This window comes from Sulfuricurvum sp., assembly GCF_049277495.1.
Taxonomy (GTDB): Bacteria; Campylobacterota; Campylobacteria; order Campylobacterales; family Sulfurimonadaceae; genus Sulfuricurvum.
In genome coordinates this window covers 56429-114099 of sequence record NZ_JBASYM010000008.1, presented here as the reverse complement: position 1 = coordinate 114099, position 57671 = coordinate 56429, and the positions used below count along the sequence as shown (strand labels likewise).

Sequence of the window (57671 nt, the reverse complement as noted above, 5' to 3'; positions counted from 1 at the left end):
CGAGCGGAAAAACCGAAACCAAGCCGCCAACGAGGTCAAAAAAATACTCAATGAATACGAAGCGGAAACGGTCGTGGTCGGCATCCCGATGGGGAGTACGACCGAAGATGAGATGCGCCGCAGAGTGGCGCATTTTATGAATCTCGTCGAATTTTCAGGAGAGATTGCTTACCAGGACGAATCCCACAGCTCACAAGAAGCCGAGGCGCTGATGAAAGGGGAGATCCGCTACAAACGTGACGGCCGGATTGACTCCCTCTCGGCGAAGATTATTTTAGAACGGTATCTCCAAACACACTAATTAGCTTATTTATTTCAGAAAGAAAATTTCATGTTTGAACAAACTTTTAAAAATATAGACGATATTCTCCACAAAGACGCCGGATGTGGAAGCGAACTCGATTACGTCGAGCAGACCTCATGGGTGTTGTTTCTCAAATACCTCGATGATTTAGAAAGAGAAAAAGCGACCTCTGCCGAACTGACACTTAAAAGCTATACCCCCATTATCTCGCCCGAGTACCAATGGAACACATGGGCTGCGCCCAAAGGGGCGGACGGAAAACTCGATCACCATGCCGCATTAACGGGAGATGATCTCAAAGAGTTCGTCGATCACAAACTCTTCCCCTATCTCAAAAAGTTCAAAGCCGATGCCGAGAGTGCCGATACCATCGAGTACAAGATCGGTGAGATATTCCATGAACTCAAAAACCGCGTACAAAGCGGCTACAACCTCCGTGAAGTGATTAACCGCATCGATGAGCTGCGGTTCCGCACCCATGCCGAAAAACACGAAATGAGCCACCTTTATGAGGACAAGATCAAAAACATGGGGAATGCCGGACGCAACGGCGGCGAATACTACACCCCCCGCCCCCTCATCAAAACCATCGTCCGCGTCGTCGCCCCCGAAATCGGGCAAAAAATCTACGACGGTGCCGTAGGGAGTGCGGGATTCTTGGTCGAAGCGTTCGAGTATCTCAAACACAGTAAAAAACTCACCACGAGCGATACGCTCACCCTCCAAAAAACGACCTTTTACGGCAAAGAGAAAAAATCCCTCGCCTACATCATCGGGACGATGAACATGATCCTCCACGGCATCGAAGCTCCGAACATCGTCCACGCCAACACGCTGGCGATCAACCTCGACGATATCCAAGAGAAAGACCGCTACGACGTCGTACTCGCCAACCCACCGTTTGGAGGAAAAGAGCGTGCCGAAGTACAGCAAAATTTCCCGATCAAGACGGGGGAGACGGCATCACTGTTTTTACAGCATTTCATCAAGATTCTAAAAGCGGGGGGCAAAGCGGGAGTTGTCATCAAAAACACCTTTTTGAGCAACACTGACAACGCCTCGATCGCCCTGCGTAAAAAACTCCTCGAAGAGTGCAACCTCCACACCGTCCTCGATTTGCCCGGCGGGACGTTTACGGGGGCGGGGGTTAAAACCGTCGTTTTGTTTTTCGAGAAGGGGGCACCGACCCGTAAAGTGTGGTTTTATCAGCTGAACTTGGATCGTAATCTGGGGAAAACGAACGCTCTCAATGAGAAAGATTTGGCGGAGTTTGTGGAGCTTCAAAAGAGCTTCGGTGACTCCGAGAACTCGTGGAGTGTTGATGTCCGCGATATAGACCAAAGTACGTTTGATCTCAGTGCCAAAAATCCGAATAAAAAAGTCGAAGCGGCGTTGCGAAAACCGCAAGAGATACTGGATGAGATGAAAGCACTGGATGAGGAGAGTGCGGAGATTTTGGGCAGGGTTTTGGAACTGTTATGAAAATAAAGCCGTTAAAAGATTTATGCCATAATTATAAAGCAGACATTGTTGATGGACCATTTGGCTCCAATATGAAGAGGTCTGATTATAGTGAAGATGGAATACCGGTTTTAAAAATTCAGAATATAAAGCCTTTCAAAATTGAAATAAAAAAAATGGATTTTGTTACAGAGTCCAAATATGCTGAACTAAAAAGACATTCTTATAAAAAAGGCGATATTGTAATGACAAAGCTTGGTGACCCATTAGGTGCATCAGCTATTGTTGAAGATATTGATGACGGTTTGATTGTTGCTGATTTAGTTCGAATTAGAGCTGAAAAAATCGATACAAAATATCTTTGCTATCATTTAAATTCTCCTATTACAAATGATTTTATTAATACACAACAAAAAGGGGCAACTCGTCCAAGGGTTCAAATTTCTGTTGTGAGAGATTTACCGATTTATGCTCCCCCACTCCCCGAACAACAACGAATTGTCGCCATTTTAGACGAAGCCTTTACCGCGATAGAGGGGGCAAAAGCCAATGCGATACAGAATCTCAAAAATGCAAAAGAGCTTTTCGACTCTTATTTGCAAAGTGTGTTTGAAAATAAAGTACATGGTTCTTTATTTGAAACACTGGATAGTCTTTGTGAGTTAATAGTTGATTGTGAGCACAAAACTGCACCTACTCAAGATACTGGCTATCCCTCGATTCGAACTCCAAACATTGGTAAAGGGGTTTTGATTTTAGACAATGTTAACAGAGTGTCTGAAGAAACATATAATGAATGGACAAGACGAGCAATACCGCAAGCAGATGATTTGATTTTAGCTAGGGAAGCTCCAGCCGGAAATATAGCTGTAATTCCAGAAAATATTAAAGTCTGTTTAGGTCAAAGAACCGTACTGATTAGACCTAAAAAGTCTAAATTAGTATCTAAATTCTTAGCGTATTTAATTCTTTCGAAGGATGTGCAGGAACAATTATTGTCACATTCAACAGGGGCAACAGTTGAACATATCAACATGAAAGACATTAGAGCTTTTAAAATATATAATCTTTCACCATTACCTGAACAAAAAACTATCGTCCAAAAACTCGATCTCCTCTCCGCGCAAACCAAACGCCTCGAAGCGATTTATCAGCAGAAAATAGATAACTTAGAGGAATTGAAAAAAAGCATCTTGCAAAAAGCGTTTAACGGGGAGCTGTGATGAACGAAGACGAAACGAGAGCCGAACTCATCGATCCCCAACTCCTCGCCTCGGGGTGGGGGGTCGTCGAAGGTTCACGTGTTTTTAGAAATCATCCGATTACCGCCGGTAAAATTCAAACGGGGGGTACTCGTAGCAAACTGCTCCGCGCCGATTATGTCCTCTCGTACAAGGGGATCAAACTCGCCGTTATCGAAGCCAAGCGAAGCGGACTTAGTGTAGGCGAGGGGGTAGCGCAAGCCAAGCAGTACGCCGACAAACTCAAACTCGACACCACCTATGCTACCAACGGCAAAGAGATTTACAGCATCTGTATGAAGAGCGGTGCGGAAGGGTTGGTTGAGCGTTATCCGACCCCTGAGGAACTGTGGAACAAAACGTTTGCCGAGCAAAACGAGTGGCGGGAGAAGTTCAGTGCCGTACCGTTTGAGAATGTCGGAGGGACGAAAGGGGCACGCTACTATCAGGAGATCGCCGTCAATAAAACCCTCGAAGCCATCGCCAACAATGCGCCGCGTATCTTGCTCACCCTCGCGACGGGGACGGGGAAAACCTTTATCGCGTTTCAAATCGCGTGGAAACTCTTTCAAACCCGTTGGAACCTCCGCCGCGACGGTAGCCGACGACCGCGCATACTGTTTTTAGCCGACCGCAATATCTTGGCGGATCAGGCGTTCAATGCCTTTTCGGCATTTCCCGACGATGCCCTCGTACGGATCAAACCGGATGAAATACGCCGCAATGGTCGCGCACCGACCAACGGCAGTATCTTTTTTACGATTTTTCAGACCTTTATGAGCGGCACCGACGCCGAGGGGCATCCTGCACCTTATTTCGGGGAGTATCCGAAAGACTATTTCGACTTTATCATTATCGATGAGTGTCATCGCGGCGGTGCGAACGACGAGGGGAACTGGAGAGGGATTTTGGAGTATTTTTCCCCTGCGGTACAGCTCGGACTCACTGCCACCCCAAAACGCAAAGACAACGTCGATACGTATGAGTATTTCGGCAAACCCGTCTACATCTATTCGCTCAAAGAGGGGATCAACGACGGTTTCCTCACCCCGTTCAAAGTCAAACGGATCAAAACGACCCTCGATGATTACATCTACACGAGCGACGATACGATTATCGAAGGGGAGATCGAAGAGGGAAAACTCTATACTGAACCCGATTTTAACAAGATTATCGAGATAACCGCTCGGGAAGCCAAGCGAATTAAGATATACATGGACGAAGCGAACCAAAACGAAAAGGCAATCATCTTTTGCGCCACCCAAGACCATGCGGCGGCGGTTCGCGATCTGGTCAATCAGATGAAAAAGAGCAAAGAACCGAACTACTGCGTCCGTGTCACCGCCAATGACGGAGTCATCGGCGAGCAGTTTTTGCGGGAGTTTCAAGACAACGAAAAGATGATCCCTACCATTTTGACCACGTCGCAAAAACTCTCTACAGGGGTCGATGCACGGAACATCCGTAATATCGTGCTGATGCGTCCCGTCAATTCGATGATCGAGTTCAAACAGATCGTGGGACGGGGTACCCGGCTGTTCGAGGGGAAAGAGTTTTTTACCATCTACGATTTCGTCGATGCCTACCACCATTTCGCCGATCCCGAATGGGACGGAGAGCCGTTGGAACCGGAACCTCCGGCAGAGCCAAAATCGCCGAAAGAGCTGACCGAACCTGATGGGAACGAAGGTGGCAGTGAAGGGAAAGAGGGCGAACCGGGAGAGAGACGCACAAAAATCAAAGTCAAACTGCGCGACGGCAAAGAGCGGGAGATTCAGCACATGATGTCCACCTCTTTTTGGAGTGCGGACGGCAAGCCGATTTCGTCAGAAGAATTTTTAGAAAACCTTTTCGGCGCTCTCCCTGAGTTTTTTACAACCGAAGAGGAGCTGCGAACCTTGTGGAGCAATCCTTTGACACGGAGAATCCTGCTCGAAAAACTCGATGCGGCAGGTTTCGGACGCGAAGAACTGGGAACGCTTCAAAAGCTTATCGATGCGGAGAAAAGCGATCTGTTCGATGTGTTGGAATATGTGTTTAACAGCGATACCGTTCCGATGTCACGCGAAGCACGTGTCGCCGCCGCCCAAGCGACTATTTTTGCACTCCTAAGCGACAAACAAAAAGAGTTTATTGAATTCGTCCTCAGCAAATACATCGAGACGGGTGTGGACGAACTCGATCAGGAGAAACTGCCGATTCTCCTTACGAACAAATATCAGTCTCTGCAAGATGCGCAGGAGATGTTAGGTGAAGTCTCTACGATTAGTTCACTGTTTATCGATTTTCAAAAATACCTTTATCAAGAGCGGGTAGCGTAACAAGGCCCACTAGCTTATTCTTTCGGTTTTTCTGCGTAAAAGGGAGAGTAAAATAATAATGAAAAGGGAGAAAATCCCGGGCATTCTGCGCGGCATGGATCGTTTTCAAGAAAATCGACATTAAACAGCCGATCATTATCCCGGTAGTAGATGAGAGGATTAACCACTTGGAAACACTAAAAAATATAACCGTTTGTTCAGTAATATGTTTTTCACAAATATGACTTTAAGAGGAAAGAGATACCTGAGTATCCCAGGATAGTAAATACCCTATGCTCTTTACTCTGTGTCGGACGGTTATCGTGCTTTAAAAAATTCTGCCGCTTCTTCTTCATCTTTCGTGAGGGTTGCAAAATCCTCATCATTGGCAAGCTTTTCTTTGACCGCTTCGGCACAATACTCAAATGCGAGCTGTTGAGCCTGCTGCAAGTCGGTGACAAATCCCAAGCCGCTGAATTGATACGGCTCTTCTTGTTCGATACAGAGTAAAACCCCGTCGCATTGTGCTTCGAATTGATCGACAATGTCGCGATAACCGATGTTGAACTCGGTAGCATGCCACCCGATCGCTTCGAGGTTCTTATCCGCAAACTCAGCGATGCCGTCTCCGGACGTGTCATCATAGAGCGCGCGTTTGTGGTTGTAGCCGATGATGTTTTGCCAAGCACCGGAAGCTTTGATCAAGATTCGGTCCTCATCTTCGACGATGCGGTAGCTATCGCCCAACATAGTACCAAGAGGGCGTGCAAGATTCGTGGAGAGCGGCGAAGAAGGTGTAATCGTTCCTTCATAAATACTGATCAGTTCAGGAGGGAACGGTTCAAAAACGATGGTTCCGTCATAAGCAATCGCAAACTGTTTGGCAGAGTTGACTGCGCGTAAAAAATCAGATTTCGCAACGACGATAATCTCTTTAAAGAGGTTGAATTTTTTCATTATATGCTCCGATTTTTTTGGTGAATTGTAGCACGCTATCGTTCGTGAACCCTTATAGCTGAATTTACACCGACGATATAAGTGTCCGCTAATTTTTCTTTATGCAAAAATGGGGTATAATCCGCGAAATTTTAAGCATTTCGAACGCTTACTCTAAGGATACCTTCATGGCATTGAACGTCTACTACGATAAAGATTGTAATACAGCACTCATCAAAAGCAAAATTGTTGCGATGATCGGTTTTGGATCACAAGGTCACGCACACGCGGAAAACCTTCGTGACAGCGGCGTTGAAGTAGTTGTTGGACTACGTAAAGAAGGAAGCTCATGGGCAAAAGCGGAAGCTAAAGGGTTCAAAGTTATGACCGTTGCAGAAGCATCAGCATATGCAGACGTTGTTATGATCCTTCTTCCGGATGAAAACCAAGCAGAAATCTACGCTAACGAGATCGCTCCTAACCTTAAATCAGGTGCGACAATCGCATTCGGTCACGGTTTCAGCATCCACTACGGACGCATTAAGCCGGCAGCGGACATCAACGTAACAATGATCGCTCCAAAAGCACCGGGTCACACTGTACGTTCTGAGTTCGTTCGCGGCGGCGGGATTCCTGACCTTATCGCGGTAGGACAAAACCCGAGCGGTACAACGAAAGAATTGGCATTGTCATACGCTTCGGCTATCGGCGGCGGACGTACGGCGATCATCGAAACAACGTTCAAAGACGAAACTGAAACAGACCTTTTCGGAGAACAAGCGGTTCTTTGCGGCGGTGCAGTATCATTGGTTCAAGCAGGATTCGAAACATTGACAGAAGCGGGATACGCTCCTGAACTAGCATATTTTGAGTGTCTTCACGAATTGAAATTGATCGTTGATTTGATGTTCGAGGGCGGAATCGCGGATATGCGTTATTCAATCTCTAACACAGCGGAATACGGTGACTATGTTTCCGGTAAACGTGTTATCAATGCAGAATCAAAAGCAGCGATGAAAGAGATCCTTAAAGAGATTCAAGACGGACGTTTTGCAAAAGACTTTATCCTTGAAGGTCAAGCGGGCTACCCACGTATGAATGCTGAGCGTACCAACGCAAAAGCATCATTGATCGAGCAAACCGGTGTAAAATTACGCGCTATGATGCCATGGATTTCAAAAAACAAAATCGTTAACCAAAGCACAAACTAATTTCCCCTTCTTTCAGAGCTTTTCGCTCTGAAAACTTCTTTGAGAGAGGTTCCTTTTTTATATGCATAAACGGCCTCGACCTCACAAAATTTCCTTTTTACAATACTTAGGCGCGGGACTAGCTGCTCTAATCCTCCTGATTGCTGCAATATTTATCGGTTACTTTATCGGATTTAATCAGGCGGAAGAAGATCTTGCCGCAGAGCGTAATCAAACACAGCAGCTGGTAGAACAGATCAAACAGATTGCCGCTATCGATGAGAGCTATGTCAGTGCGGCAAAACCGAAGATATCCCGGCAGGAAATGGAAATCCGTCGTTTGAAAAAAGAGCTTCAGGCACTTTTGGAACAAGAACGTTTGCGCGAACCGGTAAAGCCTCAGCATGAATATGCCCCCAAAGACAAAGAAGCGGTCCCGCCTCCGGCAGCTACGCGTCCTGTTCGGCCTGCAGGTGCACCGGCGAAGTTAGTCATCATCATCGATGACGTGTCGTACCCCAGAGATGTCAAAGCGATCCAATCTACCGGATTGCCGCTCGTGATGTCTTTTTTACCTCCGAGTTCCCGACATCCCGATTCGGCTAAACTGGCTCAGGAACAGAATCGGTATATGATCCATTTGCCTCTCGAAGCGATGGACTATGATGCGGAGGAACCTTTAACTCTTCGCATCGGGGATTCGGAAGAGACAATTGCAAAGCGGATAGATACCCTGAAAAAACTTTTCCCCAAGGCGCGTTATGTGAATAACCATACCGGCTCAAAATTTACGGCAGACGAACCGGAAATGGAGAAGTTGATCCGCGTCTTGGAAAAAGGGGGAATCCAGTTTGTCGACAGCCGCACCACGGCGCAAACAAAAGTCCCTGAATCTTCACGTCTGCTCGGAATACGGTATATCGGAAGAGATGTCTTTTTGGACCACCAAGACGGTGTCGAAAACGTCAAAAAACAGATTAGAGAAGCGGTTGAGAAAGCTAAACGACACGGAACGGCGGTAGCAATCGGGCATCCCCGTCCCGACACGATTCAGGCACTTATCGAGTCGAAATCCCTTTTGAATGAAGTCGACTTGGTCGGTATTGAACAAATCTGACAATCTGACATAATTTTTAGGATAGTGCCGATTCTTCGGTATCGTTGTTTATTCTTTACTGAAAAGAGTTTGCATGGCCGATGAGATTCCTTTTCCGATAGCCGAACTTTCGTCAATGAGACACTATCCCGACAAACTGACCTATTGCGGGAATCTAGAACTTCTCCGGCGGCCGAAAATCTCTATTGTCGGCACTCGCAGACCGAACCCTTATACCCGTGCGATTACCTTCGAACTCTCAAAAAAACTTGCATTATCCGGAATGATCATTGTCAGCGGCGCTGCGGCCGGAGTGGATCGAATCGCGCATGAGGGTGCAGGGGCGGAGAATACGATAGCGGTATTGCCCTGCGGCATTGATGTGCGCTATCCGGCCGGCAATTGCGAACTCATCGAAGCCATTGAACAGCGTGGATTGACACTGAGCCCGTTTGAACCGGGATTTGCGGCGAGGGAATGGAGTTTTGTCGTCCGAAACGAGATCGTCGTAGCCCTAGGGGAGTTTCTTATCGTCACGGAAGCCGATATCGGAAGCGGCAGTATGCGCAGTGTAGAGTATGCACAGCAGATGGGAAAACAGATATACGTTCTTCCTCATCGTCTCCGAGAGAGTGCAGCGACCCGCTTACTCCTCTCGGAGGGCAAAGCAATCGCTATTGATGATATCGACAGCTTCGTCGCACACGTAAGCCAAAAAGGGCGTCATAAGGCCGAGGATACTCCGTTCCTGGCATTTTGTCGCAATCATCCGACGTATGATGAAGTCGTCGTTAAATTTCCGGGAGAAATTTTTGAAGCGGAGTTGTCAGGTTTGATTGAGGTGCGAAACGGAAGAGTATATGTCGGATGATAATTCTGCCTCGCAGAGGCAAGCTTCAGTGCCATAGCGGCTAGCGAAGGCAAAGGGATGAATTCCTTTGCCGTTCAAATAGGTATAACTTAATGCCCTGATACGACTTCGTAACCGTAGTGTTTGACGAGATAATTGATGATAACTTGCTGATCTTCTTTTGGGATCGGCGCTTTGAATTCATTGACCATTTTGGCAACGGTACCGCTCCAATAAGGGCGGCTTTTTTTCCCTTGGTTGAGGACATATCCGAAGGAGTGGCAGATAAGGCAGTATTGCTGCGCTACTTCATCATGGTCTCCGGCTTCGATCGGATAGTCCACATACGGCATTTCAATCGGTTTGGCAACTTGCGCGAACAAAGCGGAGGAGCTTAAGAGTAAACTTGCGAATAATAATTTCATTTTCATAATCTTTGCCCCTTACACTATTTTTACAGTAACGCTGTCAACAGCATTGTATTGGTATCCGCCTGCATTCCAGCCGATTTCATTAACTTGCGGCTGAATACTTCCGACACGATTGATGGCACGTACCATAATCGTATACTCACCTTTGGCCTTCGGTTCCCATTGGTAAACCCATTGGCGGTAAGCGTACTTGCCGTAATCTTTTTGCAGTGCGGTGGCACTCCAGCTTTTTCCGCCGTCGATGGAGATCATAACTTCTTTGATCCCTTTACCCTGATCAAAAGCCATACCGGTTACTTTGACACGGGAGCCTTTTTTGATGACTGTCCCGGGGGTTGGATACCCAATAACGGATTTGACTTTCATTTGGGCGATCGGTTTGCGTTTGTACTCAAAGTCGCTTCCGGAAATGACACATTCGCAGTCGTTATCGGGAACGGTGTAGGCAACGTCCATGAAAAAAGTTTTGCGGTATTCATCCATCACGGTGATTTCAGAGAGCATCTTGACCCAGCTGTCTGAGAAGTGTCCCGGAATCACAAGGCGCAGAGGAAACCCGTTAAGGTACGGAAGGTCTTCGCCGTTCATCTCGTAAGCAACAATCAGCTCTCCGCTGAGGGCTTCATCGATTTCCATTTCACGGAAAAAGCGGGGAGTCTCATCAACGGCAGGTTTTTCGAGACCGTTGACACCCACAAATTTAGCGGAGCCTTTGACCCCGGCCATATTGAGGATGTCTTTCATACGGGCCCCTTTCCACACCGCACAACCCATAGCACCGTGCCCCCATTGGACACCGTGGGTCGCCTGACCGCTGGCCGCGTAGTATTTTCGGCTGTTTCCGCCGCACTGAAGAACGGAGGTGATTTCAACCGGTTCAAATTTGCTTTTCAAATCATCGACACTCAGGGAAAGAGGTGTCTCCACTGAGCCTTGGACCTGAAGACGAAATTCATTTAGGTCAATATACGTCGGAATATCCGGCATGTGCCAGCGGACAAAAAACTGGTCGTTCGGTGTAATGACTTGGGTGAAAATATCACGCGGGGATTCCAGCAACGGAGGGCGGTCAGAGATGACTTTAAGAGGCTTTTTCTCCGGGAATGCAATCACAGGAGGGACAAATTCCTTGGTATCAGTGATGATTTTTTTCGTACGCTCCGTTCCCATAAGAGTAGAAGCACCGAGGATAAGTCCGGCACCTAAAAAATTTCTGCGGTTTAGTGGTTCCATAATAATGCCTTGGAAAGGAATATCACTATTTTATCATAATTGAGAGTAATTTAGAGTATAAGCATCGCATCACCGTACGAAAAAAAACGGTATTTTTGATCAATCGCTTCTTGATAAATCCGATGCGTCTCTTCCAGCCCGACGAAAGAGGCCACGAGCATGAGCAAAGTCGACTGGGGGAGATGAAAATTGGTAAGGAGATGGTTAATCCGTTTGGGAGGATTGTTCGGGTGTAAGAAGAGATTCGCCTCACCGCGTACATCATGGCTTCTGACATGATATTCCACTGTCCGGGTAGAAGTTGTTCCGATGGAGAGCAACGGGAGCTCGCTTCGGATCAGTTCAAGCGCCGCGCTGCTGACATCAAAATATTCCGAGTGCATCGGATGATCGGTAATGATCTCTGCTTCTACAGGCTTAAAAGTCCCCGAACCGACATGGAGGGTGACAAAGGCGTGCGGATGTTTGGAACAAATGGCGTCGAACAGTTCATCGGTAAAATGAAGCGAAGCGGTAGGAGCGGCGACAGCTCCCTCATGGGCGGCAAAAACACTCTGGTATTCCCGCTCGTCTTCGGAATTGTCTTCGCGTCCCAAATAAGGGGGAAGCGGGATATGCCCAACATGTTCGAGGATGGGCAAAAGCTCTTCAAAGCGGATCAGGGTACCGCGGAGGTAAAAATTGACATCACGGGAACCGTCTTCATGCAGGGCAACAACACGGGCGCTGAGATCGCCGTCGAAGTGGAGCAGGGTTCCTTCTTTGACGCGCCCTTTGATATAAACCGTGATCAAGTAGGCGTCACGCGGACGGTTGATGAGCAGCTCAACCGCACCGCCGCTCTCTTTTTTACCATACAGCCGGGCTTTGATCACTTTGGTATCGTTAAAAATAATGGCACATTTTTCGGGTAAGAAAGATTCCAGCGCATCAAAGCGTGCATGGGTGATGGTTTTATCATGGCGATTGTAGACCAAAAGGCGCGCATGGTCTCTGGGATAGACGGGATGGGTGGCTATAAGCTCATCCGGGAGCTCATAGTGGTAACTGGACGTCAGTAGAGGATCGGTTTTAGTCAATCGTTTCTTCTTCATCTTCAGCGATATAGGGCTCCTCTTTCGGAGCAGGATTGACGGCGCGTACAATCAGGATGGAAATGGCGTACAAAAGGGTGAGGGGAATGGCCATCAAAATCTGGGTAAGGACATCCGGCGGTGTAAGGATCGCTGAAATGATCATAATGAGGACAATAGCGTATCGGAAGAATCCGATCATCATTTTGTCATCAATCAATCCCAAAAGGGCAAGGAAATAGCAAACGATCGGGAGCTCAAACGCTAATCCGAAACCAAACATGATTTTGGCAAAAAAATCGACGTAATCTTCAATATTGATCATCGGGACAAACTCAAATGCCCCGAATGCGATCAAAAAGCTAAATCCGAAGGGGGTAACGACGTAGTAGGCGAAAAGGGCTCCGATAACAAACATCGTGGTGCCACCCACAATAAAGGGGATAAACATCTTTTTTTCATTTTCATACAAACCCGGAGCGATAAAGAGCCAAATTTGAGCCAATATAATCGGCAAGGCACCCAATAGTCCTGCAAAAAAAGCAACTTTCATCGCTACGAAAAAAGTCCCGCCCACTTGCGTAGTCGTTACCATCCCGTGTGCGGCATTCGGAGAAATTTTGGCTACTTCGGCAAGTGCATTGTTCAGCGGCTCAGTCATCCATGTCATAATCGGTTCGTGGAAATTAAAGGCCACAAAAAACATGATGATGACGGCTGCGACGCTGATACCGAGCCGCTTTCGCAGTTCAACTAGATGGGGACGTAAATCATCAAACATTAGACATTCTCTTCATTAGGTTTAGGTTCTTTTGGCTTAGGGGTGAAAGTAATCACTTCGGGCTCTTTCGGAGCAGAGGGGGCGGAAGCGGGAATATCAAGATTAATATCATTTTTAATCGAGTTGAGTTCGGTACCGATTTCGGTGACATTGGTCATCCGTTCGAGTTCTGCACTGGCATCGGTCAGCTCTTTTTTATAATTCAGGGCCTCTTGCTTCATCTCGGAGAAGTTCATCTCCTCTTCGAGGGTTGCGCGAGCTGAATTGACGGTACCTTTAACGCTGCGGAAAAATTTAGCAATATCAACCATCGTACTCGGGAGTTTATCCGGTCCCAAAAATAAAATAGCGATGATGACAATGATAAATATTTCCCCTAAACCCATTCCAAACATTGTGTTAATCCAAAAATAAATTTTTTACTGAGGAGAGATTCTATCCAAAGAAAGTTTAAAACCCTTCTACTCTGAGCGCAATTTCGTCCGCTAAAAGAAAATCGGTATTAAAGTAGCGCCCGTTATGAAACGTAAGGATCCCCTCTTTGCAGAGTAAATCGGCATTCTTTTTTTGTTTCTCTTTTAAAATGCTTCCCTCTACACCGACGCAGCTGCGAAAGCCCAGAAAGAGTTTTTCGCTTAAGAGCTCATCGGGTTCGATTGTTTCGGTAGTCACGTCGCAAGGATTTTCAATGTAGTGTTCGACACTCGTACTGGGGTAGTAGCGTTGCATGTCTAAAAATCCGACAGCACCGGAACCTAGTCCGATATAGGGTTTGTGCTCCCAATAGCCGATGTTATGGCGTGAACGGTATTTTCCGAAATTGGAGATTTCATACTGCTCAAACCCGTTGCTCGAAATCTCTCGAAAGATCCATCGTGTGAGCTCCAGCTCCTCCTCGGCAATTTCAGGGGTCTTTTCAAAAAGCGTTTTCTCTTCGATGGTGAGGGCGTAGAGACTGATATGATCGATGGGCAGGAGGAGCGCTTGCTGTATGTCCGCTTTCAAGAGGGCTTTTGTATCACCTCGGACGCCATAAATCAAGTCAATACTGAGATGTTTGTATCCGATAGCCGCCGCGGTGCGGATAGCTTCAAGGGCATGCTGCGTGTGATGGGCGCGACCGAGTATTTTTAATTTTTCGTTATTAAAGCTTTGTACTCCGAAGCTGAGGCGATTGACTCCGAGCTCATGCATCCCCTCCAGCCATGAACGGGTAGCACTGTTGGGGTTGGCTTCGGAGGTGATCTCAGCATCTTTGGCTAAATAAGGGTCGATCATCTCAAAAATAGGGCGATACAGAGAAGGCTCCACCGTTGAAGGGGTACCTCCTCCGATAAATACGGTTTCGATAAGGTTGGTGGGTCCGGCATTGAAACGGAGAAGCTCCGTTTTGAGCTGAATGATAAGGGCATTCATATACGCTTCGCGCAGGGAAAATTTATCAACATAAGAATTAAACGCACAGTAAGAGCATTTGCTATCGCAAAAAGGGATGTGAATGTATAAAAGCATGTGCCATTATAGCATTGAGGGTACATGATTTTAGTAAACAGCTTTTGGAGATACATAATCACGAGAATGACGGTAGGTATGAAAGTTCCGTTAATATTTAACGCCTGACCCGCATTGTTAATATTTAACACCTGCCCCTAAAAATATAGATGATTATAGTATTTTTAATGGCGAATAGTTTACAATACACCTCCAAAATAGACTAAAAGATGGTGAATGACCGAAAAAAAGTTCTACCGACCGAATGTGGCGGCGATTATTGTCTCAAATGAGTATCCTGAGAGAAAAAATGTTTTTATCGCCGAACGCAGTGATTTGGAAGGGGTATGGCAATTTCCTCAAGGGGGAATTGATGAGGGTGAATCGGCGGAAGAGGCTCTTTTCCGTGAACTGGGTGAAGAGATCGGTACGAAAAAAGTAGAGATTATTGCCGAGTACCCGGACTGGATCGCGTATGATTTTCCTTCTCATATCGCTGCCAAAATGGCTCCGTTTGCAGGACAAAAGCAGCGTTATTATCTCGTTCGCTTAAAAAAAGGGGCCAAGATCGATTTGGATACGAAGCACCCTGAATTTAAAGCATACCGATTTGTTCCTATTGATGAATTGCTGAGTCATGTCGCCCATTTCAAAAAACCGGTCTATGAACGTGTCATTTCCCATTTTAGAACCAAGGGGTATCTGTAATGCTAATTGTTCAAAAATTTGGCGGAACCAGTGTCGGCGATTTGGAACGGATCCAAAACGTCGCCAACCGTGTTTCGCAAACACTTAAAGAGGGACATCAGGTTGTGGTCGTCGTTTCCGCTATGAGCGGTGAAACCAACAAACTGATCGCCTATGCTGAGCATTATACCTCTTCTCCTGCACGGAGTGAGGTCGATATGCTTCTGAGCTCAGGGGAACGGGTTACCGCGGCATTGCTCTCGATTGCCCTTAATGCGATGGGACATAATGCAACATCGATGAGTGGCCGCCGTGCAGGGATCGTTACGGATAACGTCCATACAAAAGCACGTATCGAAAGTATTGATCCCTCAGCGATGCATGCGGAGCTCTCAGCCGGCAAAGTCGTAGTCGTCGCAGGGTTTCAAGGGGTGAGCGAGAACGGTCAAGTGACGACGCTCGGCCGCGGAGGATCGGACCTTTCCGCCGTGGCGCTTGCCGGAGCTTTGGAAGCCGATTTATGTGAAATTTATACCGATGTTGACGGTATCTATACTACCGACCCGCGTATCGAGCCTAAAGCTAAGAAAATGGATCGCATCAGCTATGATGAGATGCTTGAACTGGCTTCTCTCGGAGCAAAAGTACTTCAAAACCGTTCCGTTGAACTCGCTAAAAAATTAAATGTTAACCTCGTAACCCGTTCTAGCTTTACCGATGCGGAAGGGACACTTATCACAAAGGAAGAGAATATAATGGAAAAACCACTTGTCAGCGGTATTGCACTCGATAAAAATCAAGCACGTGTTTCACTCAGCGGAGTGATCGACCGTCCGGGAATCGCTTCGGATATTTTTACCCGTTTGGCGGATAACAGTGTCAATATCGATATGATCATTCAAACTTCAGGGCATGACGGAAAAACCAATCTTGATTTTACGGTTCCTAAAACAGAACTGATTGATGCCAAAAAAGTTGTGGAAACATTTATCGCTGCGAATGAAATTTCTGAAGCCTCTTATGATGAGAACATTTGTAAAGTTTCTATCGTCGGTGTCGGTATGAAGTCCCATACCGGTGTTGCGGCCAAAGCATTTCAAACGATGGCACGTGAAAATATCAACATCATGATGATCTCTACTTCGGAGATCAAAGTCTCGATGGTCATTGACGAAAAATACGCGGAACTTGCCGTGCGATCATTGCACAGCGCCTACGCATTGGATCAATAGTGCGCGGTTTTGATCAGTGGACATTAGAATCGATCCGCTCCGAAGGGGCATCGATGAGCTGGTTCGAAGAACAGCGATTCGAATGGACTCCTGCGATTGCTAATGCCATGGATCAGGTAATGGGGGGCAAAAGCCTCGTCCTGATTACCGATCATGACCGTAAATGGTTCGCCCATTATATTACGGCATCCCTCAATAAACGTTCTCAGGATCGCCCGATGATCCCTATCGTCTGTATTGATTCCCTTTATCCCCATTATGATCATCTCAGCGGCGGCGAGTCGATTGATATGTTGGTTGATATGCTGGATATCGCTTTTAAGGGGGATTATTTCTTCTGGTATATCGGCAAAGGGGATGAACGCCGAGCAGATATTGCCAAGCGCAGTACCAACAGCTTGTTATGGATTATGGATGAACGTTTTCAAAATGCTTTGGTATTACGCTCTCACGATCCGCTAATCGATATCAAACTGCTGCAACTGTACCGCCTTTTTGACAAAACACTTGGCGCCGTATTGTTCGGGGAGATTAATGTTCGCGAATGAACGGGGCGGAATCCTCATCACCGGGGAGATGGAAGAACGTTCACGGGAGATTGAAGAATCTCTCCGTCCTCTGCGATGCGTCATGTTTATGCGCGATGATTTTAAAATCGAAGATGCCAAAGAGGTGATCGCTGAAGCCTACCGCAGCGAAGAGCATACGAAAACATTGATTCTCGGAGCAAAAAGTTTCACCGTTCCCGCGCAAAATGCCCTTTTAAAAATTTTGGAAGAACCTCCCCGCAACATTGTTTTTATCCTTATGGCTCCGAATAAAAGTACCTTTCTCCCGACGGTACGTTCACGCCTCAGTCTGACACAGGAACATCATCAACTCGTGCATGAACCCGTTTCCCTGACCCTTAAAAATCTCGATCTTTCAGGATTGTTCACGTTTGTCAAAGAGCATGACCGACTCAAAAAACATGAGGCGAAAGCATTGATCGAGCAGCTGATGTATCAGGCGATCCATCTCGAAAAGCTCCCCTTGACATCGCAGCAGCTTGAAGGGTTTGATAAAGCATTGCGTTTGATTGAGCTTAACAGCCGTTTTCAGAGTGTTTTGGTGATGGTGCTCATGAATTTTCTCAAAGAGATCAAACGTGGTCGTTGAGAAACTTTCCAATACGATTGATTTGCGCCGTGAATTGAAAGCTTTGGGCGTTGATGGGGGCGGCGTACATATTTTGGAGGACAAAGGTCAACTGCACCTGATCCGTATCCGTGATATGCACGTCGGAGCAGCGAATATCCTCAAGCAAGACGCGTTGAGTATCGGTGCTGATCTCGCCGTTCCGCGAGGTACGGTAACTGCATCGATTCCTCATGTCGATGTCTTACTGATCGCAACTGAACGGCAGTTACAGCAGCTGGCTAAAAAAGAGAAGGCTCAGCCGTTCGGTTTAAAACAGCTCTCCGCTGAGTTGGAAAGCTTTTGCTCTCTTGGCTATACCGACAAAGTCTCCATTATGGGAATTCTTAATGCGAATGATGACAGTTTCTATCATGGCAGCCGGTTCCAAGGTCCCCAAGCGATTGAACGGATAGAGATGATGATTTCCGAGGGTGCCGATATAATCGACCTCGGCGGAGTCTCGAGCCGTCCGGGAAGTGTTTCGGTCAGTGCCGAAGAAGAGCTTTCCCGTTTGCGGCCTATTATCGATGTCCTGTATGATCAAAAGGTATACGAGAAGACGATACTCAGCTTAGACAGCTATGAACCTGCCGTGGTGAGTTATGCACTGGAGAGAGGGTTTCATATCATCAACGATATTACCGGACTGGCCAATGATGAGGTTGCGCAGTTATGCGGAAACTACGGTGCGACGGCGGTTATCATGCACATGCAGGGCTCCCCGCAGACCATGCAGGAAAATCCGACGTATCATTCGGTTCTTCATGAGGTTGAACTCTTTTTTCAGGAACGGTTGGAAAAAGCAGACCGTTTCGGTATCCAAAAGATTATCTTGGATTGCGGGATCGGTTTTGGGAAGCGGTTAGAAGAAAATTGTGCCCTCATTACCCATCAAAAACATTTTTTACGGCTGGGAAAACCGCTTTTGGTCGGCGCCAGCCGGAAATCCATGATTGATAAGATTTCTCCATCCACGAGTGATGAGCGTTTGGCGGGAACATTGGCCATTCATCTTAAAGCGATCGAAGAGGGTGCTTCGATCGTACGTGTTCATGATGTCAAAGAACATGTACAGGCGATCAACGTCTGGAAAGCGCTGAGAGGCTGATGATGGGCAATACGGTTGTTATTATCACGCTATCGCTGTTGGTACTGCTTTCCCCCTTTTTATCGCGTGTCATAAGAATCCCGGTCGTTGTTGTCGAAATTATGCTGGGAAGTCTGGCGGCATACTTCGGATTTCTGGTTGAAAACGAGCTTTTTAAAATTATTGCCGAAGTCGGATTCCTGTATCTGATGTTTTTAGCGGGGATGGAAGTCGATCTAAAAGGGTTCCAATTCGAAAAAAAATCGTTGATCCGGCGGACGGCACTCTTTTTTATCATGGTATACGGATTTTCATTTATATTATTTGCCTATTTTCATTTGAGTGCCGTCTATATGGTTTCTTTTCCGATCTTTTCGCTTGGAATGCTGATGGCTTTGATCAAGGAATACGGACGGAACGAACCATGGCTGGCGTTGGCGCTGAATATCGGCATTGCCGGTGAGCTGATGAGTATTTTCGCGATGACGGTCCTCAACGGAGGATTGACCTACGGATTTAACATCGATTTTTTCTTTACGCTGCTTGTACTGATCGGATTCTTAATCGGGTTTGTCCTCTTTTTCCGGGGAGTCCGTATCCTCTTTTGGTGGTATCCCGGACTGAAAACATTGATTATGCCGCATGAAGACAGCAAAGATCAGGATGTCCGGTTTTCGATGGCCCTTTTGTTTATTTTGATCGGGATTATGCTCCATTTTAAAATTGATGCGATCTTGGGAGCCTTTTTGGCAGGAATGCTGATCACGACGTATTTCAAACACAAAGTAGAACTTCCCGAAAAACTTTCATCGTTCGGATTCGGATTTTTGGTACCGATTTTCTTTATCCATGTCGGCTCTACCCTATCGCTGGATGCCTTTTTTGATCGTCAAATCCTAGAATTGGCACTGGCGATTGCCGTCGGTATTATCTCGATTCGGGTCATTGCCGGAGTGGGAGCTTTCAGCGGATACTTCGGGTTTAAAAATGCTTTGCTGTTTTCTCTCTCCAATTCAATGCCGCTCACCTTTCTTGTCGCGATTGCTACTCTCGGATACAATGCCAATGCCATTACGCATGAAGAGTATTATGCCTTTATCGTTGCGAGTATGGGGAGTGCGATCGTTCTGATGATCTTGATTAAAATTGTCTACACCTTTTTTAAACAAAGTGCGAAATAACGAAACCGAAAGTTAGAAGGTACTTTGTCAAAGATGAGAAGAACAAGGGTCTGCGAGGCTACAGCGGGTTGATAGGGTAATCCGGGATTCCATAAATAAGCACTTTCTTTGGGAGTTATTCTGTTACGATTTGGAAAGAAGCTTATTAATGGAAGCAGAATCTTAGTGTAAACGGCATCAAAACGGCATCAAAAAATATAAGTGACGGTACGGGGAGAGAGACGAAAAAGTATTTGGCTTAATAGCCAAATACTGATTTGAGGATAAAGAAGAAAAGAGCTGCCATCGTTCCGGCAACGGGAAGGGTGATGACCCACGCGATTGCGATAGGTTTCATCAAGGCCCAGTTGGCATTGCGATTGAGCATCCCGATCCCGATAACCGCACCGATAAGAATATGGGTTGAAGAGACAGGGATACCGAGTTTCGTTGCGGCGAGGATAACCAGGGTAGCTCCCAGTTCCGCTGCGAATCCTGTCACCGGGAAAATTTCGGTGATACGGGTTCCGACCGTTTGGATAACCTCTTTACCGATAAACCACAATCCGGCAACGAGCGCGATTCCGAACGTCGCCATCGCGATAAGGGGAACCGGAGCCTCGGAGTTGATCTGACCGGTAGCCAATATATCGATAACGGCGGCAAACGGCCCGATGGCATTGGCGATGTCATTGGCTCCGTGACTGAAAGCAAATGCGGAAGCGGTCAGAACCTGAAGCATACTAAAGAGCCGCATCGTTGCTTTGTTCGGCGTATCTTTGTGCATGACTTTGACAATGGCATAGGTGATTCCGTACGCGAGGGCGCTGAAGGTGGCAATGATCATGAAGATCTGGATATCATCAAATTTGAGCCCTGCATGTTTGAGCCCTTTGTAGAGAAGCATTCCCGAAATCATCGTGGTGGCAAAGGCCGCCGCAATCGGAGCATGGGTACGAAGCGCATAAAATGCGTTAGATTTTTTTTGTAAACGGGTTAATTCATGAAGCTGTTCTTCATAACGGATTTTTTCGTCCGGTGTTGCCGTTGCTTCAGTGTAGGAAGCCTTGAGCTCTTTTACCTGATGTTTGATACTATCGATTTTGGTTTGTACCTGCTCGTTATAATCGAGAATATTTTTTTTGAGATACCAATAGATTCCATACGATGCCATTCCGCCTAAAACGGGTGAGACGACCCAGCTGATAGCGATTGTAAGGATTTTATCCCAATGAACCAGGGCAAATACACTTTCACCTACATCCATCGTGACATAGCCCAATGCGATAGATCCTCCCAAAACCCCACCGACGATGGAGTGGGTCGTAGAGACCGGATACCCTTTCAAAGAAGCGAATAACAGCCATGTTGCCGCAGAGAGGAGTGATCCCATCATGACGAACACGAACAGCATCGGGTTAAAATCCATAGCGGAAATATCGACAATCCCTTTTCGGATCGTATCGGTTACATCCGCTCCCGCAAGCATTGCACCGCTAAGTTCAAAAATAGCAGCGATCATTAGGGCTTGTTTCACGGTGAGTGTTTTCGCCCCGACGCTGGTACCGAAGGAGTTGGCGACGTCATTTCCTCCGATATTGAATGCCATAAAGAGACCGAATAAGGTCGCTAAAACAAATAAGGTGTGATTTTGGGCGACGTAATCAAATCCCCAAACCAAAAAAATAGCTGAGGCAATGAGGAATATCCCGCCGAAAAAAATATTGTCACGAGAGAACATGAACGCTCCATGGGTTAAGATTGAAAATAAATCCCGGAAATTATTACGAAACCGTTACAAAAAGGTTACGAAATTATTACGGAATTATGCCCGTTACTCTCTTTGATAACACTTTATGGGATAAGATTTAGTGATGACGATGCAGGTATCAAGGGGCATTTAGCCCTTTGATTAGGAAAGAAGATTAGGGTAATAGGGTAGCTTTGATAATTTTTTGGGTTTGCAACGGCTTGTCACCGCTGCGTTGGCCGTTCGTTTGGACATTGTTGAGTTTGCCCAGCGTATCCATGCCGGATACGACACGTCCGAAAATTGTGTGATAGCCGTTGAGCCACGGAGTCGGTGCCGTCGTGATGAAGAATTGGCTTCCGTTCGTACGAGGGCCGGCATTGGCCATGGCCAAAATTCCTGCTCTGTCAAAAACGACACCCGATTTAAATTCATCTTTAAACGGTTTTTTCCAGATGGATTCACCGCCTGCACCGGTGCCGGTCGGGTCTCCCCCCTGAACCATAAAATTTCTAATGATCCGGTGAAAGGTAAGACCGTTGTAATAACCGTTCTTGACATGGGTTGTAAAGTTTTCGACCGCGAGAGGGGCAACATCTTCATACAATTCAAGGGTAAGATTACCCTGTGTGGTTTCAAGGATGACCCGAGGGTGTTCAGCGGCAAAACCGAGGACAGAGATTAGCAATAAAGCAAGAATAAGACGCATTAAGACTCCTGTTGGCGTGGTGTAAAGGTAAGACAGACGGAATTCATGCAATAGCGCAATCCGGTCGTTTTAGGACCGTCGGGAAAAACGTGTCCCAGATGGGCATCGCACGCCGCGCATAAAACTTCGGTACGGATCATTCCATACGCCGTATCTTTTTTTTCTTCGAGGGCATCAGGGGTGATCGGAGCATCAAAGCTCGGCCATCCGGTACCCGAATCAAATTTGGAGGAAGAATCAAAGAGCGGTGTACCGCAGCAAACGCAGCGATAAATACCGTCTTCTTTGAAATCGGCATATTCTCCGCTAAAAGCTCTCTCCGTCCCATGTTCTCTGGCAACATGATAGGCTTCCGGTGAGAGGAGACTTCGCCATTCGGATTCACTTTTGACAATTTTTGGCATTCTGTTCTCCGTTAGGATTTTGAGTAAGAGATTATAGTGGCAGTTTCTGACGCACGGCTTAGCGGATAGGTATAATCTTGAGAATCGTCTGATGTAAGAAGAAACAGGTGCGGTGCATATATACCGCTGATACAATCGGTTGTTGCCATGACAAGGTCATCAAGATCCTGAGTTTGCAGACTGAAATTGAGGGTCAGTACACGGGAATTCAGGTGTAAATATTCATCAATAGGTTCTTTGAACAGGGACAATAAATCCGGATCAGGGAAAATAATGAGAACATCCTTCAGGTTACCTTCCATCAAATGTTTCCGAAGTTCAGATAATAATAGGGAGAGAAGATTCTCTTCATCGCATCTAAGCTGCAGCGGTGTAATGGATTTTTGATACGAATAGGGTAGCGGAACATTGGTTTCGGAGGCCGGACCTTTTGTAGTCGAAGTCAATAGGTAAATACGGTTTCCCCGCTTTTGCTTAAGCGTTTCAATAAAGCTTTGCTCCATCCGGTAAACATCATCACATAAAACGGCAGTCGCTTCGTGAAAAGGTTTAAACGTTTCCAAGTCTGCGGGAGGCGGAGCAAATGTAATGCGGGTCAAATCGATAGAGAGAGCACCGTAATACATCAGGGAGACGAATTCATTGCGCAGTATTTCAGAAGCTAAGAGGGTGGGCGCGATCACAAGGATCTGCTCTTCGGGATTGGTTAAGAGCATGTACATCGCTTTGCGGATAAGCAGGGTGCTCTTTCCGCTTCCATATTCTCCGAAAAGGGTGGTCTGCCCGCTAAGGGGCACGGACAAAAAGTAGTTTTCGTGCGGAGAGAGAAGCGCACCTGCCGGATTTTGCGATGAGGGCATGATGAAGGTATACGATTGCAGCGTCCCGATAATCTTGATACCGGAGAGGGGGGTGTTCAGATACTCCCCGATTGAATGGAGTTTGTTTCTAATCGAATCGACACTTTCATTGGCAAAGAGGATACGGTTTTTAGGCAATAGCTCGTGAAAGGAAAGATCCAGTCCGTCGAATTCACTTTCAGTCAGATTTTTCATCCAAATGAAACGATGAACGGGGGTAGAATCAAACGACAATACATCCTGAAGTTTGGAGCGTATTTTAGACTCCATGGTTTCAAGGTGGGTTGTGGCAGGACGTTTTGATTGCCGTGTTGCCCGTTCTATGGTTGAATTCTCAAGTTCCGAAGCTTTCCAATCGAGTGTTTCACCGACGAAAATACCGAAATGAGGAAGAAAAATGAGGGTATCGATTACCGTAATGGTTTTTTGATGGAAAAGTTTAAAATCATGAAAAAACTTTCCGCCTTCTTTAATCGCAAAAATTTTTAAAGAGGTATTTTCATCGGCAGTATTGAAAACGGGCTGTTTTTTCGGTGAGGGAATGAAGCGTGTTAAAAAAGAGAAAAACACTATTATCCTTTCCCCGTAATCTCGTATGAGGGCACTATTTTTTGGTAACGATTATAACCAATTTTCAGTGATACAATGTAAACGATGATGGATTAAAAGGAGAAGTCTGAGAGAGGATAACTCCCTCAGGAAGAAAGAGGAAATTACTTACCGGCAGCTACGCTGTCTTTAAGACTTTTGCCCGGTTTGAATTTAGGAACCATTTTATCAGCTGTGCTGTAAGTTTTTGTAGTTCCTGGAACTTTACCGCTTTTCCCTTTTTGAAGAGAAGATGCGAAACTTCCGAATCCAACCAATGAAACTTCTTCTTTTGCAACAAGAGCTGCAGTTACTGCTTCTGTGAAAGCTTTAATAGCTGTTTCAGCTTCAACTTTTGTTTTGTAACTACCGCTTTTTTGAACCAACTCTACGAATTGCGCTTTATTCATTTATTGCCCTTGATTTAGATATGCGAATCACACTTGAACTTCCCATCCGCACGAGTACGTAAGGGATAAGTGGTTTAGCCGCGAATACTTTAATATTTCTTACCTTAATTTTTTCTTCTTTTTTGCATTTTGTTGAAGAGTTTGGTGATTTTGTGGTTTTTTAGACCGTTTTTTATCCAGATTCTCGGAGATTGGGTAAATAAGAGGGGGGAAGCAAACTTTTTGCCATCCATTCGTTTCGAGAAGTTTTTGCTCCAAACTGACCATCGTTGCATCAAATTTTGAGATGAAGAGATCGATAAAAATACCTCTTCCAAGCCGATTCGCTCTTGTTCACTCAAACTGCTCATGATTTATCCCCTAACTTATTTATTTTTCGTACGACTCTGATGATCTCATCATCTTCCAGCATCCCTAACATATCAAATACCGCTTTGGCGGCTTGGGGTTTGGCGTTCCCCAGTCTCCAGTCTTGATACGTTCGCATGGAAATTCCCAATTTGGCGGCCATCTCTTTTTGGGAAATCTTCTTACCGTTGCCCTGTGCCTCGACGGCATTGTGAAGAAGATTAAAAAGATCACTCATTTCCATTACTCCATTGTAGTATTCTTTTCTTAAAATAAACATTAAAACGTATATAAAACGATTAATACTTGATATTAAACGAGTAATAATGTTTATATAGGATACAAAAACATATAAAGCATAATTTATACCAACTATTATATAAATATAAATGTATTAAATATACGGAAAAGCGTATATATTATTATAAAATTGTTGAGTTGATTGCTAATGAAGATAATGCAATGGAGTAGCCGGGAGGATGAATAACGGTATTTAGATAATGATTTTAGGGGGTGGATTAAGGAAGTGAAAGAGGAAACGGGGAATGGACCCCCATAGAAAAGTTAAGAGAGAAAATCGGTGTAATCGTATTTTGATAGATCTACGTAGAATTCACCCTCTTTTTGGATAACGCGTACATCGCTTCCAAACGCGAGCTCAAAACGGCGCTTGACCCCTTTTCGCTCTTCTGAGCCCATTCCGATGAACTTTAGGTAGCGTTTAAGTTCGATAACACCGTTGGGAATCGAAGGTGCATGGGTGACTCTCGCGGTTATATCTACATCGTGGACGGCATTTTCCTGTGAAAGAAGGAGTTTGGTGTTGATGACTTCGAGAAGATTTTTAAGCTGCTCATCTTTAGCGGTATAAATCTCTTTGATCCGTTCGCGTTCCGCTATGAGCATATTCTCTTTATCGTTAACCAAGCGGTCGACTTTATTCTCAAGCTCTTTGATTTTGAGTTTGAGCTGCTGATTCTCTTTTTGATAGAGGGCAATAATCATCCCAACGGTTGTTTTTTGTGGAGCGGGTGCGGGAGCTTTGGCGCTTTGGGCGATTTCTTGCCGCTTTTCCTCATCCAAAGAACTTCGGGGGACGATGATGTAGGTGACCCCGCCCTCGATAATATAGTTAAGCCGTTTGGTCCGCAGCTTATTTTGGATCATCTCTTTGGACATTTTAAATGTTTTCGCATATTCTTCGACAGTAAAACGCACACATCCTCCTTATGGGATATTAGTATTGTTATCTTACCAAAAAAATCATTGTCTCAGATTATCGTTTTTTTTGGGGTATGCTCCAATCTTGTTTCGGCGGGGGGATGATTCCTCCCTTGCGCATCCAGATCAAGTAGCCGTTACGGGTTATGTTGTGTTTGTCTTGAAAGGTATGGAGAGAACTGTGCCGAAATTCGCACGCTTCCAAAAGGGCATGAAAATCAGGGTTAAGATGCAAAAATTCCTGAAGTATTTCATAGGCGCGATCGGAAATGATGACGGTGCTGATGATGAGATTTTTGATCTCGATGTATCGTGCGCATTCGTTCAGCCCATCCCCCACAAAATTTTCATGTCCCAGGATATCTTCAAAACGGTGTACTTTCCCGGTATGCACCGCAACCCGAATCCCTTTAAAATAGGGGAATTCCTTGGCGATCAGATCCGAAAAATGGATAAATGAAAGTCCTAAAATCGGACCGAACCCTTTTAGACTCGGATGCAGGATACAGTAAAAACCATCTCCCGTCGGGATAATCCCCTGGAGCATTTTTTCCATGGGAATACCGGAAATCTTGACCATTTTGAGGATCATTTTCTTATAGGTTAGAGAAAGATAGGAGATAATTTCCAGCTGCTCATCCATGGTGAGACGGGAGAAGTCGATGATATCGATGAGGACAATATCGGTATCGATTGCTCTTTTGCTCATGTTTAACCCATTCTTTCTTAGATACTCTTATTGTAGTCTAAATTCGCTGAGATTGTTTAAAACTTGGGCGTATCGGCATTAAGAATGTTTCCAAAATGTGTTACTATTTCCGAAAATATAGATTAGGGTATTCATATGCAAAAAAGAACCAAAATTTTAGCAACCGTCGGTCCTGCTTCCGATACGGTAGAAATGCTGGCTGCCTTGATCAAAGCAGGGGTGAATGTATTTCGCCTGAATTTTTCTCACGGCACCCATGAGTATCACTCCCAGGTTTTATCCAATATCCGTCTTGCCATGAGGGAAACCGGATTGCTTGTCGGGGTACTGCAAGACATCAGCGGCCCGAAAATCCGGGTGGGTAAGCTCAAAGAAGATTTTTACCTGGACGAGGGAGATCGGCTGGATTTCCATTATGAAACGATGGAAGGGGAGAAACTCGGCGAGAAACATTATCGGCTCTCTCTGAACCAAAGCGATATCTTGGGGTTGTTGAATGTCGGCGATGCGATTTATCTCTACGATGGCAATATCCGGGCCCGTATTGTTGCTTCAAGCGAAGAGTTTGTTCAAGCGGTCATTGAAAACAAAGGTAAGCTCTCCTCTAATAAAGGGGTCAACTTTCCCAATACCCGCTTGGGGATTGATATTCTGACCGAAAAAGACAAAACGGATATCGCATGGGGCGTGGCGAATGCGGTCGATTTTATGGCGATCTCTTTTGTTCAAAACGGCCAGGATATGATCAATGCACGTGAGGTGGTCCGCTCATGCGGCGGAGAAGTGCAACTCTTCGCGAAGATTGAAAAATTTGATGCGGTAGAAAACATTGACGAGATTTTGCGTTATTCGGACGGATTGATGGTCGCTCGCGGGGATTTGGGAATAGAGGTTCCCTACTATCGTGTCCCGACGATTCAAAAAATGTTGATCGACAAAGCGAATGAACACTCCAAGCCGGTGATTACCGCAACACAGATGTTATTGTCGATGACGGAAAAAGATTCGGCCACCCGTGCTGAGATCAGTGACGTTGCGAATGCCGTATTGGACGGGACGGATGCGGTAATGCTCTCTGAAGAGAGTGCGGTCGGACATAATCCCGTGTTGGTTGTGGAGACGATGGTCAATACGATCCAGGCGATTGAAGAGATCTATCCGTTCGGTAAATTTGATTTCGGATATGACGATTCGATGGACGTGGTGAATGAATCCGCGGTGCGTTTGGGCGATTCGCTGAAGGCCGAGGGGATTATCGCAATGACGACATCGGGACAATCGGCAAAAAAACTTTCCCGCTATCGTCCGAAAATGACGATTTATGCCGCAACGCACGAAGAACGAGTTGCGAGGATTTTGACAATCGTGTGGGGCGTCGTTCCGGCATACCTCACCAAAAAAGGGCGTTTGGAAGAGATGCTGAGCGATATCATCCACAGCGGAATCTCGCGCAACATTATTGACAAAAACAATACCTATGTGTTTACCGCCGGATATCCGATCGGAACACCGGGTACAACCAATGTGATCCGTATTCTCCGTGAGAATGAACTCACCTTTTTCGGAGAGACGAAGCCGCAGCCGGTTAAGGCTAAAAAAGTCGGGGAAAATACGGTTCCAACCCTTTTTTAAGAGTGGACTGAAAATTGCTTTTTATGCTTCGAGGGGCCTAACGTTTGTTTCGTCACATTTCAGCCCCTCGAAACCTCTCTCCTTTACGCTACAATTTCATCCATGAAAACCGATACCGTATTTACCAAGCCTATCTCCAAACAATTTGAGTTCGATGCCGAAGTGGCGGCTGTCTTTGACGATATGCTGCTCCGTTCCGTTCCGTTTTACAAGGAATCGCAAGCTCTTACCCGCCGATTTGCCATTAATGCGCTCACGTCAGGAGGAGTCGTTTATGATCTTGGCTGTTCAACTGCTTCGCTGTTGTTAGAGATTGAACGCTCTGTCGCGAAAAACGGTAATGTCCGATTGGTCGGCATCGATAATTCTCCTGCCATGATCGAACATGCCCGCAAAAAAATCGAAGCGTACCATTCTTCGGTCGAATTGTACGAAGGAGACATCCTTCAGTTCCCGTATGAGAAAGCACAAGTGATCATCAGCAACTATACCTTACAGTTTATCCGCCCGATGGTGCGGGACACTCTGGTCCGGACGATTAGTGATACACTGAATGAAGGGGGCGTTTTCCTTTTTAGTGAAAAAGTAGTGAGTGAAGACCCTAAGCTTAATAAAGAACTGATTGATTGTTATTATGATTTCAAAAAAGTACAGGGATACAGCGAATATGAGATCGTTCAAAAGAGGGAAGCTCTTGAAAATGTTCTTATCCCCTACACGATGAACGAAAATATTCAAATGGCTAAAAATAACGGGTTCAAAACGTGTGAAGTACTTTTTAGATGGGCGAATTTCGCAACATTCATTGCGATAAAATAGTTTTTATTCAACGCTTCCGCGTGTAGGATTTTGTGCCGGTTGAAGGGCATTTTTTATATCTTTATACTCTACAAGGTTTTTATCGCACTGCTTGTGATAATACCCTTGTGCATCATAATATTCTTCACAATCATTGTAATAGCGCAGACTGACGCCGCGATCATTAAAACACCCTGCGAAAACCATCGGTAATAAAATTAAAAAATAGTGACGTTTCATACGGATATTGTATCTTATCTGGCTTTAAAGCCGTCCTTGCTTTTGCAAAAAGGCTGTAAAAAACACTCCGTGTCACATTTCGGGTTTTTAGCGGTACAGATATACCGCCCGAATAAGACCAACCCCTGATGAAGCTGATGGAGATTGGTCTTAAATTTTTTGACGAGTGTCGCTTCCGTAGCGGTGGCTGTCGGATCATCGCTTAAGCCCAAGCGGTGGCTTACCCGAAAGACATGGGTATCGACTGCCATCAGATTAGCCTGCGTATATTCGATGAGAACGACATGTGCCGTCTTTTGTCCCACCCCTGCCAACGTCACCAGCTCTTTTTCATCCAAGGGAACTTCACCGCCGTACACGTCAACAATACGTTTTGCCATGGCGATGAGGTTGATGGCTTTGTTGTTAAAAAAAGAGCAGCTTTGGATGAGGTGTTTGACATCGTCAATATTGGCTTCGGCAAGGTCTTTAGGGGTTGGATAGGCCTCAAATAATGCGGGAGTGATCAGGTTGACCCGTTTATCGGTACATTGTGCGGAGAGTGCCACGGCGATGACTAATTCATAAGGATTGACGTAGCTGAGTTCGGTCACGGCATCCGAATAGCGTTCCAAAAAGGCGGCTTTTATTGCTTCAATTTCTTTTTTAGTCGCTTTTTTCATCCGCTGAATCCATTTTTTTAGGGCGTATTGTAGCATGATCGAAAAAAAAACATGAGTGCGAGTTTTTTGTGTTACAATAAGCGATTTCCATGCAAAATTGATTAAGGAGACAGCTTTGGGGTTACTACGTAAGATTCAAAAGTTTTTTAGCGACGATACAGAACGCTTTTCCGTAGAAGGGGAGCAAAATATTAATAAAGAGCTTTTTTATAAAGTATTAGACACCGATTCGGATCCCTTGCTTTTCTTTACCAAAGAGAACGGATGGATCGGTGCGAATAAAGCATTTTTTGATTTGGTGCCGATTCAGAATATTGAAGAATTACGTAGTAAACATGAGAGTATCCGGGAACTTTTTGATCATGAAGATGAAGAGGTCTTTACCGAATACGACAAAAGCTGGCTTGATTATTTACGTACCCATTGTCCTAAAGGGTACGGATTAGGAATCATCGATCAATCCGGGAAAATGCATGTGATGTCGGCAACATCAACGCTGATACAAGAGGGGGGGACCGATCTTTATCTGCTCCGTTTGGAGGATCAGAGCAATCTTGTCGACCTCAAAGCCGAAGTCGTTAAAGTCGAACAGCTCAAAAGCAAGTTCCTGGCCAATATCGGACATGAATTCCGTACACCGATGAACGGAATACTAGGCTTCGTCGATCTCCTCTCCAAAACTTCCCCCAGTGATACCCAGCTTGAGTATATCCATTCGGTGCAGGGTTCGGCACGCAACCTGATGTCCAATATTGAGAACCTCCTTGATTTGGCACAAATGCAAAACGGGCGCTTGAACATCAGCAAGAGTGAGTTCAATATCGTTTCCGAAATGGAAGAACTTGCCCGAGGATCGGTTTCTCTTGGCGCGGATAAAGGGGTCGGAATTTTATTTTTTATTGATCCGAAACTGCCGACGTATGTGACGGGGGATATCCGTAAAATCAAACAAGTCATTACCAATCTTTTTAATAATGCGCTGAAGTTCACCCAATCGGGAGGACGGATAACTATTGAGATAAAACTTCTCAAACGAAATACGACGGGAACGTGCAACATCGGTTTTACCGTGAAAGATACCGGCAAAGGGATCAGTAAAACCGAGCTCAGCTATATTACACGGCCGTTTGTGTCCGGGGATCATGCCGATAATCGTCTGGGGGTCGGATTGAGTCTTTCTCACGGGTTGATCTCCCTGATGGGCGGAGAACTCAAAATTACGAGTGACGAGGGAAAAGGATCGTCGTTTAGCTTCGCGCTGACGTTGGAGGGTTCATCCGATCATGCGATGCAGATGATTAATGCCCACAGTGTCAAAGTGGTATTGATCGATGAAAAGCGGCTTGATGATGCGAATCATCTCACCAACTACTTGCGCAGTTTCGGTGTCAGCGTCACGAAAACACAGATGATTGACGAGTCGATATTTACCAATACCGAGGTGGTTTATTTCGTTGCATCCCAGGAAAAGAGTGAGTGGATGATGCCGCTTGCACGAATGAAACGGGAGTGTAAGACGGTCCTTCTTTTGGATGAGCATGAACGTCTTCAGGCGAAAATGCTCCATGTGATCGATATGCCCCTCTCTAAACCGTTGCTTCCTACCTCATTGTTGGATCACCTGAGCGAAGCTTTGGGTATCGTGAAAGAGGCCCCTGCGGTGGTTCCTCAGATTCAGCGTGGAGTCAGTGCCTTGGTTGTTGAAGACAATCTTATCAATCAGCGTTTGATTAAATTATTGCTCAAAGAGTATGGGATTGCCGTTATCGCCGTTTCCAACGGTGATGAAGCGGTCGAGATATGCCGCGAACATACGTTCGATATCGTCTTTATGGATATCGACATGCCGATCAAAGACGGTATTCTGGCAACCCAGGAAATCAAAGCCGAAGAGGGGCCTGGAAGAGTCGGGCGCATGCCGATTATCGCATTAACGGCATTAGCTATGGAAGGGGATCGGGAATACATTTTGGGACGAGGCCTGGATGATTATCTTTCCAAACCTCTGACGCGTGAAAAACTCGAGTACGTTCTTCATAAATACTTACACGTTAAGGTATAGGGAGTCGATATGGTCTATACAAAAACTTTTGAAAAAGATTATGCCCATTTGATAGGGATATTCACTTCGTGCGCTCATTTACACTCTGATCCGATGATTTATACGGATTTAGCGGGAGATTTGATCGGTTGTAATAGGCCATTGATGGAACTTTTAAATGTTGGGACATTGGAAGATATCGCGCCGTTGCACGAGTGGTTCAATCCTCAGGGGGTCGATCTCGCGTATCTTCTCTCCAAATCGGGAGATTATCGCGGAAAGATAGAGTCCGGCGGAACTACTTATGATGTTTCGGTGAAATCTGAGATCCTGTTGCTTGAGGATTATCCGCTGATCGGTGTGGTATTCCGAGATACGTCGGTCATTGAGAGAGCTCGAGCGGCCGAACGGTACTTTGAAAATTTCAAAAAGAAATTTTTGACCAATATGTCGCATGAATTCCGCACCCCGATGAATGCTATCATCGGTTTTACCGATCTCCTTAAAAGTTCTCCTTTGAGCTCCTGGCAGCAAGAATATGTACAGATGACGAGCCGAAGCGCCCAGTCGATGATGCGTAATATTGAAAATCTTCTTGAGATGATGCAGGTTGAGAGCGGGAGCATCCATACCAACCTGGCACTTTTTAACCCTCTGGAAGTGTTTGAGAATTTCTCTCAGCAATTTTGTGATTTGGCTGACTCAAAAGAGATCGGATTGATGTTTTTGATCGATCCGCATTTGCCAAAATCCATGATCGGCGATCAGGATAAAATTCTTGCGATCATGCGCAATCTCATCCAAAACGGTATAAAATTTACCGAAGAGGGGGGGCGTGTTCTTGTAGAGATCCTTATCGTTAAAGAGGAAGGGAACTTTATTGAAGTCGAATATGCGGTAAGCGATACAGGGTGCGGTATTGAACAAGAGAAAATCAAAACGCTTCTCCGGCCGTTCGCCTCTGCCTGGGAAAACCAGCGTCGCGGGCAGGATGGTCTGGGAATCGGGCTAAGCCTCAGCCATAAATATGTAGATATGATGGATTCGCATTTAATGCTTGCTTCTGAAAATGGAAAAGGTTCGCGGTTCTCTTTCCGTGTGACCCACCAGCTCAATGAAGAAGGGACATTTGATTTTATCGAAGGAACCCGGGCCGCAGTCTATGTCCAAAGTCATCAGGTCTCCGCTCAGGGAGCGTTGTTGTTGAAATATCTTGAACTGTTCCATGTTCAAACGAAAGTGATTCACGATCTTATCAACCCTGTTCTACATGAGAGCGATGTCCTCTTTTTAGATATACCGCATATCGCCAAATCCCAGATTGATGCCATTAAGTCAACCTATGCAAAACTCGCGGTAGTTCCGATTATGAAACTTGATTACGGAGAGAAAGCCGATGCACTAATCGATTCCGTTGCGTCGATTGTGACATTGCCGATACTTCCTAGCTCACTTCATAAGACATTGGCGGTTATCTGGAATACCATGCCGAAAGAATATATTTCACGCAGTCCGGAAGCTCAAAGCGTCCCTCGGGCGGAGAATATAAAAATCTTGGTGGCCGAAGACAATCTCATCAATCTTAAACTGCTTGAAACGATCCTGCTCCAGGAACATTTCCGGGTCGTGGCCGTTGACAACGGTCAAAAAGCGGTCGATGCATATCTGAAAGAGCCTTTTGATCTGGTGCTGATGGATATCGATATGCCGGTGATGGACGGACTGATGGCCAATCGGCTGATCAAAGAGATTGACAAGCGCGATTCGAGAGGATTTGTTCCGGTGATCGCGTTGACGGCACATGCACTGATCGGTGACCGTGAACGGATTGTAGCCGCAGGATTGGATGCCCATTTGGCGAAACCGATCGATAAACATTTCCTTTTGCAGACCATGGACCGCTATTTAAAAATTGCCCAGCAAAAGCGTCAGAATAACATCGTTTAATATTGATTGTTTTTTGCATACTATACTGACAAATGTATTATAATGCCGAAATCAAATCCCTCCTAAGAAGAGGGAAAAATACAAGGATAACAATGAAGCGATATTATGCCGCTTGGATTTTAGGTTTATTATTGAGTGCGAGCTCCGTATCTGCGGCTGTTTTGGCAACCGTTAACGGAGATGAAATCACTTCCGATGAAGTCAATAAAGTATTAATGGAAGGGACGCAGGGCCGTTTCGATTCTCTCCCGTCAGATAAACAAAACGAATTGCGCCAGCGGATTATTGAGGGTATGATCGCTCAAGAGCTGGTGTATGACGATGCACAAAAAATGGGAGTGCTCGAATCCAAAGAATATAAGCAAGAGCTAGAGGCTTTGGTTAACCGATTAAAAGTTCAGCTCGCTGCAAAAGTGTGGGAACAACAACAGTTTGAAGCGATAAAAGTGGATGCAAAAGAGGTAAAAGCCTACTTTGATGCAAATCCGGATGAGTTTATCGATAAAGAGAAAATCCATGCACGCCACATTTTGGTGAAAACCGAAGCCGAAGCGAATGCGATCATTAAAAGTATGAAATCTTTGAGCGGAGATAAACTCAAAAATGAGTTTATTGCTCAGGCAAAATCCAAATCAACCGGACCGAGTGCTGCAAAAGGGGGTGACCTCGGTTACTTCCCTCGCGGACAAATGGTTCCATCGTTTAACGATGCCGCATTTGCTATGAAAGAGGGGGCGATATCGTCTGTTCCGGTACAAAGTCAATTCGGGTATCACGTTATTTATGTCGAAGACAAAAAAGCGGCTAAAAAACTTGGATTTGATGATGTGAAAAATTTTATTGAACAGCGTTTGAAAATGGATAAATTTAAAGCGACGATGGAGAAAAAAATGTCTTCATTACGCGAAAAAGCAAAAATTACCTATACCAAATAATCTCTTCTCCTCCTTTTCTTATTTCCCGCTTTTGCGGGAACTTTCCATCAATGCATAAACAAATTTTTTTAAATTCTTGACCCCTTCCCATATTTTCTGATCGATAAATCATTTCCTTATGCAGAAATATCTCAAAGCCAATGGTATAGCATTAATATAATTATTTACATAATAGTTATTATAATAACTATTTAAGCCGTGCTGCTTTACAATCTCGAAAATTTTTAAAAGGGTCGTTATGGGCTTTGAATCCGATAATTCAATAGGCTTTCTTATCGCCAAGGCGAGAAATGTCTTAAAGAATGAATTTGAGAAAGAGCTAAAACCTTATTCTCTCTCATATGCCCATCGCGTTATTCTGATAAGACTCTGCGAAAAAGACGGGCTAACCCAAAAAGAGCTGGCACAGGATACCTATTTCGAGCAATCGAATTTGACCCTTATGCTGGATAAATTGGAGTCAAAAGGGCTTGTCAAACGGGTGCAGAAAGAGAATGACAGACGTGCCTACCTTATTACCATTACACCGGAGGGAAAAAAACTGAGAGGTTTATTGGTTCAGATGGGCGAGAAGGTAATGGAAAAAGCATTACATGGAGTGAGCGAACAGCAAAAGGGTGAACTGACAAAACTGCTGCAATCAATCAATGAGAATTTGAAAAGTACAAACGAATGAGATACAAAAGTCTTTTACTCCCCTGTTTACTGGCATTGCTACTGTTCGGGTGCGTACCCAAAATCGATAAAGCCGTGCCGATTTCGGAGACACTCATAGCGAGCAATCTGGAAAAAAGTACCGATTTGTTCGGAAGCAATGATGGTAATCTTGTACGTGAGTGGTGGAGAGGTTATCATGACCGACAGCTTGACACTCTGTTGGAGAAAGCTTTGTCGGAGGCTCCATCCCTTAAAAGTATTGAATCTCGCTATGCACAAGCCAACAGTATCATACAATCGGTGGAATCTCGCAATTTACCGCACTTATCAGCCAATGCCAGTGTTCTCCGAGAGCGTTTCAGCGAAAACCATATTTTCCCGCCGCCGCTGGGTGGGAGTACCAACAATCAATACCAGCCTGCTTTGATATTGGATTACGATTTTGACTTTTGGAATGCGCGAAGTTCCCGCATCCTTGCGGCGCAAAATCAGGCTTTGGCACAAAAAGCCTCTATTGAAGCGGCAAAGGTGGCATTGTCCAGCGCTATTTGTACGGCCTATCTTTCCTGGAATCATGATGAGCGAAAGCTTGCGATCTTGGGCACTTTGGAAAAAACGGCCGCCGAGGAACTGCATATCCTACAAAAAAAGCAAAAGATAGGATTGATCGATGCTACACAGGTCAATACCCAAAAAAGTGTTCTTTCCGAGGTAATGCAGCGGATCAGTGAACTTAAGCGGTCGATTGAAGGGAAAAAAGAGTCTATCTGTGTTTTGGGAGGATTTCTTCCTTCCTATGCCGATACCCTCAAAGCGCCTCATGTGAATGAATCGTTTGCGGTCCCTTTGCCGAACGAGATACGGTTGAATCTTTTATCGCACCGTGCCGATGTCGCTATTTCCAAGTATATCGCTTTAAGCAAAAGCCATACGATTGAGAATGCCAAAGCCCGGTTTTACCCGGATATCAGCCTTTACGGAATGATCGGTTTTACCTCATTTAGCTGGGCAAAACTTTTGGAACGCTCTTCGTATACCCCATCAGCCGGAATCGCGCTGTCACTTCCGTTACTGGATTGGGGAGAACGCAATGCCAATCTCCAAAACAGCGTGAGCGATTACAACAGTTCCGTCTATGACTATAACGATGCGGTGATCAAGGCGGCAAATGAAGTGGTTGTTTTACTCAAACAATCCAAACTGATCGAGTCGCAAATCAAACTGCATCATGAAGATTTAAATGCCAAAAATGCCAATGTAACGATTGCCCGTAAAAAGCTGTCGTTGGGGTTGATCGACAAACTCCCTCTTCTCTCTGCTAACAAAACGGTTTATGAAAGTGAACTGCAGGCTATTTCGCTGGAAGAGACGAAATCGCTGCTGCAAATCGATCTGATCAAAGCGCTCGGGGGCGGATATACCGACAAGGGGGAGAGAAATGCAAGCAAATAGTGCTCTCCTCTCCCAGATGAAAACCTTTCCGTGGCAGCGTGGATTTTATGAGTGGCGTACCAATGACGCACCGACGCTCATCTATATGGCCAAAGCGACGATTGCCGGACTGTTGGCCTTGTGGATTTCGATGACGTTGAATCTTCCGGATCCTCGGACGGCCATTTTTACCGTCTTTATCGTGATGCAGCCTCAAAGCGGTCTGGTTTTTTCGAAAAGCTATTACCGTGTTTTAGGGACAATAGCCGGTGTGGGAATGTCTTTGCTGCTGATGGGAATGTTTGCGCAGGACCCGGTGTGGTTTATCTCGTTTTTCGCACTGTGGATCGGTATCGCTACGGCAGCAGGATTCAAATACCGTAATTTCCAAGCCTACGGATTTGTGTTGGCCGGGTATACCCTCTGTATCGTAGCTCTTCCGGTCATTGAGACTCCGTTGGAGATTTTTGACATTGCGATTTCCCGTTTTTCCGAAGTCATTGTCGGGATTATGTGCGCGACGCTTATCAGTGATATCATCTTCCCACGCCGATTGCTTGATTCTTTGATCGCCAGTGAGCGGGAACGGTTTATAAACGTCCTTACTACGTTGGCTGACCCCGAAGCGGTATTCGAGTCGATCGGCGAAACAGGAAGAGTCGCCCGATTTTCAAGCGGAGTCGTCGGTCTGAACGCGGTTCGTATCAACAGCAGTTTCGAAAGTGGAGCCGACCAAAAAGAACGTCAGCATTATCAGCATCTGAATCATCAGTATATGAATCTCTCAACCACGTTTCATTCGCTCAAAAGTATTCTCTCGGCGATCAAAACGCGTGAAGGGGTACAAGCGCTGAGAACGCTCGAAGATCTGTATGCCCCAATCGCTTCGGCACTCCAAACTCTCCCCGCGACGCCTATGACTCCGGAAGATTTGGAAAGTGTCATTCATAAACTCTTAGGGGTCAAAAATACGATTCAGGAACAATATGAATCGGAGTACAAGGAGCTTAAAAAGAATATTGGCACAGAGTGGGAGGACGAATTTAGTTCGGCGGCCTATCTGATGATTCGACTGCTGGATGAGCTGCACAGCCACTGTGTCACGTATCTCTCGCTGCTGAAGCATCGTTTGTCGGGGAAAACATCGTTGGAGCTCAATCGCGTGGTGCGGTTTTCGACCCATACCGATAACGTTCTTGTCGGTCTGGCAGCACTCCGCGGGAGCGGAGTGCTGCTCGTGACGATGATGTTTTGGATTTGGACCGCATGGCCTTTTGCAACCCTCACTATCACCCTCGCCGTGGTTATCGGTCTGCTGCTCGGGACGCTTCCGAGCCCGTTGGACGGAGTTAAGGATTTTTTTAAAGGAGCCGTCTTGGCTCTGATATTTGCGGCACTGTATGATTTTTATCTGATTCCGCAGTTTACGTCGGACATGCTGACACTCAGTCTCCTTCTGGGCCCAGTTTTGGCATTTGTCGGATGGATGACGACGAAACCGAAACTGGGGATATTCGCCTTTGGATTTGTTTTTATGTTCATTACCCAGTGTGCCCTTGATCCTTTTTACAAAATCGAACCGACCAAGTTTCTGGAGAGTTCTCTGGCAGCATTGATCGGGATCCTTTTCGGCGGTCTGGCCTATCTGTTGGTCAATTTCTGGTCGTGTTCGCTGACCCAGCAAAGGGTTGCGAAGATATTGCGCCGCCAAATCGTCAATCTGTGCGACGGCTCACTGGGGGTGGAACGCAGTTCACTGGAGAGTACGGGACGCGATCTGGTGCAGCAATTTTCGACCCAAGGACGGCTCAATATGCGTTCCAGCCGCCTCGTATACGAATGGCTCCTGTCAACGCTGGAGATCGGGCGGGCAATTTTGGCGATTCGACGGAGTCAGCAGCGGCTTTATTCCCATTACCGCCATCCGAAGATCGAGGGTACGTTGGTTTGTCTCAAAAACTTTTTCGATACCCCCTCGGAAGCATCGAGAGATGCCTTGCTGAATAGTCTGAAAGAGACGCTGCTGACGTTACGCAGTGAAAACATGCCGAGCGAAAAGATTCAGATGAAACGGATGAAGAGTGTTGTGACCGAACTGGCGCTTATCCACACCGTGATGCAAAATGCTTTGTCCCTACCTGTCATTACGGAGGATTCATGCCGCTAGATATTACCTTGTTCGGGATTCAGATGCCGACGCTGCTTCCTATTTTTGTTATCACCGCGATTGTGCAGATTTTACTGGATCGGCTGATGTCGGATGCCGGTGTCTACCAACATGTCTGGCATCCCGGGCTATTTCGGACGGGAATATTCGTCTGTTTGTTTACGTTACCGTGTTTACTGATTTACACTTGAGGATATGTCATGAATAAAAATAATAAATATACGAAGCTGATACGCTTCGTCATTACTTTTTCCGTTGTCTCTTTAGCTATCTTTCTGGGACTGATGCTGTGGCACAACTATATGAACAGCCCTTGGACGCGTGACGGACGTGTACGTGCGGATGTCGTTATGATCGCTCCGGATGTCAGCGGGTTGGTCACGGAGGTGGCTGTCGTCGATAATCAATTCGTCCACAAAGGGGATATCCTCTTTCAAATCGACAAGGAGCGGTTCCTTCACGCACTGCATGCCGCTGAAGCTGTTGCCCAAACATGCAAGGCCGAATACGATATGAAAAAACATCAAGCCGCACGACGCAATGGCGCCGATAACGATGTCGTATCTGCCGAAAACCGCGCCGATACTTCCTTCGATGCCCAAATGGCGTATGCCAAATACGAAGAAGCGATGACACGGGTAGAGACGGCTAAGCTTGATCTGGAACGTTCCAGCGTACGCGCCTCGACGGACGGATGGGTTTCTAACCTCCTCTTGCGTAAAGGTGACTACCTTGATGCCGGAGAAAAACATATGGCGATCATCACGGCAGGATCGTTCTGGGTATACGGCTATTTTGAAGAGCATAAACTCTCGCTTATCCATATCGGAGATGGTGCGGAGATGAAGATGCTCGGAACCAAATATACCTTGAAGGGGCACGTCGAGAGTATCGCCCGAGGGATCAGCGACCGTGACAACTATACCGACGGACGTCTTTTGGCCAATGTTAATCCGATCTTTACCTGGATCCGTCTGGCACAGCGGATTCCCGTCCGTATCCGCATCGACAGCGTGCCTGAAGGGATGATACTCTCTGCGGGGATGACGTGTTCGGTCAGTATAAAACCGGAAAAAAAGAAAATCAAACCAAAGGAGAACACTTAAAAATAATTACGAAATAGATTATCGTTTTTCAGTGACACGGTGTCACTGAATAGGTCATTTTTAAATGTCGTTTGATAAATACAGGAATAAAAAGGTAGAAGAATTATGAAAAAGATACTGAGTGCTGTTACACTTTCAATGGCCGTAGGAATCAGTTTCTCTTGCTATGCGGATGCGTATCAAGAGGCTAAAAGTGCTCTCGATAATAATAATTATGCGGAAGCTGCCGCAATGCTTGCAAAAGCATGTGATGGCGGAAGTGCAAAAGGGTGTTTTGATCTCGGAGCCCTCTATGAAAACGGTACCGGAGTCGTACAAAACAAGTACCAGGCTGCCGCACTCTATGCCCAGGCTTGTCGAGGCGGAGAAGCATCTGGATGCAGCAATATGGGATTGAAATACGATACCCCTTGATCATGGACGGAATCAAGAGTATGGTGTCATTTGAAAATTATCACTCAAAGAAGATAGATGAAAGAGATTAAATTTCCTTTTTTGGATCATATCGGTGCCGTTTTAATACGGTGCGAAAACGGTGAAGCTGAAGTTGAACTCAAAACGCAGCCTTATCATTTACAGCATTTAGGATTCGTACATGGCGGGGTGATTTCCACCTTGATGGACAATACCGGATGGTATGCCGCCGTTTCCAATCTTGCAGAGGGATATACGTCCGTCACTATGGAGATCAAAATCAATTATTTGAAACCGGCATCCGGCAAAACGCTAAAAGCGGTTGCCGCGGTCAAGCGTCAAGGAAGAAGCACGTCGTTTGTCACGATTGAACTCTTTGATGAAGAAAAATTGGTGGCATTCGCCACAGGGACCTATGCTGTTTTAGAAGATAAAAGCAAATAAATTTTAGTGATTTGCCGTGATAGGTATGACTTTTTCCTGAAAAGCGTTTAGTCCACCCTTGAGCCAAAGCGCTGCACTTTGGTTAAACAGTTCGCTCTCCAGGCTGGCTTGTTTGGCTTTGGCACTTGCAAGGTCGGCAATCGAGCGGCTAAGTTCATCTGCGCTGGATAGTTGATTGTCAAAACGGCCATGGGTCAGTTTGGCGTATTCGCCGGACGCTTTGACCTGCATTTTTGCACTTTGAAGTTGGCTTTGAAGGGCATTAATATCGAGATAGGCGTTATCGATTTCCGTTTCGATCCGGTGCTTATAATCTTCAACCGTCATTTGAACGGAAAGTTTGGCCGCCTGAGCCGCTTCTGTGGTATGCATATCGCTCAGACCGTTGAAAAGGTTCCAAGACGCAGCGACTCCGGCATAGCTTTTATCCGCATTCGAATAGCCATCGCCATTGAGCTCAAGGCTGTCTCCTTGACGTTTGAGGGCACCGACCAAGGTGAGATTCGGATAGTAGCGGCTTTGCGCGACGGTTACGTCGGTTTGTGCCATATCCATCGCTTTTGAGAGTGCGCGCAGATCTTCCCGATTTGAGAGTGCAATACGAACCATTTCATTTTTTTCGGGTATGGGAAGAACATGAACCACAATACCGGCGGAAGTGACCGCCGTATTCGTGAGATATGAGAGTTGATTGAGCGTTTGCTGTTTTTTGTTTTGACTCTCGGTGATCTGAGCTTCTATCTCAAATTTTTTGGCTTCGATCGCATACAGTTCTGCCGGGGCCAAAAGGCCGTTGTCATAAAGTCCTTTAGCCTTTGTATGCGATTCTGTGATTGCTTTTTTAGCCTCTTCCTGTGCCGCGATGATCTGATCGAAGGCAATGACGGAGCTGTAGAGCATGGTGGTGCTCAGGTAGAGGTTACGCTTAAGATCGGCAACCTGCAGCGACGCTTTTTCATGCGCTAATTTTGCTTTTTCGATCGATGCACTGATGGCAAAGCCGCTAAAGAGAGGGTAGGTGAGGGTCAATGAACCTTCTGCATGATTTTTCGTCCCCATTGGAGCGGTCATCGGCGTCATTGCCGGAGGGAGGCGGAAAGTGACGGTAGGCGTTTCCTGAAATTTGAGAGCATTAAGATTCGCATCCAAACTCGGCAGGTTTTTTCCCTCTGCCGCACGATAGCTCTCCCATGCCGCAGTTTCCAATTGCCGGGCACTTTGCAGGGCAAGAGAATGGTCGAGATCGGAAATAACCTCCGGATAGCTTTGTGCCAGCAGAAATGTCGGGAGGATGAGAGTTGTAAGCAATCGTTTCATAAGATCTCCTCGGAGAATTTGAATTTAACAAAAAGCAAATGCGACACACATTGCTTGGAACAATTTATATTATCCTGACTGGATAAAAGTATTGCAAAGACTATTATTGTAACGCATAAGTAGCGGGAATTGTTTCGATATAACCGGATGAATCTCTCTTCTGTAAAATGGATATTGTCCTGATAGACTATTTCTACTTTATCCGTACTTGGAATATTGAGAAAATATTCATTCTTACCTAAGGGATAAGGGGTTATGATAGAAAAACATAAACGGTCAGTTTTCTCCCGTATCTGGAAGATACGGGCAGCTTTAGGGGATTGTAGGGGTAGCTGTCCCTTCCATTTTGCGGGCTTTGCCCGAAAAATGCATAATATCAGTTATAAGGGAGACATATGAAACAGTTTATAGAAAAATATCAGCTCAGTATTGTTATCGCAATACTTTTTATTGCCGCGACCGTGTTAATTTACAAGAAACTTCATCCTTATAAACTTCCTGAAAATTTGGTTCAGGGGAGCGGCCGCATCGATGGAGATTTGATCAATATCAATGCAAAATATCCGGGGCGTATTTCGAAAATAGAAGTAGAAGACGGCCAGTCGGTCAAAAAAGATGAAATCCTGGCAACGCAGGAAAGCCGTGAACAAACTGCTCAATTAGCGCAGATCGAGGCACAGATTGAAGCGCAGAAACAACAGCTTTCCGCGCGTACGATCGAACTGAATATCGCCAAAAAAACGATTCCCGAATCTTTGGTAAAAGCGGATGCCGGTATTGTTATCAAACAGCGCCAGCGGGATGAATTGGACCAAATGATCAATACGCAGGCCAATGCCGTGGATCAGGATCAAAGAGACATGGCACGCATGGAGAATCTCTACGCCAATCGGCTGATCGAGAAGCATAAACTCGAAATGGCGATGTTAAAACTTCAAAACGATCAGGATCAGCTTTCCTCCCTGAAGCAAAAACGGCTGCAGCTCGACCAGGCAATCGGAATTTCGAGAAGCGACCGCAGTGACGCCTCTGCCTCACAAGCAAAGATAGCGGCACTGCAAGAAGGTATCAAGGTACTGGAATCGGGGGTGAAGGGATTGATCGCATCCAAACAGCAGATCGAAGCGGTTCTCTCAGAAATGGAGCTTCGATCTCCGGTAAATGGGCTAGTGATTGAAAAAATTGCGAACGAAGGGGAGGTCGTCGGTGCAGGGATGCCGGTGGTCACATTGATTGACCCGAGTACTCTTTATCTGAAAATATTTATCGATACGCTGCAAAACGGAAAAATAAAAATCGGTGATTCGGCGGTTATTTTTCTGGATTCATATCCAAAGAGACCGATTAGGGCAAAAGTCGTCCGGATTGAGCAAAAAGCGGAATTTACACCTAAAGAGGTCAGTGTGCCGAGTGACAGGATTCAGCGGGTCTATGCCGTTCATCTCAAGCCGCTGAAGAGTGATGAGCTGCTGAAACTGGGTATACCGGCTGTGGGGGTCATCTCATTGGATGGGGAAAATCTGCCGACGACACTTAGCGAAGTTCCCGAGTAATCGAAGTGTTAATGAGATGAAAACGCTGAAAATTGATCGTGTTAGTGTTCGGCATACGGACCGGATTGCGATCAAAGAGGTCTCTTTTGAAGCAAAAGAGGGGGAGATTATTGGTTTTATCGGTGCAGACGGTGCCGGGAAAAGTTCTTTGATGCACGCCATATCCGGCGTTATCCGTTTTGAGGGTGAGGTGAGTTTTCAAGGAATAACCTATCATTCGCCCCAAGAAGCGGAGCCGTTAAAACATCTGATCGGTTTTATGCCGCAGGGGATAGGACTGGTCTTGTATGACCTTCTAAGCGTTGAGGAGCATTTGTCTTTTTTTGCCGATATCCGTAATATCCGCCGTAACAGTACGTTCGAAGCGTACAAAAAACGATTGTTGCAGATGGCAGGACTCGAAAAGTTCACCGATCGACGAGCCGGAAATCTGAGCGGCGGGATGATGCAAAAACTCTCGCTGATCTGCACCTTGCTCCATCGTCCGAAATTGCTGATTCTGGATGAACCGACGACGGGGGTTGACCCTTTAAGCCGGATCGAACTGTGGGAAATCCTTGACCAGATTCGCAAAGAGGAAGGGACGATCATCATCGTCAGTACGGCATATATGCAAGAAGCGGCCAAAATGGACAAACTTTTATTGTTTGATGAAGGGGAAATCATTGCTCAAGGAGAGGCTGCGGATTTAATCGAATCGACCCGCGAGATGACCTATATCGCATCCGCATCTTCGGTAGGAAACACGATTACGACACTCGAAGCTACTTATTCGCTTGAACCGCTTGCCGCAGAACATGCCGAACCTACTCTGGAAGCATTGTTTTTTGTCAATGCCCTTCGAAAAAACCGCTTGTTCCCCCCGATAGAAATCACCCAAAGAGAAAATAACAATACCCTTGCGGAGGTCGTCATGGAAGCGATCGGTTTGACAAAACGTTTTGGAACGTTTGAAGCAAACCATCACGTCGATATCCGGTTGAACCGAGGAGAAATATTAGGGCTTCTTGGTGCCAACGGTGCAGGAAAAACAACGTTTATTAAAATGCTTTTGGGATTGTATCCTATGGATGAAGGGAGTCTTGAACTGCTGGGACAGCCGATTAAAAGCGCCCGTGATCGTCAAGGGCTGAAAGCCCTGATCGGTTATGTCAGTCAGCATTTTGCACTGTATAAGGACATGACGGTCCGCGAAAATCTCCTGTATGCGGCTTCGATGCGTCAAATACCTCTGGAAATATCCATAAAACGGATAGCCCGTTATGCGGCAGAATTAGGATTTACCCCCTATCTAGATGCGCTGCCGAGCGAACTTCCTTTGGGAATCAATCAGCGGTTTTCCCTTGCCGCAGCCCTTTTACATGAACCGGTCGTTTTATTTTTGGATGAACCTACTTCCGGTGTTGATGCGATTGCCCGTGCGCAATTTTGGCAGCTTCTGCTCGCATTAAAAGAGAAATGGGGAATCGCGATTTTGATCACGACCCACTATATGAGCGAGGCGGAGTTTTGTGATCGGGTCGTATTGCTGCGTGATGGCGCTAAAGTCGCCGATGATACGATTCCCAATCTGTATACTGCCCATCCCTCCGCGCAAACCTTTGAAGATATTTTTATGGAGTATTACCGATGAGGACGGGGGTTATCAAGGCCTATATCCTTAAAGAGCTGACCGAACTGATACGATCGCGTTTTATTGTCATGGTTTATTTAATGCCCTCAATGATTCTGTTTTTGTTCGGATACGGCATTCGCATGGAGGTGACACATGCGAGAACTCTCATTATTGACTACGATCAGAGTCACTATTCCCATCGTCTCGTCAGCAAATTCGAACACTCCAAATATTTTGACGTCATGGTGAGTACTATGAGTGAGGATGAAGCGCTGCACAAGATCAAGAAAGCGGAAACGGATGTCGTCATCATCATTCCGGAATCGTTTGAAAAGCGGCTTCTGCATTCGCAGACGACACAAATCGGTGTCTTTGCCGATGCGGCATTCCCCAGCAGAGGATTGACGATGGAAAACTATGTGAAAGGGGTAATTCTGGATGCGGCTTTATCTGTCTCCCCGGGGTTTTCGAAAGGGATCATTCAAATCAATCAACGGACCCTTTTCAATCAGGCAATGCGGGATGAAGATGCGATCGTCCCCGGACTGATCGGGCTTGTACTGCTGATCGCTCCGGCGATCTTGGCGGCACTGCTTATTGTAAAGGAAAAAGAGCGGGGGACGATTTTCAATTTCTATGCTTCTCCTGTGGCCAAAATAGAATTTTTGGCGGCGAAAATGATTCCTGTTTTTCTTCTCCATTCTCTGAACATTTTTATTTTGTTTTTGTGGGCGGTCTATCTTTTTGAGGTGCCGTTTCGGGGGAGTTTCCTCCTTTATTGGTTCGCATCGGAACTCTATATTATCATCAGCCTTTCCATCGGAATGCTCATCTCCGTCATTACCCGCACGCAAATCGTCGCCGTAGTATTGACCGTCATTATTACGATTATCCCCGGGTTTCTCTATTCGGGAATTATTATGCCGATCTCATCCATGGTCGGAGTATCGCAAGTTGAGGCGCATATTTTTCCCGTAATGTACTATAACCATATTATGTACGATGTCTTTCTGGTCGGAGAGGGGTTGAATTCATCCAAAACACAGGCGTATCTGGCCATTTTGGCCATGTACGGGGTGATATTATTGAGTTTGGGCAGATGGCTGCTGCGCAAGGAGCTTCGATGAACCGGATTTTTTGGACGATAGTCGGGAAGGAGCTGATCAGCTTTATCCGCTCCTGGCAGCTGGTACTCGTCGTATTGTACGCATTCAGCGTCGAAGTCTACATCGCCGGAAGCGGTATCGAGATCAATCCCCGAAATGTCGCGGTAGGATATGTCGATCTCACCGGCGGGGGTATGAGCCAAAAAATTCTCACCCGCCTGCATAGTCCAGAATTTCTCCCTCCGAAGCGTTTTGATTCGCAAGAGGCGCTGAGCCGGTCAATTTTCAACAAAGAGATCATTGTCGGAATTGTGTTTAACACTGATTTCGAAAAAAATTGGCGGGAGGGGAAAACCAGTGAACTGGATGTTTTGCTCGATGCGACGGCAGCATCTCAGGCCTATACGACACTGGGGTATCTTCAAAACATTGCCTTGGATGTCTCGAAATTGGATTTTCCGCTGGAGATCGCATCCCATAAACTCTTTAACCCCAATGCGGACAATCACACGTTTATGGCGTTGACGGAACTGCTGTCGATTACGACGATGCTAATCGTCATTTTGACGGCGGTAGTCTTTGTCCGCGAAAAAGAGCAGGGGACGTGGGACATCATGCTTTTGATGCCGGTTGACCCCCGCCTGATCATTTTGGCCAAATCGTTTTCTCAGGTGCTGATCGTCATGGTCGGCATTGTTATCTCTTTGGGGTTTGTCGTATTCGGGAAATTTGATACACCCCTGAATGGATCATTGAGCGCTTTTTTACTGCTAAGTTTTTTTTATGTTTTTGCAAGTGCCGGAATCGGGCTGTTTATAGCTTCGGTCGCGCGTGATGTGATGCAGGTTGCCCAATACTCGATCGTGATTATGATGCCTCTCATCTTCTTGAGCGGAGCGTGGACCCCTATTTATGCGATGCACCCGTTATTGCAAAAACTTTCCCTTTTCTCGCCGCTTCGGTACTATATTGAAGGAAGTGAGAGCATTTTTTACCGCGGTACGGTATGGATCGATTTATGGCCCTATTTTTTAGGCATTATCGTCGTCGGGGGCATTATGTATACGATCGGTTTTCGTAAGATCGGGAGTACGTTTTAAGAGAATAAAACGTTTTACTATTCCGTCCCGGCGAAAATCAGCCGATCTTCGACATTTTTGAGTGCGGCTTCTGCACATGAAGCGTCTTTGTCTCCCCCTGGAGCTCCGCTAACCCCTACGGCTCCTAAAAGAATACCGTTTGAGATAACGGGAACTCCCCCTTCCATGACGATCAAACCATGGATATGATTCAGCTCTTGACGGATGTCTTCACGGTTTTTTCGGAGCGCACCGCTATCGGTTCCCGAAAGGATGACGGCATTGGCTTTGCGTTCGGCGATTTCCGTTGTGAAACGGCTGGCATACACATCGCGCAAAGCAACCTGCAGGTTTCCGCTGCGGTCGACAACTACGGCACTGACCTGATACCCTTTATCGCGGCAATTCATCAGAGAATCTTGGGCGATTTTAGTCGCGAGTTCCAACGACATCTGTTGATAGGTGACAAGGTCGCCTGCAGAAAGGGAAAAGGATAAAACGGTTAAAGCAAGAAGGTTTTTCATGGGTACTCGATTATCATACAAAAGATAGGAGAGAGTTTACAGGGGATATGTAAAAAATATGTAAATTTTTCGGGCGTTTAAGCCCAAAAATATTGATAAATTAGTTTCTATTAAGAGCGTTGAGATCGCTGAAAGCGAGTTTTACACGATTGACCAGTGTTTTTTGTCCGTCACGCAGCCATTTTCTCGGATCATAATATTTTTTGTTTGGCTTCTCTTCCCCTTCAGGATTCCCGATTTGCCCTTGGAGGTAGTCTTTGTATTTTTCATAATAATCTTTCACCCCTTCCCATGTTGCCCATTGGGTATCGGTGTCGATGTTCATTTTGATAACCCCGTAGCTGATCGCTTCGCGGATCTCTTCGAGTGTTGAACCCGACCCGCCGTGGAAAACAAAATTGACCGGTTTCGCGGATAGGGTATTGAATTTTTTCTGAATATATTTTTGAGAATTGTCTAAGATGATCGGAGTAAGGACGACATTGCCGGGTTTGTAGACACCGTGTACGTTTCCGAACGATGCGGCAATCGTAAAGCGGTTGCTTACGGCACTGAGCTTTTCGTAGGCGTACGCAACATCTTCAGGCTGGGTGTACAGGAGAGAATTGTCGATGTTGGTGTTATCGACACCGTCTTCTTCTCCTCCGGTAACGCCGAGTTCGATCTCTAACGTCATTCCGATTTTATCCATACGCTTCATGTACTCGACACAGGTTGCGACGTTTTGTTCAAGAGACTCTTCGGAGAGATCGAGCATGTGGGAGGAAAACAACGGTTTGCCGTGAGTTTTAAAATGCTCTTCACCGGCATCCAGCAAGGCGTCAATCCATGGAAGGAGGTGGCGCGCGGCATGATCGGTATGCAAAATAACGGGAATCCCGTAAGCTTCAGCCATCATATGGGTATGAATCGCTCCGCTGATGGCACCGACGATAGCCGCTTTTTCGTTTTCATTGCTGAGGCCTTTACCGGCATAATAGCTGGCTCCGCCATTGGAAAATTGGATAATGACGGGAGAATTAACTATTTTTGCCGCTTCTAAAACAGCGTTAATAGAATCGGTTCCGACGACATTAACCGCAGGAAGTGCGAATCCTTCTTGTTTTGCGATTTCAAAGAGTTTTTGAACATCATCACCAAAGATCACTCCCGGCTTCATCACTTCTAAAATGTTTACAGACATCGCTTTACCCCACAATTAAAATAGACGATATTATATCCTTAGAGCAATAATGATAGAATTAAAAAAAATGGGGTTGATTTTGGTCCGTTTCGGTTTTCTGCTTTTGATCGGGTATGAGGTTCTTTTTGCCGCATCGTCACCGCGAGTATTCGGAACATTGGCAGACCCCCTCGAAAAAAGTACGGTATCGATTGAAAAATTGAGTGAAAAACCGGTTATGGAACCGAATAAAAGTCTGTTACGTAATTTTTTGAACGGAGTTCAGTCGACATTGAGTGTAGGGGAAGAGCTTGCCGGTCATAAAAATGTGGATAAAGAGCTGTTAAATGCCTATTTGAAAGAGCTGCGGGAATTATCGCAAACCAAAGAGTCGATTGACGCAATGTACCGCAAATCTTTAAATACGGCGATGGAACAGTCGGATAAAAAAAGTTTTGAAGATTTGATTTCTGCCGGATTGGATCCGCTGCATTATCCACGTGTCCGTGCGGAAGTCATTGCTTTTTATCAAAAAAACTATCCGCACCATTCGATTAAAAGTATTGAGGCATTGTACGATGAGCAGGAATTGGAGCAAAAAAGCATCCAAATTGCGATTGAGCAGGAGCAGGCCTACGAAGAGCACTTACGGGTTTTAAAACGTTCTGAAGTAGCCCGGATGAAAAGAATAGCGCAAATCGGTTCACGTAACAGCGTAATCTTGAGTGCAGCGCAAAACAGAGCCGGGGGATATGAATTTGAAGCCGAAAATCTGAACCCCTATGTGGTCACGATGAGTATTGATTTTGAATCGCTCACCAATCTCACAACCTCTACCAAGCTGCCGTTGTTTATCGAAGTCCCGGGCCGAAGCAAAAAAAAGGTATTGGAGCTTTCCCGTATCTCCGCCGCATCAGGAGTCAATTACCGCTCATCGTATGGATGGGTCAGGGGCTCGGCCTTTGCCGTACATCAAGACAGCTATCTGTATAAACTCCCTTTTCTCAAAGGAGCCGCTGTTTATGTTTCGCAAGGGTATAACGGAGAAACATCCCATAAGGGGCTGTCCGCCTATGCGGTTGATTTCCCGGTTCCGGTAGGTACACCCATATATGCCGCCAGAGAAGGGACCGTCGTCGGATCAGAGGGGCGTAATAATGCCGGCGGTACGACACCTGAGTATCGCCAATACGCCAACTATGTGATCGTGGAACACAGTGACGGGACGATGGGCAACTATTATCACCTGAAACAAGGGGGGACTGCGGTTGCGATCGGCCAAAAAGTAGCCCGTGGAGATCTGCTCGGGTATTCCGGAAATACAGGCTACAGCAGCGGTCCGCATCTCCATTTCAGCGTCAGTAAGGTTGACCCGATTTCGATGCGCCGACCGATGAATTTGCCCATAAAAATGGAAACTTTACAAGGAATTGTAACTTTACCGCACAAAGGGGATCGATATACGGTACAGTAATATTTTCGTTTTAGCCCTATTTTACGGAGCTTTGAGGGGTTTTACTATTTGACTGTGACGAAAATGAGCCAAATAGGTCGAAATTGTGACCCAAATCAATCAATCTGGAATCAATAACAGAGGCATAGTGAGCCAATGTCGTTTGAACGTTTGCGTGTCCCAATATGCCGGATAACTCACTTATGCTCACAATGTTTTCACGGAGCATTGTAGTGGCGAACGTGTGCCGGCATGCATACAATCTTCGATAGCGAATCCCCGTTTTTTCTAACAGAGGGTGCCAGTGCTTAGGCATCTTTCTCGCATCATCATATTCACCGAATAAAAAGATGTTTCCGCTTTTGAGCTTCAACACTTCATCGATTACGAATTGCGGGCACGGGATCTTTCGGATGGAGCTCTTCGTTTTAGGGTGTCGAATCTTTTTGTCGGTTCGTACCCGTTTTATATCGATCCATCCATCTTTCAGATCACCGGCTTGTAACCCGAATATTTCTTCCGGTCGCATCCCGGTATTGAAAGCCAATAGCAGATATGGGCGCATGATGCCCTCTGCATTCTCGATCAAGGTTCGAGTTTCTTCTTTGGTAAAGTAGTCGATCTCTTTTTTCGGTTCCGGTTTTAGCCGGATATTGAGTGCCGGATTCGCATCGATCACCCGATCATCGATCCCCATTTCAAATATCTCGTTAAAGAGTGTTTTGAGTGGAGCTTTTGATCGGTTCATGATTGGAACATTAGCGAGATACTCTTTGACTTCGAACCGTGTTATCGTGTCGATATCTCTATGTCCAAATACTTTATTCGCGATATCCCACTGCGTTTTTTTATTTCGGTAGGATGAATTTCCGCATTTGCGTTTTAAGAAAATCTCATAGTAATATCCGAAGTTTTTCGGTTTCTTTTTATGGATTTCACCTGTAGCAATCATTGACATTAGTTTCGGTATAATCGTAGTCTCACAAAGTTTTCGGTTCTCTTTGGTATCATCGAGGCCCGTTGCTTTTCTCTTACGTTCACCATCCACCATATAGTCAATATACAGCTTTTTACCCCTGGCATATACTTTTGCCATACCTTTGTCCTTTCGGACAGAAACACCATGAAGCGACATTGTAGCACTCCTTAAATGAGTAATCTATCTAAAATATTTTTGAGGTTTTCGGGTTGTGATTTTGCAGTGAGGGCTTCGTGAATTTTTTCGACATCGAAACGGATAGTTTTTCGATCTCCTTCATGTAAGATGATGAAGTGTTCGTTTACCTGCATATCGATTTCTTTGAGCCGTTTTTTCATAGTGTCGGTGTGGAGATCATAATACTGTGCTAGGTGCGGTAATGACATATATTTTTTCATCCCGTTCTCCTAATTTCTTGTAAAATATACTGAGCTTCCAACGCATCGAAGTTTGGTTCATATAACCCACATCCTGAAAAATGGATGTAGGTACAAACATCAAAATCAGGTACATCTTCATGATTACACCCTGAATCAACAAATACAATGCAGGTATGACATGTCTTAGGTGTTTCGAGCTCTTTGATACGCTTTTTCATTTTTTCTATTTGAAATCCTGCTTTATTTAGTGCCGCTTCTATTGCTTCTGACATGCATATTCCTTTGAATGATTTATTGTCTCACAGTGAATCTGTCGGAGTTCGGGATAGTTGGACGGATTTAGTGTTGGGAAGGTAGTAGTTATTTTGTTATATTTATGTTTGAGATGAATAGGGCCATATAGCCCAATTCATTTATTTTTTGAGGTCTGTTGTGGTTAGAATTGGATCTTGTTTTTTGAGAAGTTTTTGTTCCATCATGTTGTATATTTTGGAACGATTCATTCTTAATCTATCCAATGGAGGATAGTGTTTAGTTGCTGGGTTGATATCTTCTAAAAACTCATAAGTTGCTTTGCATACAACTGTATTTCCATTTACTTCTGCCAAAAAAATTACAGTTTGATCTAAAATAGATGGTTCTATATCTTTAAATGTAATCATGTTCTATATCCTTTAGATAGTATTCTTATATCAATTATCCGTATATCTACCGACGATTTCTTTTAGCCGATCTCTAAATGAGTAGATATCCTCCACTTTAGAGATGGCAATCTTTTCATCTTTTTTATCTTCCAGTGGGAATGAGATATATTTTTGTTTTGAATTGAAGTGTAGACGGCAAATCCACTTCCATGTATTATTTTTGTAGAGCACGTTGAAGTATGAAGCATTATCCTTATAGGTTATATCAGCTACTGGACATATTTCTCCGAGAATTGATTTGACGATGTAATATCCTTCAAGTTCTTCTTCTGTGGTTACAATGGCATTTTTATCGTCTTGTTGCTGTTCTTCTTCTGTATTTGAAACTTCTGCTTTAAATCCTGCTTGTAATGAGTTGATCTTATCGGATACAAGTTCATTAACGATATCAGAAAATGCAAGTTTACATAATGCTTTATACTCTTCAAGTACAGATTGAGTCAGCATTTTGTCAGTCATTTTTTTAGCAAAGAATTTGACAAATTCATCGGATGGATCTTTAACTTCTACTTTGAAAATAGATTGCAACTCACTTACATATTTTTTGCGTCCGGCCATGCTCAATATCTGATCGATATTCATTGACTCTTTCGCAAACTGTTCCAAGTCTTTAATATGTTTTTCTTTTAGAGCTTCGAAGTTAATAGTTAAAAACGGTTTAGCATCCATTTTATTGACTATATCAAGATCAGTGAAGAAACGATATTCAATACCATTGGTAAGAATACCGAATTTAGCTTCTGTTACAGTGTAATATCGTAGGAGTTGACTATTATGATTATCAAGGTTTACGGTATGGTGTTTTGCTTCAATTAGAATAATGGGCTTTCCATCACTGAGGATGGCATAATCGACTTTTTCACCTTTTTTATGTCCAATATCAGCTGTGAATTCAGGAACAACTACAGTAGGATCAAATACATCATACCCAAGCGTCTTCAAAAATGGCATGATTAAAGAATGCTTAGTCGCTTCTTCTGTCAAAATATTTGGCTTTAATTTAGCAACTCGTTCAGCAAGCTCTTTAATCTCAGTTTGGAAATCCATATGCAGCCTTTCAATTTATCATAATGAAACGATTATACACATTTGATGTTGAATAGGCAATACTACTGTAATAATTTCTGCTTCTTCGGCTTCGTAAGTTCATACGGTCCGTGGAATTCTTCGTACATACCCATAAGCTCCACATCTTTTTCAAGATTTTCTAGGATTCGTGTCTCTTCAGCCAATGATTTCCGCTGAGCTTCTATCATCGACGCTACGCGCCATTTTACATTTACCCATGCCTGATGTATCTCTTTGATCTTTTCGACGTCTACAAGGTATCCGTTTGACGTTAAGCGATTCACTAGTCGTTTGAGTTCGACGTTCTCACGTTCGAGTTGGAAGATATGAGATTCTAATCCTGCTTTTACTTCAGGCTTGAATGCCGCGCCTTTGTTGAAGTAGTCGTTCAATGCATCGAAACACTCGTTTTTGTACTCGATCAGCTTTTCCCGAACTTCTGGCTTCACCTTATTCGGATTGATGCTGAAAAGCCATCCGTTAAGTTTGGAGAGGGGAATACAAAAAACGTCTTGCATCCCGCCCTTGGTTTGTATTTTTATAAGTTTGCTCTGATAAGTTTCATCAGTTTTTAATCTATTGTGTTGAGGATCAAACTGAATACCAAGATTACTAGTAACTGCTTTTACTGCTACCCACTGAATATCATCTTGAATAATGTCAAGAATGTCACTTTTAAATTCTACTTTTACAATATCCACAATTAACCCCTTAGGTGATACATAGTATCTTTATTTTTGTAATTGTAGTATATTAAGTATTATTTTGTCAAGCGTAGTGTGATATTTTATATTCTTTTTGTTTTGTAAACGGGATACAAGGTATCCCACTTAAGTAGGATACCTTTATTCAAGTAGCTCTTTCAGGGCTTTTTTTAATTTATTAGTATTGAGGAGTTTAAGCTTTAGAGTTAATACTTCTTTATAGAGTTCTATAGCTTTTTGCATGGGTTCGCTAATTGTATTTGTTTGAGCCGCTTTTTTAATTGCTGGTTCACTATATCCTATTAGTTCTCCAAGTTGTTTATATGTCATTCCGAGTTCTTTGCATGTTTGTTTGACGATGTTGTCGTCAATGATATCTTTTATCGTTCCGCCATTTGAACTGGACATATGTGCCATCATATTTAATCGTTCCTCAATATTGTCAGGTGTAAATGGAATATCAACTCCTGGTGCTTTTGCATAGAAACAACCATCTTCTATCAAAATCTCTTTTGTTTCTGTATTGATAGCTAATTGGTCATCTAGGAACATTTCCAATAAATAATTTAGTGAAGTCTGACCAGCTTCTTTAAACGTGGATAGATTGGCTTCATAGAATTCAGATGCAAGATTGATTTTGTATTCAAATTCATCATCTTGTTTATCTTCAAAGTAGTGTGTTAAAGCAGTAACAAGTTTACTTTTATTCTTGATATTGACAAGGTTGCTTATCTGATCTTTGAGTTTAGCTTTGTCTTCTTTGGTCATGATGGGTCCTTCGGTTTTTCTTGGATTTTTTCTTTGTACATTTTTAGATACTCAACTGCAGTTCTCATTGGGAGATCTTCTATAGCATCTAAGTTAATTGATCTCCAATTTTTATAATCCATTGGAGATGAAATAAAAGTATTATTTTTATATTGTGCAAACTGTAATACTGGGAGAATATCTTCAGGCCTAATTTTTGTTGTATTCAAAAAAGCAGTTGCCAAATCATCTGTTGCCCATGTGTTTATACTGCAAAAAAAGCTTGATTTTATTGGTGGCAACCCATCTTCTTTTGTCGAATTTGCAAAAGAAGAGTATAAGCGTAATACATATTTTGAATATTCCAATTGAAAAATATTTTTATGTGATTCCTCTACAATATATGAGCTTACGGTTCTCATATTGATTAAAATATCTGATGCTTGTTTCCATGCAAATACATCATTTTGACGTTTCCCAAGAAGTTTATAAACATCTTCTAAATATCCAAGACATTTTTCTAAATAAAATTTTGAATCTTCTTTTTCATGTTTTTTGATTTCATTTGCTTTTGTTTCAGCAATGTTTTTCAGCACACTTGCGGATGCGATCATGGCTGCAATCATCATTCCTAATGGAGCAAGAGCCATTACTGTTTCTTTTGCTTCAATTGCCTCTTTGGTATTATATATAACAAGAAGAGATATCCCGAATGCTGCAGCTAACCACCAAGTAGCATTTAATAGATTATTCGCATTGGAAGTATTATTTTCAATTGCTGATTTATTGTCAACATAAGCAAGTAGTGGGGATATTGCAAACCCAACCAATATCGCTAATGAAATAAACAGAGTAGGGTGTAAAGGAAAATCAAGCATTTAACTCCTTTCATCATTATTATTTTTTATGTAGTCATTTATTAGCATTTTAAATTCATCATAATCTCTTATCGCAGATTCATTTAGTTGCTGGGGTGACAAGCTCAATTTTGGCATATCGATATGTGTTGAGAAAAATTCATAAAAAAACATGTGAAGCTCTGAGATTTGATATTGTTGTTCATCGGTCAAATATGGCAATACATTTTCAACAAAAATGGAATCAATGAGCTTTTTGACAGATTCACTATTTAATTTTAAATCTCTTCTAATTTCATTAGACATTGCTTCTGTTTCTGTTCCAACCATAGGCATATCCATAGAACCAACCTTACTCTTAAATGAGGACATGGTCATCCATATCGTATGCATAACATTGTATACATACTTCTTTTTACGTATTATTTCTTTTTCACTTTTTGCAATATCGTGAGCCTTTGTTTCAGCAATGTTTTTCATTACACTGGCAGAGGCAATCATAGCTGCTATCATCATGCCTATAGGGGTCAATCCAACTAACACGCTGGTCTCATTTATTAAAAATAAGTAGAAAATACCTATTACATAAAAAAGTGCAAGATACCATGTTGCACTCAATATTATATTGACATGAGATACGTTATCTTCTAAATGCTGTTTACTATTCATATAGATAAACCACGGGGCTAGTATAACTCCTGTTAAGATGCCAAAGACTATAAAAACAGATGTATTACTTACTATTTGCAATGTGGCATCATCCATAGATTTCCTTCACAGAAAAATTCCGGCATAGATAACATAGAACCATGATAGGAACCCATGCAATATAGCCCAAAGAATCGAGTGATTGTGATCGTATGAAATCACGATTGCGAGTGCGGTACCGAATGAAATGATATAAAGTGTATCTTGATCATTTTTCATTCTGTACCTTTTTATAGTTTATTGTGGATATTTTATCTATATATAACGCTATTTTACAGTTATCTATCAACATTTTACTAATAAACATCAATGTTTTATTGATTGAATTAGGATATTGTGAATTTAATCATTTTCTCTTTCCATATTTTGATCCTGGGAAGTTTTCACCGTATCGGCGTTTGGATTTAAATGAACCCCATCCGATAAATGAAAAAATACTGACTAAAAACAAGATTCCAAATATTTGATCTTCCATCTTATGCCGCCTTATAAGAGATCATATTTTTCGCA

At 44.7% G+C, this 57671-nt stretch carries 61 protein-coding genes (2 of these 61 running past the window's edge); 30 read left to right on the top strand and 31 right to left on the bottom strand.

Annotated elements, in window-relative coordinates; translation table 11 throughout:
* The 4 genes in view from ruvX to hsdR are tightly spaced (at most 30 nt apart) and all read left to right on the top strand, a layout consistent with a single transcriptional unit that may run on beyond the window.
* On the top strand, window positions 1-301 hold the 3' portion of the coding sequence (ruvX, locus tag WAO38_RS01975; protein ID WP_422233837.1) for a Holliday junction resolvase RuvX. 89 nt of this gene lie to the left of the window's left edge; 301 of the gene's 390 nt are visible here — the last part of the coding sequence; its start codon lies off the left edge, out of view; it ends in the stop codon at window positions 299-301.
* 30 nt (window positions 302-331) lie between these two features.
* A complete protein-coding gene (locus WAO38_RS01970; RefSeq protein WP_422233835.1) occupies window positions 332-1786 on the top strand; it encodes an N-6 DNA methylase in 1455 nt (484 codons plus the stop codon).
* Complete coding sequence (locus WAO38_RS01965; RefSeq protein WP_422233833.1) at window positions 1783-2988, top strand: restriction endonuclease subunit S; 1206 nt, start codon at window positions 1783-1785, stop codon at window positions 2986-2988. Before WAO38_RS01970 ends, WAO38_RS01965 begins: the two co-directional genes overlap by 4 nt.
* Window positions 2988-5327 carry an EcoAI/FtnUII family type I restriction enzme subunit R gene (hsdR, locus tag WAO38_RS01960; RefSeq protein WP_422233831.1) on the top strand — a complete coding sequence of 780 codons (2340 nt, stop codon included), beginning with the start codon at window positions 2988-2990 and terminating at the stop codon, window positions 5325-5327. Before WAO38_RS01965 ends, hsdR begins: the two co-directional genes overlap by 1 nt.
* A 297-nt stretch (window positions 5328-5624) precedes the next feature.
* On the opposite strand, the gene WAO38_RS01955 is transcribed toward hsdR, so the two are convergent.
* On the bottom strand, window positions 5625-6263 hold the full coding sequence (locus tag WAO38_RS01955) for a hypothetical protein (protein WP_422233829.1): 639 nt from the start codon (window positions 6261-6263) through the stop codon (window positions 5625-5627).
* 167 nt (window positions 6264-6430) lie between these two features.
* Between WAO38_RS01955 and ilvC the strand changes: the two genes are divergently transcribed.
* The 3 genes from ilvC to WAO38_RS01940 all read left to right on the top strand — a co-directional run bounded on the left by ilvC (window position 6431) and on the right by WAO38_RS01940 (window position 9399).
* Window positions 6431-7453, top strand: a complete 1023-nt coding sequence (ilvC, locus tag WAO38_RS01950) for a ketol-acid reductoisomerase (RefSeq protein ID WP_422233827.1) — start codon at window positions 6431-6433, stop codon at window positions 7451-7453.
* Between the two features lie 61 nt (window positions 7454-7514).
* Complete coding sequence (locus WAO38_RS01945) at window positions 7515-8549, top strand: divergent polysaccharide deacetylase family protein (RefSeq protein WP_422233825.1); 1035 nt, start codon at window positions 7515-7517, stop codon at window positions 8547-8549.
* 73 nt (window positions 8550-8622) lie between these two features.
* Entirely contained in the window at window positions 8623-9399 is a 777-nt protein-coding gene (locus tag WAO38_RS01940; protein WP_422233823.1) for a DNA-processing protein DprA, read from the top strand.
* Window positions 9400-9488: 89 nt separating this feature from the next.
* Here the strand turns inward: WAO38_RS01940 and WAO38_RS01935 are convergent, their stop codons facing one another.
* The 6 genes from WAO38_RS01935 to hemW all read right to left on the bottom strand — a co-directional run bounded on the left by WAO38_RS01935 (window position 9489) and on the right by hemW (window position 14408).
* Complete coding sequence (locus WAO38_RS01935) at window positions 9489-9809, bottom strand: sulfite:cytochrome C oxidoreductase subunit B (RefSeq protein ID WP_422233821.1); 321 nt, start codon at window positions 9807-9809, stop codon at window positions 9489-9491.
* Between the two features lie 12 nt (window positions 9810-9821).
* Window positions 9822-11042, bottom strand: a complete 1221-nt coding sequence (locus WAO38_RS01930) for a molybdopterin-dependent oxidoreductase (RefSeq protein WP_422233819.1) — start codon at window positions 11040-11042, stop codon at window positions 9822-9824.
* Window positions 11043-11092: 50 nt separating this feature from the next.
* Entirely contained in the window at window positions 11093-12121 is a 1029-nt protein-coding gene (gene queA, locus WAO38_RS01925; RefSeq protein ID WP_422233817.1) for a tRNA preQ1(34) S-adenosylmethionine ribosyltransferase-isomerase QueA, read from the bottom strand.
* Window positions 12114-12896, bottom strand: a complete 783-nt coding sequence (tatC, locus tag WAO38_RS01920; RefSeq protein WP_422233815.1) for a twin-arginine translocase subunit TatC — start codon at window positions 12894-12896, stop codon at window positions 12114-12116. The genes queA and tatC overlap by 8 nt, the downstream gene beginning before the upstream one ends.
* Window positions 12896-13282 carry a Sec-independent protein translocase protein TatB gene (gene tatB / locus WAO38_RS01915; protein WP_422233813.1) on the bottom strand — a complete coding sequence of 129 codons (387 nt, stop codon included), beginning with the start codon at window positions 13280-13282 and terminating at the stop codon, window positions 12896-12898. Before tatB ends, tatC begins: the two co-directional genes overlap by 1 nt.
* Window positions 13283-13346: 64 nt before the next feature.
* Entirely contained in the window at window positions 13347-14408 is a 1062-nt protein-coding gene (hemW, locus tag WAO38_RS01910; RefSeq protein ID WP_422233811.1) for a radical SAM family heme chaperone HemW, read from the bottom strand.
* 216 nt (window positions 14409-14624) lie between these two features.
* On the opposite strand from hemW, the gene WAO38_RS01905 reads away from it, so the two are divergent.
* Genes WAO38_RS01905 through WAO38_RS01880 form a run of 6 tightly spaced genes read left to right on the top strand, consistent with a single transcriptional unit; the run spans window position 14625 to window position 19753 of the window.
* Window positions 14625-15095, top strand: coding sequence for an RNA pyrophosphohydrolase (locus WAO38_RS01905; protein WP_422233809.1), 471 nt, complete (start codon window positions 14625-14627; stop codon window positions 15093-15095).
* The gene (locus WAO38_RS01900; protein ID WP_422233807.1) at window positions 15095-16306 is read left to right on the top strand and encodes an aspartate kinase; all 1212 of its coding nucleotides are present in this window, start codon (window positions 15095-15097) and stop codon (window positions 16304-16306) included. The genes WAO38_RS01905 and WAO38_RS01900 overlap by 1 nt, the downstream gene beginning before the upstream one ends.
* Complete coding sequence (locus WAO38_RS01895; protein WP_422233805.1) at window positions 16306-16854, top strand: HobA family DNA replication regulator; 549 nt, start codon at window positions 16306-16308, stop codon at window positions 16852-16854. The genes WAO38_RS01900 and WAO38_RS01895 overlap by 1 nt, the downstream gene beginning before the upstream one ends.
* The gene (locus WAO38_RS01890; RefSeq protein ID WP_422233803.1) at window positions 16841-17464 is read left to right on the top strand and encodes a DNA polymerase III subunit delta'; all 624 of its coding nucleotides are present in this window, start codon (window positions 16841-16843) and stop codon (window positions 17462-17464) included. The genes WAO38_RS01895 and WAO38_RS01890 overlap by 14 nt, the downstream gene beginning before the upstream one ends.
* On the top strand, window positions 17454-18593 hold the full coding sequence (gene folP / locus WAO38_RS01885; protein WP_422233802.1) for a dihydropteroate synthase: 1140 nt from the start codon (window positions 17454-17456) through the stop codon (window positions 18591-18593). Before WAO38_RS01890 ends, folP begins: the two co-directional genes overlap by 11 nt.
* A gap of 2 nt (window positions 18594-18595) precedes the next feature.
* Window positions 18596-19753 carry a cation:proton antiporter gene (locus tag WAO38_RS01880; protein ID WP_422233800.1) on the top strand — a complete coding sequence of 386 codons (1158 nt, stop codon included), beginning with the start codon at window positions 18596-18598 and terminating at the stop codon, window positions 19751-19753.
* 238 nt (window positions 19754-19991) lie between these two features.
* Here the strand turns inward: WAO38_RS01880 and WAO38_RS01875 are convergent, their stop codons facing one another.
* From WAO38_RS01875 to WAO38_RS01840, 8 genes are all read right to left on the bottom strand, one after another.
* Window positions 19992-21473 (bottom strand): inorganic phosphate transporter, encoded by a 1482-nt coding sequence (locus WAO38_RS01875; protein WP_422233798.1) that lies wholly within the window; start codon window positions 21471-21473, stop codon window positions 19992-19994.
* A gap of 184 nt (window positions 21474-21657) precedes the next feature.
* Window positions 21658-22191 carry a peptidylprolyl isomerase gene (locus WAO38_RS01870; RefSeq protein ID WP_422233797.1) on the bottom strand — a complete coding sequence of 178 codons (534 nt, stop codon included), beginning with the start codon at window positions 22189-22191 and terminating at the stop codon, window positions 21658-21660.
* Window positions 22191-22595, bottom strand: coding sequence for a peptide-methionine (R)-S-oxide reductase MsrB (gene msrB / locus WAO38_RS01865; protein WP_422233796.1), 405 nt, complete (start codon window positions 22593-22595; stop codon window positions 22191-22193). The genes WAO38_RS01870 and msrB overlap by 1 nt, the downstream gene beginning before the upstream one ends.
* An 11-nt stretch (window positions 22596-22606) precedes the next feature.
* On the bottom strand, window positions 22607-24025 hold the full coding sequence (locus WAO38_RS01860) for a hypothetical protein (RefSeq protein ID WP_422233795.1): 1419 nt from the start codon (window positions 24023-24025) through the stop codon (window positions 22607-22609).
* 143 nt (window positions 24026-24168) lie between these two features.
* On the bottom strand, window positions 24169-24453 hold the full coding sequence (locus tag WAO38_RS01855) for an HU family DNA-binding protein (RefSeq protein ID WP_422233794.1): 285 nt from the start codon (window positions 24451-24453) through the stop codon (window positions 24169-24171).
* Between the two features lie 346 nt (window positions 24454-24799).
* Complete coding sequence (locus WAO38_RS01850) at window positions 24800-25045, bottom strand: helix-turn-helix domain-containing protein (RefSeq protein ID WP_422233792.1); 246 nt, start codon at window positions 25043-25045, stop codon at window positions 24800-24802.
* Window positions 25046-25365: 320 nt separating this feature from the next.
* Entirely contained in the window at window positions 25366-26019 is a 654-nt protein-coding gene (locus WAO38_RS01845) for a hypothetical protein (RefSeq protein WP_422233790.1), read from the bottom strand.
* Window positions 26020-26077: 58 nt separating this feature from the next.
* Window positions 26078-26731: a hypothetical protein gene (locus WAO38_RS01840; protein WP_422233788.1), complete on the bottom strand. Its 654-nt coding sequence runs from the start codon at window positions 26729-26731 to the stop codon at window positions 26078-26080.
* Between the two features lie 135 nt (window positions 26732-26866).
* Here WAO38_RS01840 and pyk point away from each other — a divergent pair, with 135 nt between their 5' ends.
* Both pyk and cmoA read left to right on the top strand, forming a co-directional pair.
* A complete protein-coding gene (gene pyk / locus WAO38_RS01835; RefSeq protein ID WP_422233786.1) occupies window positions 26867-28363 on the top strand; it encodes a pyruvate kinase in 1497 nt (498 codons plus the stop codon).
* A 102-nt stretch (window positions 28364-28465) separates the two neighbouring features.
* Window positions 28466-29182 carry a carboxy-S-adenosyl-L-methionine synthase CmoA gene (gene cmoA, locus WAO38_RS01830; RefSeq protein WP_422233784.1) on the top strand — a complete coding sequence of 239 codons (717 nt, stop codon included), beginning with the start codon at window positions 28466-28468 and terminating at the stop codon, window positions 29180-29182.
* A 3-nt stretch (window positions 29183-29185) separates the two neighbouring features.
* On the opposite strand, the gene WAO38_RS01825 is transcribed toward cmoA, so the two are convergent.
* Complete coding sequence (locus WAO38_RS01825; RefSeq protein ID WP_422233782.1) at window positions 29186-29401, bottom strand: hypothetical protein; 216 nt, start codon at window positions 29399-29401, stop codon at window positions 29186-29188.
* 14 nt (window positions 29402-29415) lie between these two features.
* Window positions 29416-30063, bottom strand: coding sequence for an endonuclease III (gene nth, locus WAO38_RS01820; protein ID WP_422233780.1), 648 nt, complete (start codon window positions 30061-30063; stop codon window positions 29416-29418).
* Between the two features lie 115 nt (window positions 30064-30178).
* Here nth and WAO38_RS01815 point away from each other — a divergent pair, with 115 nt between their 5' ends.
* From WAO38_RS01815 to WAO38_RS01770, 10 genes are all read left to right on the top strand, one after another.
* On the top strand, window positions 30179-32125 hold the full coding sequence (locus WAO38_RS01815; protein ID WP_422233778.1) for a response regulator: 1947 nt from the start codon (window positions 30179-30181) through the stop codon (window positions 32123-32125).
* 9 nt (window positions 32126-32134) lie between these two features.
* Window positions 32135-34051 (top strand): response regulator, encoded by a 1917-nt coding sequence (locus WAO38_RS01810; protein WP_422233776.1) that lies wholly within the window; start codon window positions 32135-32137, stop codon window positions 34049-34051.
* 92 nt (window positions 34052-34143) lie between these two features.
* Entirely contained in the window at window positions 34144-34986 is an 843-nt protein-coding gene (locus WAO38_RS01805; protein WP_422233774.1) for a peptidylprolyl isomerase, read from the top strand.
* Window positions 34987-35224: 238 nt separating this feature from the next.
* Window positions 35225-35662, top strand: a complete 438-nt coding sequence (locus WAO38_RS01800; RefSeq protein ID WP_422233772.1) for a MarR family winged helix-turn-helix transcriptional regulator — start codon at window positions 35225-35227, stop codon at window positions 35660-35662.
* Window positions 35659-37095, top strand: coding sequence for an efflux transporter outer membrane subunit (locus WAO38_RS01795; RefSeq protein ID WP_422233770.1), 1437 nt, complete (start codon window positions 35659-35661; stop codon window positions 37093-37095). Before WAO38_RS01800 ends, WAO38_RS01795 begins: the two co-directional genes overlap by 4 nt.
* Entirely contained in the window at window positions 37082-39241 is a 2160-nt protein-coding gene (locus WAO38_RS01790) for an FUSC family protein (protein WP_422233768.1), read from the top strand. The genes WAO38_RS01795 and WAO38_RS01790 overlap by 14 nt, the downstream gene beginning before the upstream one ends.
* Window positions 39232-39432: a DUF1656 domain-containing protein gene (locus WAO38_RS01785; protein WP_422233766.1), complete on the top strand. Its 201-nt coding sequence runs from the start codon at window positions 39232-39234 to the stop codon at window positions 39430-39432. Before WAO38_RS01790 ends, WAO38_RS01785 begins: the two co-directional genes overlap by 10 nt.
* 9 nt (window positions 39433-39441) lie before the next feature.
* Complete coding sequence (locus tag WAO38_RS01780; RefSeq protein WP_422233764.1) at window positions 39442-40347, top strand: biotin/lipoyl-binding protein; 906 nt, start codon at window positions 39442-39444, stop codon at window positions 40345-40347.
* A 105-nt stretch (window positions 40348-40452) separates the two neighbouring features.
* Window positions 40453-40761 carry a hypothetical protein gene (locus WAO38_RS01775; RefSeq protein WP_422233762.1) on the top strand — a complete coding sequence of 103 codons (309 nt, stop codon included), beginning with the start codon at window positions 40453-40455 and terminating at the stop codon, window positions 40759-40761.
* A 57-nt stretch (window positions 40762-40818) separates the two neighbouring features.
* Window positions 40819-41205 (top strand): PaaI family thioesterase, encoded by a 387-nt coding sequence (locus WAO38_RS01770; RefSeq protein ID WP_422233761.1) that lies wholly within the window; start codon window positions 40819-40821, stop codon window positions 41203-41205.
* A 3-nt stretch (window positions 41206-41208) separates the two neighbouring features.
* Here WAO38_RS01770 and WAO38_RS01765 read toward each other — a convergent pair whose 3' ends face one another.
* Window positions 41209-42522, bottom strand: a complete 1314-nt coding sequence (locus WAO38_RS01765) for a TolC family protein (protein ID WP_422233759.1) — start codon at window positions 42520-42522, stop codon at window positions 41209-41211.
* A 395-nt stretch (window positions 42523-42917) separates the two neighbouring features.
* On the opposite strand from WAO38_RS01765, the gene WAO38_RS01760 reads away from it, so the two are divergent.
* The 4 genes from WAO38_RS01760 to WAO38_RS01745 are packed head-to-tail and all read left to right on the top strand — an operon-like array spanning window position 42918 to window position 47896.
* The gene (locus tag WAO38_RS01760; RefSeq protein ID WP_422233757.1) at window positions 42918-44075 is read left to right on the top strand and encodes an HlyD family secretion protein; all 1158 of its coding nucleotides are present in this window, start codon (window positions 42918-42920) and stop codon (window positions 44073-44075) included.
* Window positions 44076-44091: 16 nt separating this feature from the next.
* Window positions 44092-45708 carry an ATP-binding cassette domain-containing protein gene (locus WAO38_RS01755; RefSeq protein WP_422233755.1) on the top strand — a complete coding sequence of 539 codons (1617 nt, stop codon included), beginning with the start codon at window positions 44092-44094 and terminating at the stop codon, window positions 45706-45708.
* Window positions 45705-46817: an ABC transporter permease gene (locus tag WAO38_RS01750; protein WP_422233753.1), complete on the top strand. Its 1113-nt coding sequence runs from the start codon at window positions 45705-45707 to the stop codon at window positions 46815-46817. The genes WAO38_RS01755 and WAO38_RS01750 overlap by 4 nt, the downstream gene beginning before the upstream one ends.
* Window positions 46814-47896: an ABC transporter permease gene (locus WAO38_RS01745; RefSeq protein ID WP_422233751.1), complete on the top strand. Its 1083-nt coding sequence runs from the start codon at window positions 46814-46816 to the stop codon at window positions 47894-47896. Before WAO38_RS01750 ends, WAO38_RS01745 begins: the two co-directional genes overlap by 4 nt.
* Before the next feature lie 17 nt (window positions 47897-47913).
* Here WAO38_RS01745 and WAO38_RS01740 read toward each other — a convergent pair whose 3' ends face one another.
* Window positions 47914-48399, bottom strand: a complete 486-nt coding sequence (locus WAO38_RS01740) for a GlcG/HbpS family heme-binding protein (RefSeq protein ID WP_422233749.1) — start codon at window positions 48397-48399, stop codon at window positions 47914-47916.
* Between the two features lie 100 nt (window positions 48400-48499).
* Window positions 48500-49582: a class II fructose-bisphosphate aldolase gene (gene fbaA / locus WAO38_RS01735; protein ID WP_422233747.1), complete on the bottom strand. Its 1083-nt coding sequence runs from the start codon at window positions 49580-49582 to the stop codon at window positions 48500-48502.
* Window positions 49583-49631: 49 nt separating this feature from the next.
* On the opposite strand from fbaA, the gene WAO38_RS01730 reads away from it, so the two are divergent.
* Window positions 49632-51035, top strand: a complete 1404-nt coding sequence (locus tag WAO38_RS01730; protein ID WP_422233745.1) for a peptidoglycan DD-metalloendopeptidase family protein — start codon at window positions 49632-49634, stop codon at window positions 51033-51035.
* Between the two features lie 16 nt (window positions 51036-51051).
* Here WAO38_RS01730 and WAO38_RS01725 read toward each other — a convergent pair whose 3' ends face one another.
* The 11 genes from WAO38_RS01725 to WAO38_RS01675 form a co-directional block, all read right to left on the bottom strand.
* Window positions 51052-52149: a tyrosine-type recombinase/integrase gene (locus WAO38_RS01725; protein WP_422233743.1), complete on the bottom strand. Its 1098-nt coding sequence runs from the start codon at window positions 52147-52149 to the stop codon at window positions 51052-51054.
* A gap of 11 nt (window positions 52150-52160) precedes the next feature.
* A complete protein-coding gene (locus WAO38_RS01720) occupies window positions 52161-52391 on the bottom strand; it encodes a hypothetical protein (RefSeq protein WP_422233741.1) in 231 nt (76 codons plus the stop codon).
* The gene (locus tag WAO38_RS01715; RefSeq protein WP_422233739.1) at window positions 52388-52645 is read right to left on the bottom strand and encodes a hypothetical protein; all 258 of its coding nucleotides are present in this window, start codon (window positions 52643-52645) and stop codon (window positions 52388-52390) included. The genes WAO38_RS01720 and WAO38_RS01715 overlap by 4 nt, the downstream gene beginning before the upstream one ends.
* Window positions 52646-52786: 141 nt before the next feature.
* Window positions 52787-53035 (bottom strand): DUF1488 family protein, encoded by a 249-nt coding sequence (locus tag WAO38_RS01710; RefSeq protein ID WP_422233737.1) that lies wholly within the window; start codon window positions 53033-53035, stop codon window positions 52787-52789.
* 30 nt (window positions 53036-53065) lie between these two features.
* Complete coding sequence (locus WAO38_RS01705; RefSeq protein WP_422233735.1) at window positions 53066-54124, bottom strand: type I restriction endonuclease; 1059 nt, start codon at window positions 54122-54124, stop codon at window positions 53066-53068.
* Window positions 54125-54186: 62 nt separating this feature from the next.
* The gene (locus WAO38_RS01700; RefSeq protein WP_422233733.1) at window positions 54187-54846 is read right to left on the bottom strand and encodes a phage antirepressor N-terminal domain-containing protein; all 660 of its coding nucleotides are present in this window, start codon (window positions 54844-54846) and stop codon (window positions 54187-54189) included.
* A gap of 144 nt (window positions 54847-54990) precedes the next feature.
* Window positions 54991-55617: a hypothetical protein gene (locus tag WAO38_RS01695; RefSeq protein WP_422233731.1), complete on the bottom strand. Its 627-nt coding sequence runs from the start codon at window positions 55615-55617 to the stop codon at window positions 54991-54993.
* Complete coding sequence (locus WAO38_RS01690) at window positions 55614-56474, bottom strand: hypothetical protein (RefSeq protein ID WP_422233730.1); 861 nt, start codon at window positions 56472-56474, stop codon at window positions 55614-55616. Before WAO38_RS01690 ends, WAO38_RS01695 begins: the two co-directional genes overlap by 4 nt.
* Complete coding sequence (locus tag WAO38_RS01685; protein WP_422233728.1) at window positions 56475-57218, bottom strand: hypothetical protein; 744 nt, start codon at window positions 57216-57218, stop codon at window positions 56475-56477.
* Window positions 57219-57227: 9 nt separating this feature from the next.
* Window positions 57228-57380 carry a hypothetical protein gene (locus WAO38_RS01680; protein ID WP_422233726.1) on the bottom strand — a complete coding sequence of 51 codons (153 nt, stop codon included), beginning with the start codon at window positions 57378-57380 and terminating at the stop codon, window positions 57228-57230.
* Window positions 57381-57637: 257 nt separating this feature from the next.
* On the bottom strand, window positions 57638-57671 hold the 3' end of the coding sequence (locus WAO38_RS01675; RefSeq protein WP_422233724.1) for a hypothetical protein. Its footprint extends 143 nt past the window's final position; the window shows 34 of its 177 coding nt (coding positions 144-177); its start codon lies off the right edge, out of view; its stop codon occupies window positions 57638-57640.

Coding starts and splice junctions, on each gene's coding strand:
- WAO38_RS01970 (WP_422233835.1), top strand. CDS start 332: ATGTTTGAACAAACTTTTAAAAATATAGACGATATTCTCCACAAAGAC.
- WAO38_RS01965 (WP_422233833.1), top strand. CDS start 1,783: ATGAAAATAAAGCCGTTAAAAGATTTATGCCATAATTATAAAGCAGAC.
- hsdR (WP_422233831.1), top strand. CDS start 2,988: ATGAACGAAGACGAAACGAGAGCCGAACTCATCGATCCCCAACTCCTC.
- WAO38_RS01955 (WP_422233829.1), bottom strand. CDS start 6,263: ATGAAAAAATTCAACCTCTTTAAAGAGATTATCGTCGTTGCGAAATCT.
- ilvC (WP_422233827.1), top strand. CDS start 6,431: ATGGCATTGAACGTCTACTACGATAAAGATTGTAATACAGCACTCATC.
- WAO38_RS01945 (WP_422233825.1), top strand. CDS start 7,515: ATGCATAAACGGCCTCGACCTCACAAAATTTCCTTTTTACAATACTTA.
- WAO38_RS01940 (WP_422233823.1), top strand. CDS start 8,623: ATGGCCGATGAGATTCCTTTTCCGATAGCCGAACTTTCGTCAATGAGA.
- WAO38_RS01935 (WP_422233821.1), bottom strand. CDS start 9,809: ATGAAAATGAAATTATTATTCGCAAGTTTACTCTTAAGCTCCTCCGCT.
- WAO38_RS01930 (WP_422233819.1), bottom strand. CDS start 11,042: ATGGAACCACTAAACCGCAGAAATTTTTTAGGTGCCGGACTTATCCTC.
- tatC (WP_422233815.1), bottom strand. CDS start 12,896: ATGTTTGATGATTTACGTCCCCATCTAGTTGAACTGCGAAAGCGGCTC.
- tatB (WP_422233813.1), bottom strand. CDS start 13,282: ATGGGTTTAGGGGAAATATTTATCATTGTCATCATCGCTATTTTATTT.
- hemW (WP_422233811.1), bottom strand. CDS start 14,408: ATGCTTTTATACATTCACATCCCTTTTTGCGATAGCAAATGCTCTTAC.
- WAO38_RS01905 (WP_422233809.1), top strand. CDS start 14,625: ATGACCGAAAAAAAGTTCTACCGACCGAATGTGGCGGCGATTATTGTC.
- WAO38_RS01900 (WP_422233807.1), top strand. CDS start 15,095: ATGCTAATTGTTCAAAAATTTGGCGGAACCAGTGTCGGCGATTTGGAA.
- WAO38_RS01890 (WP_422233803.1), top strand. CDS start 16,841: ATGTTCGCGAATGAACGGGGCGGAATCCTCATCACCGGGGAGATGGAA.
- WAO38_RS01880 (WP_422233800.1), top strand. CDS start 18,596: ATGGGCAATACGGTTGTTATTATCACGCTATCGCTGTTGGTACTGCTT.
- WAO38_RS01875 (WP_422233798.1), bottom strand. CDS start 21,473: ATGTTCTCTCGTGACAATATTTTTTTCGGCGGGATATTCCTCATTGCC.
- WAO38_RS01870 (WP_422233797.1), bottom strand. CDS start 22,191: ATGCGTCTTATTCTTGCTTTATTGCTAATCTCTGTCCTCGGTTTTGCC.
- msrB (WP_422233796.1), bottom strand. CDS start 22,595: ATGCCAAAAATTGTCAAAAGTGAATCCGAATGGCGAAGTCTCCTCTCA.
- WAO38_RS01855 (WP_422233794.1), bottom strand. CDS start 24,453: ATGAATAAAGCGCAATTCGTAGAGTTGGTTCAAAAAAGCGGTAGTTAC.
- WAO38_RS01850 (WP_422233792.1), bottom strand. CDS start 25,045: ATGGAAATGAGTGATCTTTTTAATCTTCTTCACAATGCCGTCGAGGCA.
- WAO38_RS01840 (WP_422233788.1), bottom strand. CDS start 26,731: ATGAGCAAAAGAGCAATCGATACCGATATTGTCCTCATCGATATCATC.
- pyk (WP_422233786.1), top strand. CDS start 26,867: ATGCAAAAAAGAACCAAAATTTTAGCAACCGTCGGTCCTGCTTCCGAT.
- cmoA (WP_422233784.1), top strand. CDS start 28,466: ATGAAAACCGATACCGTATTTACCAAGCCTATCTCCAAACAATTTGAG.
- WAO38_RS01825 (WP_422233782.1), bottom strand. CDS start 29,401: ATGAAACGTCACTATTTTTTAATTTTATTACCGATGGTTTTCGCAGGG.
- nth (WP_422233780.1), bottom strand. CDS start 30,063: ATGAAAAAAGCGACTAAAAAAGAAATTGAAGCAATAAAAGCCGCCTTT.
- WAO38_RS01810 (WP_422233776.1), top strand. CDS start 32,135: ATGGTCTATACAAAAACTTTTGAAAAAGATTATGCCCATTTGATAGGG.
- WAO38_RS01805 (WP_422233774.1), top strand. CDS start 34,144: ATGAAGCGATATTATGCCGCTTGGATTTTAGGTTTATTATTGAGTGCG.
- WAO38_RS01800 (WP_422233772.1), top strand. CDS start 35,225: ATGGGCTTTGAATCCGATAATTCAATAGGCTTTCTTATCGCCAAGGCG.
- WAO38_RS01795 (WP_422233770.1), top strand. CDS start 35,659: ATGAGATACAAAAGTCTTTTACTCCCCTGTTTACTGGCATTGCTACTG.
- WAO38_RS01790 (WP_422233768.1), top strand. CDS start 37,082: ATGCAAGCAAATAGTGCTCTCCTCTCCCAGATGAAAACCTTTCCGTGG.
- WAO38_RS01785 (WP_422233766.1), top strand. CDS start 39,232: ATGCCGCTAGATATTACCTTGTTCGGGATTCAGATGCCGACGCTGCTT.
- WAO38_RS01780 (WP_422233764.1), top strand. CDS start 39,442: ATGAATAAAAATAATAAATATACGAAGCTGATACGCTTCGTCATTACT.
- WAO38_RS01775 (WP_422233762.1), top strand. CDS start 40,453: ATGAAAAAGATACTGAGTGCTGTTACACTTTCAATGGCCGTAGGAATC.
- WAO38_RS01770 (WP_422233761.1), top strand. CDS start 40,819: ATGAAAGAGATTAAATTTCCTTTTTTGGATCATATCGGTGCCGTTTTA.
- WAO38_RS01765 (WP_422233759.1), bottom strand. CDS start 42,522: ATGAAACGATTGCTTACAACTCTCATCCTCCCGACATTTCTGCTGGCA.
- WAO38_RS01760 (WP_422233757.1), top strand. CDS start 42,918: ATGAAACAGTTTATAGAAAAATATCAGCTCAGTATTGTTATCGCAATA.
- WAO38_RS01755 (WP_422233755.1), top strand. CDS start 44,092: ATGAAAACGCTGAAAATTGATCGTGTTAGTGTTCGGCATACGGACCGG.
- WAO38_RS01750 (WP_422233753.1), top strand. CDS start 45,705: ATGAGGACGGGGGTTATCAAGGCCTATATCCTTAAAGAGCTGACCGAA.
- WAO38_RS01745 (WP_422233751.1), top strand. CDS start 46,814: ATGAACCGGATTTTTTGGACGATAGTCGGGAAGGAGCTGATCAGCTTT.
- WAO38_RS01740 (WP_422233749.1), bottom strand. CDS start 48,399: ATGAAAAACCTTCTTGCTTTAACCGTTTTATCCTTTTCCCTTTCTGCA.
- fbaA (WP_422233747.1), bottom strand. CDS start 49,582: ATGTCTGTAAACATTTTAGAAGTGATGAAGCCGGGAGTGATCTTTGGT.
- WAO38_RS01730 (WP_422233745.1), top strand. CDS start 49,632: ATGATAGAATTAAAAAAAATGGGGTTGATTTTGGTCCGTTTCGGTTTT.
- WAO38_RS01725 (WP_422233743.1), bottom strand. CDS start 52,149: ATGTCGCTTCATGGTGTTTCTGTCCGAAAGGACAAAGGTATGGCAAAA.
- WAO38_RS01720 (WP_422233741.1), bottom strand. CDS start 52,391: ATGAAAAAATATATGTCATTACCGCACCTAGCACAGTATTATGATCTC.
- WAO38_RS01715 (WP_422233739.1), bottom strand. CDS start 52,645: ATGTCAGAAGCAATAGAAGCGGCACTAAATAAAGCAGGATTTCAAATA.
- WAO38_RS01710 (WP_422233737.1), bottom strand. CDS start 53,035: ATGATTACATTTAAAGATATAGAACCATCTATTTTAGATCAAACTGTA.
- WAO38_RS01705 (WP_422233735.1), bottom strand. CDS start 54,124: ATGGATTTCCAAACTGAGATTAAAGAGCTTGCTGAACGAGTTGCTAAA.
- WAO38_RS01695 (WP_422233731.1), bottom strand. CDS start 55,617: ATGACCAAAGAAGACAAAGCTAAACTCAAAGATCAGATAAGCAACCTT.
- WAO38_RS01690 (WP_422233730.1), bottom strand. CDS start 56,474: ATGCTTGATTTTCCTTTACACCCTACTCTGTTTATTTCATTAGCGATA.
- WAO38_RS01685 (WP_422233728.1), bottom strand. CDS start 57,218: ATGGATGATGCCACATTGCAAATAGTAAGTAATACATCTGTTTTTATA.
- WAO38_RS01680 (WP_422233726.1), bottom strand. CDS start 57,380: ATGAAAAATGATCAAGATACACTTTATATCATTTCATTCGGTACCGCA.